Source organism: Novosphingobium sp. (assembly GCF_030696665.1).
In the GTDB taxonomy this organism is placed as follows: domain Bacteria; phylum Pseudomonadota; class Alphaproteobacteria; order Sphingomonadales; family Sphingomonadaceae; genus Novosphingobium.
Genome location: NZ_JAUYRV010000015.1, coordinates 1 through 50,416 on the forward strand (window position 1 = coordinate 1; position 50,416 = coordinate 50,416).

General features: G+C 61.7%; 49 protein-coding genes and 2 tRNA genes. 35 read left to right on the top strand and 16 right to left on the bottom strand.

All coding sequences use genetic code 11. The features are described from left to right. Nucleotides 1-459 precede the first annotated feature (459 nt). Together secA and Q8R81_RS03730 are read right to left on the bottom strand one after the other, a co-directional pair. Entirely contained in the window at nucleotides 460-3,207 is a 2,748-nt protein-coding gene (secA, locus tag Q8R81_RS03725) for a preprotein translocase subunit SecA (RefSeq protein ID WP_305616105.1), read from the bottom strand. Nucleotides 3,208-3,313: 106 nt separating this feature from the next. Further along, nucleotides 3,314-3,580, bottom strand: a complete 267-nt coding sequence (locus tag Q8R81_RS03730) for a hypothetical protein (protein WP_305616106.1) — start codon at nucleotides 3,578-3,580, stop codon at nucleotides 3,314-3,316. Nucleotides 3,581-3,689: 109 nt separating this feature from the next. Here Q8R81_RS03730 and argJ point away from each other — a divergent pair, with 109 nt between their 5' ends. The 5 genes from argJ to Q8R81_RS03755 all read left to right on the top strand — a co-directional run bounded on the left by argJ (nucleotide 3,690) and on the right by Q8R81_RS03755 (nucleotide 7,887). Next, complete coding sequence (gene argJ, locus Q8R81_RS03735; RefSeq protein ID WP_305616107.1) at nucleotides 3,690-4,916, top strand: bifunctional glutamate N-acetyltransferase/amino-acid acetyltransferase ArgJ; 1,227 nt, start codon at nucleotides 3,690-3,692, stop codon at nucleotides 4,914-4,916. Then, the gene (locus tag Q8R81_RS03740; RefSeq protein ID WP_305616108.1) at nucleotides 4,913-5,716 is read left to right on the top strand and encodes an inositol monophosphatase family protein; all 804 of its coding nucleotides are present in this window, start codon (nucleotides 4,913-4,915) and stop codon (nucleotides 5,714-5,716) included. Before argJ ends, Q8R81_RS03740 begins: the two co-directional genes overlap by 4 nt. A gap of 123 nt (nucleotides 5,717-5,839) precedes the next feature. Continuing rightward, nucleotides 5,840-6,445, top strand: a complete 606-nt coding sequence (locus Q8R81_RS03745) for a 50S ribosomal protein L25/general stress protein Ctc (RefSeq protein ID WP_305616109.1) — start codon at nucleotides 5,840-5,842, stop codon at nucleotides 6,443-6,445. Nucleotides 6,446-6,694: 249 nt separating this feature from the next. Next, complete coding sequence (gene pth, locus Q8R81_RS03750) at nucleotides 6,695-7,264, top strand: aminoacyl-tRNA hydrolase (protein WP_305616110.1); 570 nt, start codon at nucleotides 6,695-6,697, stop codon at nucleotides 7,262-7,264. A gap of 164 nt (nucleotides 7,265-7,428) precedes the next feature. Then, complete coding sequence (locus Q8R81_RS03755) at nucleotides 7,429-7,887, top strand: PEP-CTERM sorting domain-containing protein (protein ID WP_305616111.1); 459 nt, start codon at nucleotides 7,429-7,431, stop codon at nucleotides 7,885-7,887. A 191-nt stretch (nucleotides 7,888-8,078) separates the two neighbouring features. Here the strand turns inward: Q8R81_RS03755 and Q8R81_RS03760 are convergent, their stop codons facing one another. After that, complete coding sequence (locus Q8R81_RS03760; protein WP_305616112.1) at nucleotides 8,079-9,596, bottom strand: tetratricopeptide repeat protein; 1,518 nt, start codon at nucleotides 9,594-9,596, stop codon at nucleotides 8,079-8,081. A gap of 94 nt (nucleotides 9,597-9,690) precedes the next feature. Here Q8R81_RS03760 and ychF point away from each other — a divergent pair, with 94 nt between their 5' ends. Beyond that, nucleotides 9,691-10,791: a redox-regulated ATPase YchF gene (gene ychF, locus Q8R81_RS03765; protein WP_305616113.1), complete on the top strand. Its 1,101-nt coding sequence runs from the start codon at nucleotides 9,691-9,693 to the stop codon at nucleotides 10,789-10,791. 52 nt (nucleotides 10,792-10,843) lie between these two features. Then, complete coding sequence (locus tag Q8R81_RS03770; protein WP_305616114.1) at nucleotides 10,844-11,305, top strand: MaoC family dehydratase; 462 nt, start codon at nucleotides 10,844-10,846, stop codon at nucleotides 11,303-11,305. Between the two features lie 68 nt (nucleotides 11,306-11,373). Here the strand turns inward: Q8R81_RS03770 and Q8R81_RS03775 are convergent, their stop codons facing one another. After that, on the bottom strand, nucleotides 11,374-11,835 hold the full coding sequence (locus Q8R81_RS03775; RefSeq protein WP_305616115.1) for a hypothetical protein: 462 nt from the start codon (nucleotides 11,833-11,835) through the stop codon (nucleotides 11,374-11,376). A 31-nt stretch (nucleotides 11,836-11,866) separates the two neighbouring features. Next, the gene (gene mutL / locus Q8R81_RS03780) at nucleotides 11,867-13,669 is read right to left on the bottom strand and encodes a DNA mismatch repair endonuclease MutL (protein ID WP_305616116.1); all 1,803 of its coding nucleotides are present in this window, start codon (nucleotides 13,667-13,669) and stop codon (nucleotides 11,867-11,869) included. Nucleotides 13,670-13,857: 188 nt separating this feature from the next. Between mutL and Q8R81_RS03785 the strand changes: the two genes are divergently transcribed. From Q8R81_RS03785 to Q8R81_RS03820, 8 genes are all read left to right on the top strand, one after another. Then, complete coding sequence (locus tag Q8R81_RS03785; RefSeq protein ID WP_292621288.1) at nucleotides 13,858-14,904, top strand: rod shape-determining protein; 1,047 nt, start codon at nucleotides 13,858-13,860, stop codon at nucleotides 14,902-14,904. A 63-nt stretch (nucleotides 14,905-14,967) separates the two neighbouring features. Further along, entirely contained in the window at nucleotides 14,968-15,873 is a 906-nt protein-coding gene (gene mreC, locus Q8R81_RS03790) for a rod shape-determining protein MreC (protein ID WP_305616117.1), read from the top strand. Continuing rightward, nucleotides 15,870-16,424, top strand: coding sequence for a rod shape-determining protein MreD (locus Q8R81_RS03795; RefSeq protein WP_305616118.1), 555 nt, complete (start codon nucleotides 15,870-15,872; stop codon nucleotides 16,422-16,424). Before mreC ends, Q8R81_RS03795 begins: the two co-directional genes overlap by 4 nt. Before the next feature lie 5 nt (nucleotides 16,425-16,429). Continuing rightward, the gene (gene mrdA, locus Q8R81_RS03800; protein WP_305616119.1) at nucleotides 16,430-18,517 is read left to right on the top strand and encodes a penicillin-binding protein 2; all 2,088 of its coding nucleotides are present in this window, start codon (nucleotides 16,430-16,432) and stop codon (nucleotides 18,515-18,517) included. After that, nucleotides 18,517-19,632 (top strand): rod shape-determining protein RodA, encoded by a 1,116-nt coding sequence (gene rodA, locus Q8R81_RS03805; RefSeq protein ID WP_305616120.1) that lies wholly within the window; start codon nucleotides 18,517-18,519, stop codon nucleotides 19,630-19,632. Before mrdA ends, rodA begins: the two co-directional genes overlap by 1 nt. 76 nt (nucleotides 19,633-19,708) lie before the next feature. Beyond that, nucleotides 19,709-19,784: transfer RNA gene (locus Q8R81_RS03810), tRNA-Lys, on the top strand. Between the two features lie 61 nt (nucleotides 19,785-19,845). Continuing rightward, nucleotides 19,846-19,921 (top strand) — tRNA-Lys (locus tag Q8R81_RS03815). Between the two features lie 95 nt (nucleotides 19,922-20,016). Further along, a complete protein-coding gene (locus Q8R81_RS03820; RefSeq protein ID WP_305616121.1) occupies nucleotides 20,017-20,358 on the top strand; it encodes a putative quinol monooxygenase in 342 nt (113 codons plus the stop codon). A 64-nt stretch (nucleotides 20,359-20,422) separates the two neighbouring features. On the opposite strand, the gene Q8R81_RS03825 is transcribed toward Q8R81_RS03820, so the two are convergent. Beyond that, on the bottom strand, nucleotides 20,423-23,362 hold the full coding sequence (locus tag Q8R81_RS03825; RefSeq protein ID WP_305616122.1) for a TonB-dependent receptor: 2,940 nt from the start codon (nucleotides 23,360-23,362) through the stop codon (nucleotides 20,423-20,425). Nucleotides 23,363-23,733: 371 nt separating this feature from the next. On the opposite strand from Q8R81_RS03825, the gene ribH reads away from it, so the two are divergent. Continuing rightward, nucleotides 23,734-24,153 carry a 6,7-dimethyl-8-ribityllumazine synthase gene (ribH, locus tag Q8R81_RS03830; RefSeq protein WP_305616123.1) on the top strand — a complete coding sequence of 140 codons (420 nt, stop codon included), beginning with the start codon at nucleotides 23,734-23,736 and terminating at the stop codon, nucleotides 24,151-24,153. Nucleotides 24,154-24,157: 4 nt separating this feature from the next. On the opposite strand, the gene Q8R81_RS03835 is transcribed toward ribH, so the two are convergent. Then, on the bottom strand, nucleotides 24,158-25,249 hold the full coding sequence (locus Q8R81_RS03835; protein WP_305616124.1) for a hypothetical protein: 1,092 nt from the start codon (nucleotides 25,247-25,249) through the stop codon (nucleotides 24,158-24,160). Beyond that, nucleotides 25,249-26,337 carry a phosphotransferase family protein gene (locus tag Q8R81_RS03840; RefSeq protein ID WP_305616125.1) on the bottom strand — a complete coding sequence of 363 codons (1,089 nt, stop codon included), beginning with the start codon at nucleotides 26,335-26,337 and terminating at the stop codon, nucleotides 25,249-25,251. Before Q8R81_RS03840 ends, Q8R81_RS03835 begins: the two co-directional genes overlap by 1 nt. Before the next feature lie 159 nt (nucleotides 26,338-26,496). Between Q8R81_RS03840 and Q8R81_RS03845 the strand changes: the two genes are divergently transcribed. Together Q8R81_RS03845 and Q8R81_RS03850 are read left to right on the top strand one after the other, a co-directional pair. After that, nucleotides 26,497-26,760, top strand: a complete 264-nt coding sequence (locus Q8R81_RS03845; protein ID WP_305616126.1) for a hypothetical protein — start codon at nucleotides 26,497-26,499, stop codon at nucleotides 26,758-26,760. A 55-nt stretch (nucleotides 26,761-26,815) separates the two neighbouring features. Continuing rightward, nucleotides 26,816-27,502, top strand: a complete 687-nt coding sequence (locus tag Q8R81_RS03850) for a MarR family transcriptional regulator (RefSeq protein WP_371135304.1) — start codon at nucleotides 26,816-26,818, stop codon at nucleotides 27,500-27,502. A gap of 31 nt (nucleotides 27,503-27,533) precedes the next feature. On the opposite strand, the gene eno is transcribed toward Q8R81_RS03850, so the two are convergent. After that, nucleotides 27,534-28,820, bottom strand: coding sequence for a phosphopyruvate hydratase (eno, locus tag Q8R81_RS03855; RefSeq protein ID WP_305616127.1), 1,287 nt, complete (start codon nucleotides 28,818-28,820; stop codon nucleotides 27,534-27,536). Nucleotides 28,821-28,981: 161 nt separating this feature from the next. Here eno and Q8R81_RS03860 point away from each other — a divergent pair, with 161 nt between their 5' ends. The 5 genes from Q8R81_RS03860 to Q8R81_RS03880 all read left to right on the top strand — a co-directional run bounded on the left by Q8R81_RS03860 (nucleotide 28,982) and on the right by Q8R81_RS03880 (nucleotide 31,153). Beyond that, a complete protein-coding gene (locus tag Q8R81_RS03860; RefSeq protein ID WP_305616128.1) occupies nucleotides 28,982-29,626 on the top strand; it encodes a hypothetical protein in 645 nt (214 codons plus the stop codon). Nucleotides 29,627-29,655: 29 nt separating this feature from the next. Beyond that, nucleotides 29,656-30,045: a phage holin family protein gene (locus Q8R81_RS03865; protein ID WP_305616129.1), complete on the top strand. Its 390-nt coding sequence runs from the start codon at nucleotides 29,656-29,658 to the stop codon at nucleotides 30,043-30,045. Next, a complete protein-coding gene (locus Q8R81_RS03870) occupies nucleotides 30,042-30,326 on the top strand; it encodes a hypothetical protein (protein ID WP_305616130.1) in 285 nt (94 codons plus the stop codon). The genes Q8R81_RS03865 and Q8R81_RS03870 overlap by 4 nt, the downstream gene beginning before the upstream one ends. Nucleotide 30,327: 1 nt before the next feature. Next, nucleotides 30,328-30,828, top strand: a complete 501-nt coding sequence (locus Q8R81_RS03875) for a hypothetical protein (RefSeq protein WP_305616131.1) — start codon at nucleotides 30,328-30,330, stop codon at nucleotides 30,826-30,828. Between the two features lie 103 nt (nucleotides 30,829-30,931). Beyond that, nucleotides 30,932-31,153 (top strand): DUF4170 domain-containing protein, encoded by a 222-nt coding sequence (locus Q8R81_RS03880; protein ID WP_305616132.1) that lies wholly within the window; start codon nucleotides 30,932-30,934, stop codon nucleotides 31,151-31,153. Nucleotides 31,154-31,216: 63 nt separating this feature from the next. Here the strand turns inward: Q8R81_RS03880 and greA are convergent, their stop codons facing one another. The 4 genes from greA to carA form a co-directional block, all read right to left on the bottom strand. Further along, nucleotides 31,217-31,693 (bottom strand): transcription elongation factor GreA, encoded by a 477-nt coding sequence (greA, locus tag Q8R81_RS03885; protein WP_305616133.1) that lies wholly within the window; start codon nucleotides 31,691-31,693, stop codon nucleotides 31,217-31,219. A gap of 131 nt (nucleotides 31,694-31,824) precedes the next feature. Continuing rightward, entirely contained in the window at nucleotides 31,825-35,148 is a 3,324-nt protein-coding gene (gene carB, locus Q8R81_RS03890) for a carbamoyl-phosphate synthase large subunit (protein WP_305616134.1), read from the bottom strand. Then, nucleotides 35,148-35,645, bottom strand: coding sequence for a hypothetical protein (locus Q8R81_RS03895; RefSeq protein WP_305616135.1), 498 nt, complete (start codon nucleotides 35,643-35,645; stop codon nucleotides 35,148-35,150). Before Q8R81_RS03895 ends, carB begins: the two co-directional genes overlap by 1 nt. Further along, a complete protein-coding gene (gene carA / locus Q8R81_RS03900) occupies nucleotides 35,645-36,820 on the bottom strand; it encodes a glutamine-hydrolyzing carbamoyl-phosphate synthase small subunit (RefSeq protein WP_305616136.1) in 1,176 nt (391 codons plus the stop codon). Before carA ends, Q8R81_RS03895 begins: the two co-directional genes overlap by 1 nt. Before the next feature lie 160 nt (nucleotides 36,821-36,980). Between carA and Q8R81_RS03905 the strand changes: the two genes are divergently transcribed. The 4 genes from Q8R81_RS03905 to Q8R81_RS03920 all read left to right on the top strand — a co-directional run bounded on the left by Q8R81_RS03905 (nucleotide 36,981) and on the right by Q8R81_RS03920 (nucleotide 42,081). Then, a complete protein-coding gene (locus tag Q8R81_RS03905) occupies nucleotides 36,981-37,436 on the top strand; it encodes a GatB/YqeY domain-containing protein (protein ID WP_305616137.1) in 456 nt (151 codons plus the stop codon). A 7-nt stretch (nucleotides 37,437-37,443) separates the two neighbouring features. Further along, on the top strand, nucleotides 37,444-39,309 hold the full coding sequence (gene dnaG, locus Q8R81_RS03910; protein WP_305616138.1) for a DNA primase: 1,866 nt from the start codon (nucleotides 37,444-37,446) through the stop codon (nucleotides 39,307-39,309). Nucleotides 39,310-39,373: 64 nt separating this feature from the next. Further along, complete coding sequence (gene rpoD, locus Q8R81_RS03915) at nucleotides 39,374-41,380, top strand: RNA polymerase sigma factor RpoD (RefSeq protein WP_305616139.1); 2,007 nt, start codon at nucleotides 39,374-39,376, stop codon at nucleotides 41,378-41,380. Nucleotides 41,381-41,493: 113 nt separating this feature from the next. Further along, on the top strand, nucleotides 41,494-42,081 hold the full coding sequence (locus Q8R81_RS03920) for a DUF2059 domain-containing protein (RefSeq protein WP_305616140.1): 588 nt from the start codon (nucleotides 41,494-41,496) through the stop codon (nucleotides 42,079-42,081). A gap of 12 nt (nucleotides 42,082-42,093) precedes the next feature. Here the strand turns inward: Q8R81_RS03920 and Q8R81_RS03925 are convergent, their stop codons facing one another. Next, on the bottom strand, nucleotides 42,094-42,549 hold the full coding sequence (locus Q8R81_RS03925) for a DUF3237 domain-containing protein (RefSeq protein ID WP_305616141.1): 456 nt from the start codon (nucleotides 42,547-42,549) through the stop codon (nucleotides 42,094-42,096). Next, nucleotides 42,546-43,838, bottom strand: a complete 1,293-nt coding sequence (locus Q8R81_RS03930) for a flavin-dependent oxidoreductase (RefSeq protein ID WP_305616142.1) — start codon at nucleotides 43,836-43,838, stop codon at nucleotides 42,546-42,548. Before Q8R81_RS03930 ends, Q8R81_RS03925 begins: the two co-directional genes overlap by 4 nt. A gap of 220 nt (nucleotides 43,839-44,058) precedes the next feature. Here Q8R81_RS03930 and rpiB point away from each other — a divergent pair, with 220 nt between their 5' ends. The 7 genes from rpiB to Q8R81_RS03965 all read left to right on the top strand — a co-directional run bounded on the left by rpiB (nucleotide 44,059) and on the right by Q8R81_RS03965 (nucleotide 48,543). Continuing rightward, the gene (gene rpiB, locus Q8R81_RS03935) at nucleotides 44,059-44,496 is read left to right on the top strand and encodes a ribose 5-phosphate isomerase B (RefSeq protein WP_305616143.1); all 438 of its coding nucleotides are present in this window, start codon (nucleotides 44,059-44,061) and stop codon (nucleotides 44,494-44,496) included. A gap of 14 nt (nucleotides 44,497-44,510) precedes the next feature. Continuing rightward, nucleotides 44,511-45,821: a serine hydroxymethyltransferase gene (gene glyA, locus Q8R81_RS03940; RefSeq protein ID WP_305616144.1), complete on the top strand. Its 1,311-nt coding sequence runs from the start codon at nucleotides 44,511-44,513 to the stop codon at nucleotides 45,819-45,821. 3 nt (nucleotides 45,822-45,824) lie between these two features. Then, complete coding sequence (locus Q8R81_RS03945) at nucleotides 45,825-46,031, top strand: hypothetical protein (RefSeq protein WP_305616145.1); 207 nt, start codon at nucleotides 45,825-45,827, stop codon at nucleotides 46,029-46,031. A gap of 4 nt (nucleotides 46,032-46,035) precedes the next feature. Further along, a complete protein-coding gene (gene nrdR, locus Q8R81_RS03950; RefSeq protein ID WP_305616146.1) occupies nucleotides 46,036-46,512 on the top strand; it encodes a transcriptional regulator NrdR in 477 nt (158 codons plus the stop codon). Then, nucleotides 46,509-47,276: an RNA methyltransferase gene (locus Q8R81_RS03955; RefSeq protein WP_305616147.1), complete on the top strand. Its 768-nt coding sequence runs from the start codon at nucleotides 46,509-46,511 to the stop codon at nucleotides 47,274-47,276. Before nrdR ends, Q8R81_RS03955 begins: the two co-directional genes overlap by 4 nt. A 311-nt stretch (nucleotides 47,277-47,587) precedes the next feature. After that, a complete protein-coding gene (rpsD, locus tag Q8R81_RS03960; protein ID WP_305616148.1) occupies nucleotides 47,588-48,199 on the top strand; it encodes a 30S ribosomal protein S4 in 612 nt (203 codons plus the stop codon). Nucleotides 48,200-48,345: 146 nt separating this feature from the next. Further along, nucleotides 48,346-48,543, top strand: coding sequence for a hypothetical protein (locus tag Q8R81_RS03965; protein WP_305616149.1), 198 nt, complete (start codon nucleotides 48,346-48,348; stop codon nucleotides 48,541-48,543). Here Q8R81_RS03965 and tgt read toward each other — a convergent pair. After that, on the bottom strand, nucleotides 48,540-49,664 hold the full coding sequence (tgt, locus tag Q8R81_RS03970; protein ID WP_305616150.1) for a tRNA guanosine(34) transglycosylase Tgt: 1,125 nt from the start codon (nucleotides 49,662-49,664) through the stop codon (nucleotides 48,540-48,542). The genes Q8R81_RS03965 and tgt overlap by 4 nt on opposite strands. A 62-nt stretch (nucleotides 49,665-49,726) precedes the next feature. Between tgt and Q8R81_RS03975 the strand changes: the two genes are divergently transcribed. Next, nucleotides 49,727-50,383: a TSUP family transporter gene (locus Q8R81_RS03975; protein ID WP_305616151.1), complete on the top strand. Its 657-nt coding sequence runs from the start codon at nucleotides 49,727-49,729 to the stop codon at nucleotides 50,381-50,383. Nucleotides 50,384-50,416: the final 33 nt, after the last annotated feature.

Sequence of the window (50,416 nt, forward strand, 5' to 3'; positions counted from 1 at the left end):
GCCTTTGATCGAAAGGCGCGATGGCGCTTGCGGTGATTGCGTGGTGGTGCCGCGAAGGTCGTCACGCGTCGGCGGGCTGACCGCCTGACCAGAAGGCACACCTTGAGCGGAGACCGCCGCGGGAATGGCGGCAATCGCAAACGCTGCGAAACCGCGCGCGAACGCACTGTGGCAAGGCCGCAAGCCTGCCTGCACGTTTCTCCCCGAAAATCCAAACTTCATTGCGCGCGCGCCCCCTCAAGGCTTTGAACTGGCGCGACCCTTTGTCTTCTTGTTCTTATGCTGTCAGTCTAGCAACAAAACCCGGTCCTGCAATGAGCGGCAGACACATATTGGCAAACTAGCGGTGGAACGATTTACCACGCGCATCAACCGCTTGCGCCGGACTGCAAATGCCGCACCGCTCCCCCGGATCACGTCGACCGGGGGTTTGCGCCTTCCGCATCCAGACCGTGAGCCTCAGGCGGCAATGCCGTGGCAGTGCTTGTACTTCTTGCCCGATCCGCAGGGGCAGGCCGCATTGCGGCTGATACCCGAACCGGCATAAGGATCATCGCCAAGCCCCTGCGCCGCAGCACCTGCCAGCAGCGTCCCGCCCGCCTGCGGCGGCAGCGCGCCAAACATCGCCGGCGCTGGCGTCGGCGCAATGGCGTCGTTCTCGCCCGTAAACGGATCGATGTGGCTGGTCAGGAAATCGGGCAGTTCGGGCAGCTCGAAATCGTCCATCGGACGCAGACGGATCTCGCTGGTCATCAGGATGCGCGTCACGTCCTCGCGGATCGCTTCAAGCATCTTCTCGAACAGGCCGAACGCTTCCTGCTTGTATTCGTTGATCGGCGTCTTCTGGGCATAGGCACGCAGGAACACGACCTGCCGCAGCGCATCAAGCGTGGCGAGGTGCTCCTTCCAGTGATTATCGAGCCGCTCAAGCAGGATCGACTTTTCCAGCCCGCGCCAGGCTGAGGCATCGACCTCGTTGACCTTCTCGTCCATCTTTGCATCGGCCAGCGTCTGGATACGCTCCTCGATCATGTCCGGCTCGATCGCCTCTTCCTGCATCCACTCGTCGATGGGCACTTCCATGCCAAGCACTTCCTCGACGCGGGCCTTGAGCGCCACGACGTTCCACTGTTCTGGATAGGAACCGGGAGGGCAGGCATCGCCGACAATGCCGTTGACGGTGTCGTGGCGCATGTCAGCCACCACATCGTCCACCGCATCGGCATCCATGATGTCGGCGCGCTGTTCGTAGATGACCTTGCGCTGATCGTTCATCACGTCATCGTATTCGACGACCTGCTTGCGGATGTCGTAGTTGCGCGCTTCAACCTTCTTCTGCGCAGTCTCGATCGCTTTCGAAAGCCACTTCGAACCAATCGCCTCGCCATCGGCCAGATTGTTGTTCATCATGCGTGAGAACAGCGTGTCCGGCCCGAAAATGCGCAGCAGGTCGTCCTCAAGGCAGAGGTAGAACTTGCTCATGCCCGGATCGCCCTGACGGCCGGAACGCCCGCGCAGCTGGTTGTCGATACGGCGGCTTTCGTGGCGCTCGGTGCCGATCACGCAAAGCCCACCGGCGGCCAGAACCTTGGCCTTTTCCTCAGCCACTTCCGCCTTGATCCGCGCAATTCCGGCATCGCGTTCCGGCCCTGCGGGCACGTCGCGCAGCTCGTCCTCGGTCAGGAATTCCACATTGCCGCCCAGCTGAATGTCGGTGCCACGCCCCGCCATATTGGTGGCGATGGTCACCGCGCCCAAACGGCCGGCCTGCGCCACGATATGCGCTTCCATCTCGTGGAAGCGGGCGTTCAGCACGTTGTGCTTGACCCCTTCTTTCTGCAGGAAGTCCGAAAGCAGCTCTGACTTTTCGATGGAAACCGTTCCCACCAGCACGGGCTGCCCGTTCTCGTACTTCTCGCGGATCAGCTTGGCGATGGCGCCAAACTTGTCCATCGTGTTCTTGTAGAACTCGTCTTCCTCGTCCACGCGCAGCACCGGCACGTTGGTCGGGATCGAAACGACATTCATCTTGTAAATGTCAAAGAATTCGGGCGCTTCGGTCGCTGCTGTGCCGGTCATGCCCGAAATCTTGGGGTACATGCGGAAGAAGTTCTGGAACGTGATCGAAGCCATCGTCTGGTTTTCAGGTTCGATGCGCACGCCTTCCTTGGCTTCCACCGCCTGGTGCAAACCGTTTGACCAGCGTCGACCGTCCATCATGCGGCCGGTGAACTCATCGATGATGACGATTTTATCGTCCTTGACGATGTAATCGATGTCACGCTTGAACATGACGTTGGCCTTGAGCGCCTGATCGAGGTGATGGACGACCATCGTGTTCTCGACGTCGTAAAGGTTCGACCCTTCCAGCAGCCCCGCCGTTTCCAGCGCGCGCTCGACCCATTCCACCCCGTCTTCAGTCAGTGTGATGTTCTTGGTCTTCTCGTCGGCGTCATAGAGCGAAGGGTCGATCGTTTTCACGATCGCATCGACCGATACATAGAGATCGCTCTTGTCGTCGGTCGGCCCGGAAATGATCAGCGGCGTGCGCGCTTCGTCAATCAGGATCGAGTCAACTTCGTCGACAATCGCGAAGTTGAACGGGCGGTGCACCATGTGATCGCGCGTGTGCTTCATGTTGTCGCGGAGATAATCGAAGCCCAACTCGTTGTTGGTGGCATACGTGATGTCGGAATTATAAGCTTCGCGCCGCTGCTCCTCACCCAGATTGGGCACGATCACGCCCACAGTCAGGCCAAGAAACTTGTAAAGCACGCCCATCGTCTCGGCGTCGCGGCGGGCGAGGTAATCGTTGACCGTCACCACGTGAACGCCCTTGCGCTCCAGCGCGTTCAGATAGACCGCCAGTGTCGCGACCAGCGTCTTGCCTTCACCCGTGCGCATTTCGGCAATCTCGCCGCGATGCAGCACGATGCCGCCGATCATCTGCACATCGAAGTGCCGCAGCCCAAGCGTCCGCACCGACGCCTCGCGCACCGTGGCAAAGGCTTCGGGCAGGATGTCATCCAGCGCTGTCCCATCGTTCAGCATCTGCCGGAACTTCGGCGTCTGGGCGGTCAGTTCTTCGTCCGAAAGCCCCTGCAGGTGGGGTTCGAAAGCCGCGATCTGGCGGACGATCTTGTCGAGCGACTTGACGTAACGGTCGTTGGATGAGCCGAAAAGGGCCTTGGCGATGGAGCCGAGCATAGACGGGATTTTCCTGTAAATTCTGATGTATAGGGGGAGTGGCGCGCAAAACGCGCCTCGGCAGGCCAAGGCCCTTGCCGGAAAAGGGATATGCGGATTCGCAGCGCTATTGGCGCGCGCGGTCGCTCAGGTAGATGCTGTTGGACCGGACTAGCGCCGGAACGGGAAGCCACACCGTCTTGCGGCGGGCGTTGGTGCGCTTTTGCGGGACAGCGCCACCACGACAGATGCAGCGCTTTTGCAGCCGCTCTGCCATTTCCACACCACCCGCCGCAACCCCAGCCTCGGCCACTTCCGCGCGCGAGACGGCCATGGCCACCTCCGGCAACGAAAGGCCCGTAATCATGGCCAGCAAAGCAAGCAGAATGCGCATCGCCGGGGGAGATAGGCACTCAGGGCGCATTCGTCCATCACGAAAACGCACCTGCTCGTCGCGCGCAAGCAGTTGAACCCCGCCCCGGCGCACGCTAGGCGCTTCCACTATGTCCGATGCTGTCTCCCCACTCGCCACACCCTTCCCCGCCGTGCCTGCCATCGCAGGCGTCACCCCGCGCGTCGCCCGCGCCGGGTACAAGGACTGGGGCCGCTGTGACCTGACCTACGTCGAACTGGCCGAAGGCACCGCCGTCGCAGGCGTCTTCACGCGCAACGTGTGCTGCTCGTCCGAAGTCGAACTAGGCCGCCAGAACATCGCCCAAGGACAGGCCCGCGCGCTGGTGGTCAACGCCGGCAATTCCAACGCCTTCACCGGCTACCGCGGCCGTGAGGCGGTGGAGCAGATCATGGAGCAGGTCGCCACGCACCTCGGCTGCGCAAAGGAGGCCGTCTTCGTCTCCTCCACCGGCGTCATCGGCGTGCCCCTGCCCAAGGACAAGGCCCGCACCGGCATCGAAGCCGCTCTGCTCGCCGCACCATGCACATGGGAAGACGCCGCCCGCACCATCGGCACCACCGACACCTTCACCAAGGGCGCGACCGCCAGCGCAATGATCGGCGATACGCGCGTCACGCTCAGCGCCATCATCAAGGGCAGCGGCATGATCGCGCCAGACATGGCCACGATGCTCGGCTACATCTTCACCGACGCCGCCGTTTCCCCTGCCTTCCTGCAGGAATGCCTGTCCGCCGCCAACCGCCACACATTCTCGTGCATCACGGTCGATAGCGACACTTCCACCAGCGACACCGTCCTCGCCTTCGCCACCGGCAAGGCAGGCAACGCCCCGTTGACCGGCCCTGACAGCCCCGGCGCAGACGCCTTCGCCGCCGCGCTTGCAGACGTGTGCCGCCAACTCGCCCACCTCGTCGTGCGCGATGGCGAAGGCGCGCAGAAGTTCATCGCGGTCAGCGTCTCGGGCGCAGTGTCAGATGAAAGCGCCCGCAAAGTCGGCCTCGCCATCGCCAACTCCCCCCTGGTCAAGACCGCCATCGCGGGCGAGGACGTCAACTGGGGCCGCGTCGTCATGGCCGTGGGCAAGGCAGGCGAACCCGCCGACCGCGACCGCCTCTCCATTGGGTTCGGCGGCACATGGGCCGCCCGCGATGGCCAGCCTCTTTCAGACTACGACGAAACTCCCGTCGCCAAACACCTGAAAGGCCGCGATATTTCCATCGAAGTCGATCTCGGCCTAGGCCTCGGCCAAGCCACCGTCTGGACGTGCGACCTCACCCACGGCTACATCTCCATCAACGCCGACTACCGCTCATGACCCGCGCTCTCGACACCGCCGTCGCCGCCCTCATGCGCGACACGGCAGAGAAAACGCTGCTCAAGCACTACCAGCGCCTCGCCAGCGATGACGTGACCAACAAGGCCGCCGACGATGTGGTCACCATCGCCGACACCGAGAGCGAAATCATGCTCGCCGAGGGCCTGGCGAAAATCCTGCCCGAAGCCGCCATCGTCGGCGAGGAAGCCGCCCACGCCGATCCCGCCATCTTCGACCGCCTGTCCAACAAGCTGTGCTGGATCATCGATCCGCTCGACGGCACCAACAACTACGCCGCCGGAAAGCCACCCTTCGGCATCCTCTTGGCGCTTGCCGAGAAAGGCGAGACGGTGGCAGGCTGGATCTACGACCCGCTGACTGGCCGCCTCTGCACCGCCCATCGTGGCCACGGCGCGTGGCTCAATGGCGAGCGCCTGACTGCGCGCACCAGCGGCGCGGACAAGCCTATCGCCGCCATCTCCGTGGTTTTCGTCGACAAGTCCAAACGTGCAGCCCTGATGGAACACATCGCCCCGCACTATGCCTTGGTAGACATCCCCCGCTGCGCCGCCGAACAATACCCCCGCATCGCGCTGGGCCAGAACGACGTCTCGCTGTTCGAACGCACTTATGCGTGGGACCACGCCGCCGGAGTCCTGTTCCTCAACGAAGCGGGCGGAAAGGCCGCACGCCCCGATGGCGCGCCCTACCGCGTCGATACCCACCTCGACCCCGGCCTGATCGGTGCCGCCAGCCCCGCCCTGTTCGATGATCTGGCTGAACGCCTTGCACGGATGTAACTCCACTCCAACCTTGCATTTCCCGGCAAACCCGCTAAGGGCCGCCGCTTCCCTGTCATGGTCATCCCTGGAGGCGTGGCGGAGGAAGTTTTGAAACAAAGCATTCTTGGAAGGTACTGACACATGAGCGAGACGCTTACGCTGTCGGCCGAGACGCGCGATCGGGTTGGCAAGGGAGCCTCCCATGCACTGCGTCGCGAAGGCCGCATCCCCGCCGTGATCTATGGCGGCAATGAAGAACCGGTTGCGATCCATCTGGAAGAAAAGGCGCTCAACAAGGCGCTGAGCACCGGCCACTTCCTCAACTCGGTTGTCGAACTCGCTGTTGGTGGCAAGACCATCCGCACCCTGCCCAAGGACGTCGCCTTCCATCCGGTGACTGACCGTCCGCTGCACGCAGATTTCCTGCGCGTATCGAAGGACTCGGTCGTTCACGTCGATGTTCCGGTCGTCTTCATCAACGAAGAAAAGTCGCCCGGCCTCAAGAAGGGCGGCATCCTCAACGTGGTTCGCCACGAGCTGGAAATGATCTGCTCGCCTGACGCGATCCCCGATGACATCGTCGTTGACGTTGCCGGTTATGAAGTGGGCGATTCCATCCACATCAGCGCTGTCACGCTTCCTGCTGGCGTAAAGCCCGCGATCACCGACCGCGATTTCACCATCGCAACGATCGTGGCTCCTTCCTCGCTCAAGAGCGAAGAAGGCGAAGCTGCAGCCGAAGGCTGATAGCCAGTCTTTGCCTGCTCCGGCAGGCACCAAAAAGCAGCCCCTTCCGCTTCAATGCGGGAGGGGTTCTTTTTTGGATCGCGCGTTTGCGCTATTGCCCACCCCCAACCCCTCCCGCCTGCGGGAGGGGAGTGTACGCCCTCCCGCAGGCGGGAGGGCCGCGAGACTTGCTGAACGTAGTGAAGTTAGTCGCAGCGGGGTGGGTCTTTCACTACCTCGGTCACTTCAGCCAAAGGGAACCTACCGCACATGCAACTCTGGGTCGGCCTCGGAAACCCCGGACCGCAATATGCGCTGCACCGCCACAACGTCGGCTTTATGGCGCTGGACACCCTCGCCGAAGTTCACAGCTTCGGCCCGGTGCAAAAGAAGTTCCAGGGCTGGCTGCAGGAAGGCCGCATCGGCACGCAAAAAGTCCTCCTGCTCAAGCCCGCCACTTTCATGAACGAAAGCGGCCGCGCCGTGGGCGAAGCAATGCGCTTCTACAAGCTCGGCATCGAAGCGCTGACCGTGTTCCATGATGAACTCGATCTCGCCCCGTTCAAGGTGAAGGTGAAGCAGGGCGGCGGCACTGCCGGGCACAACGGGTTGCGCTCCATCGATCAGCACCTCGGCGCGGATTTCCGCCGCGTGCGCCTTGGCATCGGCCATCCCGGCCACAAGGACCGTGTCACCGGCTACGTCCTCGGCAATTACGCAAAGGCCGAACAGGATGACCTTGTCGGTATGCTCGGCGCAATCGCTTCCGAAGCAGAATGGCTCGCGAAAGGTGACGATGTGCGCTTCATGAACGACATCGCGCTGCGCCAGCAGGGCTGATCTCGCTCGATGCGGTAACACTTCAGCAATGCAAAACTGTCGAACTTCCTGACACTCTGTGCCGTTTGAAACCTTTGTTAACCATCGAAACCCCTGATTTTACGAACTTGGCACGGCCTTTGCTGTGTATCGTGTCAACCAAGTCTCAGGGTGTGGAGGTTGTAATGACGAAGAAGTTTCTCACAGCGGTCGCAACGGTTGCGCTCGGCACTGCAATGGCCACTCCGGCACACGCCACGTGGTGGACGACACTGACCCACAAGCACTATTGCAACTGCGGCCACAGCGGCCAGTGCGGTGGAACCAGCACCGGTGGCACGACCACAGGCGGCACCACCACTGGCGGCACGACGACCGGCGGAACCACCACCGGTGGCACGACCACGGGCGGCACCACCACCTCGGGCGGCACCACGACCGGCGGAACGACCACCGGCGGAACCACGACCACTGGCGGCACGACGACTGGCGGCACGACGACGACCGGCGGAACCACCACGGGCGGCACCACCACCAGCACCGGCGGTACGGCTGTTCCTGAACCCGGCATGCTTGGCATGATGGCTCTGGGCCTGCTCGGCATCGGCTTTGCCCGCTCGCGCAAGGTCAAGCCGCGCGCTTGAAGGCAATCTAAACGCTAGTCCCGTTCGCCTACCGTTTCTCTAGTCCGTCACCCTGAACTTGTTTCAGGGTCCATCTGGCCACTCGCACGGCTGTTCGTGTTGGAAGATGGATGCTGAACCAAGTTCAGCATGATGAAACTGAGAACCACGTTGCAAAGCGGGACGAGCGTAATCAGCGAAGGTGGCTGCGATCAGCCTCCCTGCACTACTGAAAATCTTGCGAGGCTGCGCCGGAACGTTACGTTCTGTGGTGCGGCCTCGCTTGCTTGTTTCAGCAGGGCAATCCCGGTGGCCACATCCTTGCCGCCTGCGGCACGCACATAGCCTGCCATATAAGTTGTGTCTGGATCTTCGGGCTTGATCGCCCGCGCCCGGTCAGCAGCCTTGATCGCCTCATCGGTGCGACCCAGATGGCTCAGCGCCATCGCCAGACGCTTCATCACTTCGGCATCGTCGCCCGTCGCGGCCAATTGGCCATAAGCCGCGGCGGCGCCGTTCCAGTCCTGCGTCGCCATTGCCTTCTCGCCCTGACGGATCAGGCCTTGCGATGTCCCGGCCTTGGCCGCCGCCAATCGCGCCGAAAGCTGGGGCGCATCGGGGCTTTCCAGCGCCTTGGCTGCCATCTCCGCCAGTTCCAGTTCCTGAGGCCCCGCCAGCAGGCTGTCCGACAGTGGCTTCACCGTCGCATAGGCCGCTGCAGCATCCCCCGTCGCCATCTGCGATTGCGCCAGCATCAGCCGCGCATAGGGATTGTTCGGAGACCGCGTCAGCGCCCGTTGGAACATCGCGCGCGCCTGTTCGGGATGGTTCAGTCGCAGCATCGCCTCGGCATAAGTCAGCCCGTTGGCAGACAGCGGATCAAGCGTCGCCTCCTGACTCGCCAAGGTTGAGCGGACCTTCTCCCAATCACCCTTCATCGAGGCAAACTGCACCTGCAATGCCACCACGCGCGGATCGGCAGGCGCAAGCTCCGCCGCCTTCTCCGTCATCTTGATCGCATCGTCCAGCTTGCCTTCCATGTCGTAGACATCGGCCCGCGCAATCCACGGCTCGGGCACCGCCGGGTAACGCTCGGCCAGTTTGGTCAGCACGCCATGCGCCTCAGCCATGCGCCCGCGCCGCGCGGCAATATCCGCTTTCAGCATCGGCCCATCAAAGCCATCGGGCGCAATCCGGTCGAGCACCGCCACCTGCTGCGCCGCGCCATCCAGATCATTCGCCTCGATCAGGAACTTGGCATAATCGCGCAGCAACAACGCATCATCGCCCGCTGCTGCCCCTTGGCGGAGCGCGGCCAGCGCCCCTTCCTGATCCTTCAACGCCAGCTTTGCCGCCGCCCGAACGCGCCACGCTGCGGGCGATTTGTCCTGTGCCACCAAGGCAAGCGCATCCTCTGGCCGCCCGCGCAACACGGCAGCCTCGCCGCGCACCAGCGCAAGCTCTGGCCCCTTCATCCCGGCCCGCTCCATGCGCGCTGCAGTGGCCTCGGCCCCGTCGCCATCGCCCATGCGCAGTTGCACCGCCGCCAGCATGCGCAGAAGCGCCGGATCATCGCCCTTCTCGGCCAGTGCGGCAGACAGATCGACCTTTGCCGCCCCAAGCCGCATCTCGGCAATTTCCTGCCGCGCACGGGCAATTTTCTGGTCGGCATCCTCGCCACAGGCGCTCAGCAAGGCCACGGCGGACAGAATCAGCAGATGTTTTCTCATGCGCGCGAAAATCGCACTTCATGCTGAAATTTCCGTGAAGGTTTCCAAATGCCTCCACGCCCGCTAAAGGCCCGGCCAACCAAGGAGTTTGAGAATGGGTTTTCGTTGCGGGATCGTCGGTCTTCCCAATGTCGGCAAGTCGACACTGTTCAACGCGCTGACTGAAACGCAGGCGGCGCAGGCGGCGAACTATCCGTTCTGCACGATCGAGCCGAACGTGGGCAATGTCGGCGTGCCCGATCCCCGGCTCGACAAGCTGGCCGCGATCGCCGGCAGCCAGAAGATCATCCCTACGCAGCTCGGATTCGTCGATATCGCTGGTCTGGTGCGCGGCGCGTCGAAGGGTGAAGGTCTGGGCAACCAGTTCCTTGGCAACATCCGCGAAGTGGACGCCATCGTCCACGTACTGCGCTGCTTCGAAAATGACGACATCCAGCACGTCGACAACAAGGTCGATCCGGTATCCGATGCAGATACGGTCGAAACCGAACTTATGCTTTCAGACCTCGAAAGCCTCGAAAAGCGCGTTCCGGCCGCGATCAAGAAATCCGCGCAGGGCGACAAGGAATCGAAGATCATCGCTTCGGTGCTGGGCCAGGCGCTCGAACTGTTGCGCGAAGGCAAGCCCGCGCGCCTGACCGTGCCCAAGGACGACGACGAAGCCCGCGTGTTTGCGCAGGCGCAATTGCTCACCGCCAAACCCGTCCTCTACGTCTGCAACGTCGAGGAAGAGAGCGCCGCCAACGGCAATGCCTTCTCCGCCCGCGTGTTCGAAAAGGCGAAGGCCGAAGGCGCGAATGCCGTGATCGTGTCCGCTGCCATCGAATCCGAACTGGTCGGCATGGACCCTGAAGAGCGCACCGTTTTCCTTGAGGAAATGGGCCTCCACGAAACCGGCCTCGCCCGCGTGATCCGCTCGGGCTACGATCTGCTGCACCTCATCACCTTCTTCACCGTCGGCCCCAAGGAAGCCCGCGCGTGGACCGTGCATCAGGGCGCCAAGGCCCCCGAAGCCGCCGGAGAAATCCACTCCGACATGCAACGCGGCTTCATCCGCGCCGAAACCATCGCCTATGATGATTTCGTTTCGCTGGGTGGAGAAACCGCTGCGCGCGATGCCGGAAAGCTGCGTCAGGAAGGTAAGGAATACGTGGTGAAGGATGGCGACGTTCTGCACTTCAAGTTCAACGTCTGACGCCATTTAACCGACCGGTTGACATCACCGCGTAGCGCGTCATGCTGCGCGGATGATGTATTTTGAAGATATTGAACCCGGCGCGGTGCAGCGCTTTGGCAGCTATGCGGTTAACCGCGACGAAGTGATTGATTTCGCTTCTAAATATGATCCACAAGCCTTCCATCTCAGCGACGAGGCGGCGGCGCAGACCCATTTCGGGCGGCTTTCGGCCAGCGGCTGGCACACTTGCGCGATGACGATGGCTATGCTGGTCGAGAATCTCAAGGAGCGGAAGCAGGCGGGGCTCGGTTCGCCGGGGCTGGACGAAATCCGCTGGCTCACGCCGGTCTATCCCGGCGATACGCTGTCAGTCGAAACCGAAATCGTCGACAAGAAGCGCAGTGGTTCTCGGCCCGAGATGGGCAGTTTCCGCTCAAACGTCAGGGTTTATAATCAGGATGGCGTGGTGGTGATGACCATGAAATCCATCGGCCTGATCCGCGTTCGCGAGGCGGAAAACGCGCAATCCTGAAGTGCACCTAGATGCACCTACGCGCACCTGGACGCACATAGACTGCCGCAACCTGTTCGAAACGCTGTCTAAATCGCCTTGCACTGCACGTCACCGATTGCACTATAAACGGGCCGTTCGAACTCGTCGGTGATCACCAGCTTGCCATCGAAATGCTCGCTGGTCCCAACCGCCTCCACCGGCCCGCTCGCGGTAAGCGTCAGCGCATATTCCTTGCCGGTATAGCGCGACCAGCTTCCCTTGGGCAGCTTCGCCGCTCCGGTATCGGGCGCAAGGATCTGGATTTCTCCGTTCACTTTCAACACGCCGCGCGTGTCCTGCGCCAGCAGCACCGCGCCGATCCCGCCACCGTCTGCAACGAAGGCGCAACCGGTGCCGTGCAGCTTGTGCTTTGAAATATCGGGATAAAGTATCGCCTGCGGGGCAATCGGCTCAACCGGATGCTTACCATCCTGCGCCGCCTCAACCGCCGCCACCGCCTCGGCATCGCTCGGCTCCTGCTCCGCCGAGCATGCAGAAAGTATCAGCAAAATCAGTGGTATAAACGCTAATCTTGCCATTTTACTTTCTCCCGAACAGCTTCTCGATGTCACCATGCGCCAGCTTCACCCAAGTCGGCCGCCCGTGATTGCACTGGCCCGACCGTGGAGTAACCTCCATCTCGCGCAAAAGCGCATTCATCTCCGCCACCGAAAGCACGCGCCCGGCACGAACCGATCCGTGGCAAGCCATCGTGGCGAGGACGAGGTCGAGTTTCTCACCGAGGAGCAGCGCGTCGCCGTTCTGGGCGAGATCGTCGGCGACGTCGGCGACCAACTTCGCCGGGTCTCCCTTGGCGAGCGCGGCGGGGATGGCGCGGACGAGCATGGCGCCCGGACCGAAGCGTTCCAGTGCGAGGCCAAATTCTGCCAGTTTCCCAGAGGCTTCCTCGAGCCGGTCGCAGGCCACCTCCTCAAGCTCGACCACTTCGGGGATCAGCAGGGCCTGTGACGGTGCTGTGCCCTGCCCCGCTCCGGCAGAGCGCAGGCGTTCAAGGACCAACCGTTCGTGCGCTGCGTGTTGGTCCACGATGACCAAGCCGTCCTCCGCCTCCGCGACGATGTAAGTGTTGGACACCTGCCCGCGCGCTACGCCAAGCGGATGTTGTGCCGCATCGACCACCAGTTCTGCGGCAACTTCGGCGCGCGCCTGCGGCGGGGCCATGACGCCTTGCTCGTACCCTCGCCACGCAAGGCCCGCTTCGGAGACGCGCGGTTCGGGGCGCCATGTCTGGCCAAAAATGCTTCCCTGTGAGGGACTTGCTGCTCCTGCCGGAGAAATAGGTTCAGCCTGCCACGCCGCCATAGCACTCGCCGATGGGGCTTGCGCACTGCGCTGGTCTCCGGTGGAAAGCGCATGGCGCAGGCCGGAGACGACCATGCCGCGCACGAAGGCCGGATCGCGGAAACGGACTTCGGATTTGGCGGGATGGACGTTCACATCCACCTCGCCCGCTGGGACTTGCAGGAATAACGCGAGCACGGCGTGGCGATCGCGTGCCAGCATATCGGCATAGGCTCCGCGCACCGCGCCGATCAGCAAGCGGTCCTTCACCGGGCGGCCGTTGACGAACAGGTACTGGTGATCGGCCACACCGCGATTGTAGGTGGGCAGACCTGCAATGCCGGTCAGGTGGTAATCGCCGCGCAGCAGATCGACTTCGACCGAATTGCCCGCCAGTTCGCGTGCGACCAACTGGGCGACGCGGGCTTCGAGCGATTCCCCGCCCTGCACCTGGATCGAGCGACGACCATCGTGTTCGAGCGTGAAGCCCAAGTCCGGGCGCGCCATTGCGAGGCGGCGCACCACGTCCGAAGCAGCGGCCCATTCCGAACGCGGGCTGCGCAGGAATTTGCGGCGGGCGGGGATTTTCTCGAACAGCTGCTCGACCCGCACCCGCGTGCCGGGCGGCAGGGCGGCAGGGCCTTCTTCGACCAGAGCGCCGTTATCAACCACCCGCTTCCAGCCATCGGCAGAGCCTTGGGGGCGGCTTTCGATGGTGACGCGCGCGACCGAGGCGATGGAGGGCAGCGCCTCACCCCGGAAGCCGAGAGTTTCCACCATTTCGATGGCTTCATCGGGAAGCTTGGATGTGGCGTGACGTTCGAGCGCCAGCGCGATCTCGCCTGCGCCCATCCCGCAGCCGTCATCGGACACTTCGATCATCGCCAGACCACCTTCGGACAGGCGCACGAAAATGTGGTTTGCGCCCGCATCTATGGCGTTTTCAACCAGTTCCTTGAGCGCGCTGGCTGGGCGTTCAACCACCTCTCCGGCAGCGATGCGGTTGATCAAAGTTTCGGGAAGGCGGCGGATGACTCGCATGGTCTTTCGAGGACTAGCGCCGAACCCGATTTATTTCGAGACAAGCTGCGAAGTTATCCAACCAAACCGGCACAAACCCATGTTCTTTGCACGAATCGCCTGCTAATGAGCCGCCTTCCCGGGCGCTCACATTCGCGGGGTTTGGCACGTGCCCGCGCGCCAAACCGCAGATTTTCACGGATTTCCTGATGGCATCGATCTTTTCCCGATTCTTCAAATTTGGTTCGCAGAATATTGCGATCGACCTCGGCACAGCGAACACGCTGGTCTATGTGCAGGATCGCGGCATTGTGCTGAACGAACCTTCGGTCGTCGCCATCGAGACGATCAACGGCATCAAGCGCGTGAAGGCCGTGGGCGACGATGCCAAGATGATGATGGGCAAGACCCCGGACAACATCGAAGCCATTCGTCCACTGCGTGACGGCGTGATCGCCGACATCGAAGTGGCCGAGGAAATGATCAAGCACTTCATCCGTAAGGTGAACGGATCGAAGAGCCTGCTGCGCTACCCTGAAATCGTGATCTGCGTGCCTTCAGGTTCAACCAGCGTGGAACGCCGCGCCATTCGCGACGCGGCCAGCAACGCCGGGGCCAGCCAAGTTTACCTGATCCTTGAGCCGATGGCAGCGGCAATCGGGGCAGACATGCCCGTGACCGAGCCGGTTGGTTCGATGGTGGTGGATATTGGCGGCGGCACGACCGAAGTTGCCGTGCTTTCGCTGCGCGGTCTGGCTTATACCACCAGCGTCCGCGTGGGCGGGGACAAGATGGACGAAGCCATCGTTTCCTATGTCCGCCGCCATCACAACCTGCTGATCGGTGAAGCCACGGCAGAGCGGATCAAGAAGGATTATGGCATCGCCACTGCCCCTGCTGACGGGATTGGTGAGACCATCCACATCAAGGGCCGCGATCTGGTGAACGGCGTTCCCAAGGAAATCACGATCACGCAGGCGAACATCGCCGAAGCGCTGTCCGAGCCCATCGGCGCGATTGTCGAAGGCGTGCGCATCGCGCTGGAAAACACCGCGCCCGAACTGGCGGCCGACATCGTCGATCAGGGCATCGTGCTGACCGGTGGTGGCGCGCTGATCCGCGGGCTGGACGAGCATCTGCGCGAGGAAACCGGCCTGCCTGTGAGCGTGGCCGAAGACCCGCTTTCCTGCGTGGCGCTGGGCACTGGCCGCGCGATGGAAGATCCGATCTATCGCGGCGTGTTGATGACCGCATAAGGTCTGGTTTTTACGGGTTGCTTGACGGCGCGGCACATCGTGCCGGATTGAAAGGGTGAACGGATGGCGCGGCCGACGGACCGCCGCCCGGGCTATTCGCGCAGGGCGCAGTACGGGATATTCACCGGCTACGTTATCGCCATCCTCGGCGTCGTGGCGGGCATTGTCGTGCTTACGGTATCGCTGATCAATCCGGACGCTTTTTCCTTTGCGCGCAGTGCTGCTGCCGAAGTTGCACGGCCTATGGGCAAGGCAAGCGCAGAGAGCCGCGCCACTGGACAAGGCGTGTTTGCAGCCATCGGGGCCTATTTCAAAGCCGGACAGCAGAACGCCGAACTGCGCCGCGAAGTGGATGCCGCGCGTGCCAATGCGGTTTCCATGCAGGCGCTGGAAGACGAAAACCGGCGGTTGAAGGCTTTGCTTGGCATTGTTGACCCGGTGCGCCGTCCGGTGGCGTCAGCACATCTGATCGGATCAAGTGGGGCCAGCACACGGCGCTATGCGGTGCTGGATGTTGGCGCAAACGACGGCGTGCGCCCCGGCCAGCCTGTGCGCGCTGCCTCGGGCCTGATCGGCCGGGTGATCGAGGCCGGGCCGAGAACCGCGCGTGTGCTGCTGGTGACGGACCCAGACAACGTGGTGCCGGTGCGGCGGGCAAGCGACGGACTTTCAGCCTTTGTGCAGGGTGCATCCGATGGGCGGATCGACATTCGCCTGATCAACATGGGCACCAATCCGGTGAAAAAAGGCGACGTTTTCGTCACCTCCGGTTCGGGCGGTCTTTACCCACCCGGCATTCCTGTTGCCGTGGCGACTGCGCCGAACCGTGATGGCGCGACCGGCCATCTGGCTGCCGATCCCGCCGACCATGTTTACGTGGTGGTGGAACAGGCGTTCAGCGCACAAGCCCGTGACGATCTTCAGCGCATGATCGAGGACGGTGCAAAGACCGCTGTTGAAGAGCCGTGATCTTTGAGAAGCTGACCGCATCGCCCGAAGACCTTGTACGCAAGCGGATCAATCGTGCGCCCCTGCCCGCGCTCGCCACCGGCCTGCCGTGGGCGACGATCATGCTGGCATCAATGGCAAGCTTTTCGCCGGTGATCGCCTCGGCCCCTGTCGTGCCGCCGCTGGCCTATTTGATGCTTCTTGCGTGGCGGATGATGCGTCCGGGCATGTTGCCGGTGTGGGCAGGCCTGCCGCTGGGTTTGTTCGACGACCTTTATTCAGGGCAACCCTTCGGATCGGGTATCGTGCTGTGGTCAGTAACGATGCTGGTGCTTGAAGTGGTTGACGAGCGGTTTTTGTGGCGTGGGTTTTCGCAAGACTGGCTGGCGGCCAGCGGCTTGATCGCTGCCTATCTGGGAATATGCGCGCTGGTGGCCGGGCTGGCGACGGGGTATCCCTTGCCGCTGGTGATCGGTCCGCAAATCCTGCTGTCGCTGGTGATCTATCCCGTGGTCACACGTGTGGTGGCCCTGCTTGACCGTATCCGCCTGCTGCCGTTGAAAAGGCTCTGACACGCATGGGAAAACTGCCGGTCACGTCGGCTGTCCTGACCAACCGGTTCGAGCGGCGCACATTTGTGCTGGGCGCGTTGCAGGGCGGCGTGGGGCTGATGCTGGCGACGCGGCTGGGCTATCTGGCAGTGGCGCAGAATGAGAAGTATCAGGCGGCTTCGGAAAGCAACCGCGTCAACCTGACGCTGATCCCACCCCGGCGTGGCTGGGTGCTGGACCGGTTTGGCAAGGCGCTGGCCTCAAACCGTGCGGATTTTCGCGTGGACATCATTCCTGACCGCGTGGTTGACCGTGATCGCACGATGGAGACGCTGGCCGGCCTGCTTTCGTTGCCGCCCGACAAAGTGCGCGATATTCGTGACAAGCTGGACAAGGCACGCGGGTTTCAGCCGGTTGAAGTGGCGGCGAGCCTTGATTGGGAGCGTTATGCCTCGGTCACGGTGCGCCTGCCCGAACTGCCGGGCGTGATCCCGCAGCAGGGGTTTTCCCGGTTCTATCCAACCGGAGCGGCAGTGGGACACCTTGTCGGTTATGTCGGTGCGGCATCGGCTGAGGATTACGAAAAGGAGCGCAATCCGCTGCTCGTCACGCCGGGGTTCAAGATCGGCAAGGACGGGCTGGAGAAGCACTTCGAAACGCGGCTGCGCGGGGTGCCGGGCGCGCGGCGCGTGGAGGCGACGGCTTCGGGGCGGATCGTGCGCGATCTGGGGACGCGTGAGGATGTGCCGGGCAAGCCGATCCAGCTGACGATCAATGCCGGGCTGCAGGATTATGCCGCGCGGCGCGTCGGCCTGGAATCCGGCTCTGTAGTGGTAATGGACTGCGAGACGGGCGACATTCTGGCGATGGCATCGATGCCAAGCTTCGATCCCAACAGCTTTTCCGACGGGATTGGCCGCATCGAATGGAAGATGCTGTCCGAGGATGACCACGTGCCTTTGCGCAACAAGGTGCTGCGCGGACTGTACCCGCCGGGGTCGACGGTGAAGCCGATGATCGCCATGTCTTTCCTTGAGGCGGGGCTTGATCCTTCGGCCAGCGTCGGCTGCGGTGGCGGCTTGCGTGTGGGCAACCGGGTGTTCCATTGCTGGAACCGGCGGGGACACGGCACGGTGGACATGGCCAAGGCCATCTACCAGTCCTGCGACGTCTACTTCTATCACTTCGCACAGAAGATCGGGATGGACACCATCGCCAAGATGGCGCGGCGGCTGGGGATGGGGCAGGAGTTTCCGATGCCCTATCCGGGGCAGTCCTATGGCACGGTGCCCGATCCTGCGTGGAAGAAGAAAAAGTACGACAAAGAATGGGCGGTTTATGACACCGTCAACGCCACCATCGGCCAAGGCTACATGCTGTCAAATCCGCTGCAGCAGGCCGTGATGGCATCGCGTATCGCTTCGGGACGTGAAGTGATGCCACGCCTGTTGCTCGACCGGAATGCCCCGCAGCCGAAGTCTATGGGGTTCCGGCAGGATCATCTCGATTATATCCACGCGGCGATGAGCGAGGTGGTCAACGGGCGAGGCACGGCGGGGCGCGCCAAGTTGCCGGTGGACGTGCTGATGGCCGGCAAAACCGGGACGGCGCAAGTCGTTGGCCTGAACGTGGCCAACGGCAAGAGCGGGCAGTGGAAGTACCGCGACCACGGACATTTCATCGCATTCGCACCGTTCGACAAACCGAAGTATGCCTGCGCGGTGGTGATCGAGCATGGTGGCGGGTCGGGCGCGGCCTACCCCATTGCGCGCGATGTGATGACGTACATCTTTGATCAGGCCAAGGCGATGGAAGTGCTGGAAGGCTTTGAAGCCCAGTGGGGTGGCAACGTGCAGCAGCGCATGGCGTCGCGCTATAACGTGTTCGCCGCCAAGTACGGGGCTTCTGCGCCCAAGCCGGTGCCCGATGACGCGGAACTGGCAGAGCAGGCAGAGGAAGGGCGCAAGCCCGCTGAAGCACCAGCAACAGTGCAGACCGACGCCGCAGCACCAAGGCCTGAGCCGGAACAGGTGCCTTCGCGGGAGACAGCGCCCGGCCCTTCGCCCACGGCTTCATCGGGCGCGGCCGCACCTGCCGCAACGGGAGGGCAATGATGCCACGCGCCTATGTGCCAGCCACGATCGCGCGTCAGCCGTGGGGAGTGCTGCTGCCGCTGATGGCGCTGGTGGGGTTTGGCGCAGCGGTGCTGGATTCGGCAGCAGGCGGCAGGTTCGATGTCTGGGCCTTTTCACACGTGATGCGGTTTTGCGTGTTTCTGGTGATGGCGATGGTGATTGCGCGTTTGCCGCAGGATCTGTTCCGCAAGATGGCGCTGCCCGCCTATGGCGTGCTGTGCGCGCTGCTGGTGCTGGTGGAACTGATTGGCGGCATGGGCGGAGGGAGCCAGCGCTGGCTGAATCTGGGATTCATGACGCTGCAGCCTTCGGAGCTGATGAAGCCGGGCATCGTGCTGGTGCTGGCGTGGTTCTATTCGGTGCTGCCGGTGGGCGAGACGCAGAGCTGGCGAGCGCTGGGACCGGCGGCGGTGCTGCTGGGCATTCCGGCGGGGCTGGTGATGCTGCAGCCGGACCTTGGCACCGGGCTTGCCATCACGTTCGGCGCGGTGGTGGTGATGTTCATGGCGGGGCTGCCACTGCGCTGGTTCCTTGGCGCAGGTGCGGCGGCACTGGTGATCGCGCCTCTCGCGTTTTTCACATTGTTGCACGAATATCAGCGCAACCGCGTGCTGGTGTTCCTTGATCCTGAAAGCGATCCACTCGGCACCGGCTATCATATTACCCAATCGAAGATCGCGATTGGCTCAGGTGGGTTTATCGGCAAGGGCTTCGGCAACGGGTCGCAGAGCCACCTCAATTACCTGCCCGAATCACACACCGACTTCGTATTTTCGACGATGGCCGAGGAGTGGGGCATGGTCGGCGGGCTTTTCGTGCTGGTGGTATTCGGGCTGATCTTCCGCTGGGGCCTGAAAGTTGCCCTGGCCGCGCCAGACCGCTTTTCGCGGCTGCTGGCGATCGGCATGACGATGACGATTTTCTTCTACATGTGCATCAATCTGATGATGGTCATGGGCCTTGCGCCAGTGGTCGGCATCCCGCTGCCGTGGATGAGCCACGGCGGCTCATCGATGATGACCAACATGATCTGCGTGGGCACGATCATGGCGGTGGAGCGCTGGAGCCGGAGCGCGCCGAAGGGCCTTTCGTAAAACTGCAATTTGGGGCTTGGCAGCCGTCAGAAAATCGTTATTGGGGCGGCTCCCGAACGGGAATGCTGCATGGCATGGACGCATAGCTCAGTTGGTAGAGCAGCTGACTCTTAATCAGCGGGTCCTTGGTTCGAGCCCAAGTGCGTCCACCACCATCGCCTTCCCCGCCGCACACCATGCGGCCTATTTCCGGGCACGCCCTTTGCCGGGTATGGACGCATAGCTCAGTTGGTAGAGCAGCTGACTCTTAATCAGCGGGTCCTTGGTTCGAGCCCAAGTGCGTCCACCATTCCATTCATCGCCACCAACCTGATGGAATGACCAATTCCGTCGTCACACCGCTTTGGCTATCCCTTTGCCCTCAAGCAGAACGGGAGAGCGTGGATGGAGCGGGTGACCTTGTGGGGTTGGATCGATTTCGACGGACAGGACGCAGCAGAGGTGGTGCGCGGTGGGGCGCAGTTCATCCTGCCGACGTATGAGGAGCGCGGCTGCATCCATTATGTGTGGAATGCCGACCCGCTAAAGCCCGCGCGCGTGTGGGTCTACGAGGAGTGGGAAGACGTAGCCGCGCTTGCCGAGCATCTCGACGGGCCGCTTTATCGCGCGATGGCTGGCTATCTGGCCGAGGCCGGCATGACCGGGGCGCAGGTCGACAAATACAAGGTTGTGGCCAAGCAGCCTGTCTACGATGGCGATGGATTGCCACAGGCGGCGTTCAGCTAAAAAGAAACGCCGGAACCCGAAGGCTCCGGCGCAGAGTGTTTCGCGTCTGGTTGACGTCGAAAGCTTAGAACTTGAAGCCTGCAGCCACACCATAACGGCGCGGTTCCAGCGTGAAGATGTTGGTGAAATTGCCCGAGGACTGGTCGGTGATGTACAGGCCGGTGATCGGGTTTGAATTGCCAACGTTCTGAATGAAACCGCGCAGGAACCACTTGTTTTCCGGCCCATCGAGCTGCAGCTGGGCATTGACCTGCGTGTAGCTGGGGATGCGGTTGATGTTGCCGTTGAAGATGCTGCCCGTGGACGTGCCGGTCAGGATGAAGTCGGCACGCGGCGTAAGGGTCAGGTCACCGAACGGAATGGCGTATTCCGCGCCGCCCGCCACCTTGTAGTTTGGTGCACCCGGCAACTGGTTGCCATTGATGTTAACCGGAATGCCCGAATTGAACACCTGTACCCCGCCGAACGGAACGCCACCCCCAGTTGCAGCGGCAACGCCTTCAAGCGCGGCGCAGATGCTGTAGGCGCCGGTTGAAGCAATGCCGCTGTTTGCGCCAAACGAGGTGGTTGGCCGTAGCCCGGCACCTGCCAAGACACCCGGGATCGCGCCCGCATTGATCTGCGCGTTGACCGTGTTCACGAAGGCATTGACCCCCGCCACGCTTCCGGAGGTGGAGGCAACGGCGCAGTTTGCAGCGTTCGTGATATCCTTGATGATCACGGCATCGGCACGACCGGCGCCAAAATCACGCGGATTGGCAAGGAACTTGTCCTGCGAAACCTTGCTGTTGAGATAGCTGGCCGAGACATTGACCGTCATCCCGCGCACGGGCCGCATAACCGCTTCGGCTTCAAGACCCCAGATATTGGCATTCACGTTGTCGTTGACCGAGGTACGAGCGACGATGCGCGAAAGCTGGAGGCCTTTGTACTTGTAATAGAAGCCCGTGAGATTGAGCGTCAGCGCGCCGAACTGGTTCTTCGAGCCGATTTCGAATGCGTCGACGAATTCGGGGTTGAAAGTTTCCGGCACCGTGAAGATTGCCGAAAGTGGCGGGTTGATGCCGCCCGACTTGTAGCCGCGCGAATAGGACAGGTAGACCAGATTGTCCGAAGTCACCTGGAAATCGAGAACGGCGCGACCGGTGATTTCCTTGAACTTGGCATTGCGGTTCTGGAACGGCTGATTGCCGGCAAGGCTCGCGTCGGCATCGTAAGCGCCGAAGAATGGCGAACTGTAGGCGTCAGTCGAACCGTGCGGGACGAGGAAGTTTGCAAATGTCGTACGTGCGCGAATCTTCTTGTCGTCATCGTTGTAGCGCAGGCCGAGGGTTAGCTTCACCCGGTCATCGAACTTGTAGTAGGCTTCACCGAAGATGCCGAAGCTCTTGATGTTGAGCTGGTCCGAATTGTTGCGGAAGAACGGTGTTGCCAGATACGAGGGCGGAGCCCCTGCCCCAAGCGCCGTGAACGCACCAACGATGCCGGTGAAGTAATCGAGGCCGAACGAGTTCACGTAGTAGCTGTTTTCGCTGAGCGCATAGTCGCTGTAGATGCCGCCCAGCAGGAAGTTGAACTTGCCGTCCCAGTCCGAGCTGAAGATGGCTTCTGCCGACCAGCTGCGGTTTTTCTGAACCGAACGGTCGAAATCGAGCGGGGTCATGCCGCAAATGGCATTGCCGCCATAAACCCCGGTGCCAGATTCCTCGGGTGCCGACGAGCACAGCACGCCAGCAGGGCCATTGGGCATGAGCGCAGCCGCAACGGGGCTGAGATACCTTTGGAGCCCAGCCCCGAGCAGACCTGCCTGAGCCGCTGCCAAAGTGTTCAACGATGGCTGGATCAGCGCGCGGTTCTGAACGGAGTTGTTGTAGTCCTGGCTCGAATCAACGGTAACGTCCTGATAGTTGCCGGTCAGCTTCAGATTGAGGCCACCGCCCAGCTCCTGGTCCCACGAACCGACGACGATCAGTTCCTCGGTAAAGTAGCTTGGAGTGGTATCGGTGTTGACCACACGTGGATCGGCCGGATTCACAACGCCTGAATAAGTATCAGTGCCGTACAGGCTGCCCGCCGCAAATGCTGTGGGCAGGCCGCGGATCGCGAAGAATTCACGCGAGCCCAGCACGGAAGCAAGCGTCGAGTTGCCGTTGGTGGTGCCGTAAGGCAGATTGGCATTCAGACAGCCGAGAACGCCCGTGGGATCATTCTGGCAGACCTGCTTCTGGATGCGCATGCGGTTGTCGCGCTCATGGAAATACTGGCCCATGATGTCGATCGTGGTGCCCGTGCCCGGTTCGAAACGCAACGAACCACGAACGCTGTACATGTCGCGGTCGTCGATCCGCGAATTGTCGAACAGGTTCTTGGTGTAACCATCGCGGTTCAGATAGAAACCGGCAAGGCGCACGCCAAGGCTGTCGCCCAGCGGAACGTTGACCATGCCGCGCAGCCGCACTGAATTGTAGTTGCCATACTCTGCATCGCCCGAAGCGCCGAACGCGCTGAGATCGGGCTTGGCGGTGATCAGGTCGACCACGCCCGATGTGGCGTTGCGGCCAAACAGCGTGCCTTGCGGGCCGCGCAGAACCTGCACTTGGGCCAGATCGTAGAACTCGCCTTCGAACAGGCGCGTGGCGAATAGCGGGGAATCGTTCAGGTGGATGGCAGTGGCCTGATCGCAGGTCACGCCGGTGCACAGATCGCCGATACCGCGGATGGTAAAGCTCGACGAGGTGAAGTTCGTCTTGGAAAATGTGATGTTGGGCAGCGACAGTTGCAGGTCGAGTGTGTTGCGGATCTGCTGCTTGTCGAGCGCTTCCGGTGAGAAAGCGCTTACAGCGATTGGCACGTCCTGCAGGCGCTGGGCCTGACGCTGTGCGGTGACGATAATTTCCTCAAGACCGAAATTGTCATCGGCTGACTGCGGTGCTTCCTGTGCGAACACAGGCACGGATACGGCGGCGAAACATACGCCAGCCAGCAGGGAAAGCTTGCCCCTCATAGCTCAGACCTCTCTCTCCAGCGGCACCCGTCATTAACCGCGGGTTGCCTGAACTGCAGGACATATCCAGACGAAATCTTTGTCAACCGGATAATTAAAAATAGGGGTTTCCGTAGGGGAAGGACGTTGCAGATGTGACCATTTTGGTGAGGTGTGCATGGAAATGCATGACATTTTGCTGTGTCATAACGCCTCACGCGCAATGTTTTGCTGTGCAAATGACGAATCGCGTCGTTGCATGCCCCCGTCCATTCGCACAAATCCGCGACTCATAAGCGTGGCAATGTGCGCGCCGTAGCAGTAGGGCTGCATGCCAGAACTTCCCCGGCGTGCCTGCACGTCCCACCCTGATGTCCCGAGGACTGATACTTATGGCCAAATTCCTGATCGTCGAAGCGCGCTTCTATGACCACCTGAACGATATGCTGATCGCCGGAGCCAAGGCGGCGCTGGAAGCTGCTGGGCACAAAGCCGAGGTTATCACGGTGCCGGGTGCGCTCGAAATCCCTGGCGCCATCGCCTTGGCCGATGAATCCGGCGATTTTGACGGCTTCGTCGCCATCGGCGTGGTAATCCGGGGCGAGACCTATCATTTTGAGATCGTGGCGGGCGAAAGCGCGCGCGGAATCATGGCGTTGACAATGGACGGCGTGGCCATCGGAAACGGCATCCTTACGGTCGAAGACGAGGCGCAGGCCATCGTGCGCGCCGACCCTGCCCAGAAGGACAAGGGCGGCGAAGCAGCGAAGGCTGCTATGGCACTGCTGGCGCTGCGCGAACGCTGGGCGTGAGCGCTTAGCCCGCGTCGAAATATTCTTTGAGGCCCCACGGTTCGTAAGGGCCGATGACAAGCTGTTCAAAGCCGCCGATGCCGGTCTCGCCATCGCTGGTGGTAACGCGTGAGATGATCTGGACATGCAGATTCTCAAGCGTGGGTGCCATCGCGTCGAGATCGGCAAGGACCAGATCCTCCCGTTCAACCGCAAGTGGGCCGTGGTAAAGGCCGTGACCCCACTTCGGACTGGTATAACCGAGGCCGCGCATCTGAAAGCGTTGCAGCGGCTCGAAAGTAAGCGTCAACGGACGTTCCGCGCATTGAATGGTCAGCGTTCCGCCTGACGGCCAGCGTGTGCCAGGCTGCATCGGCGATTGCATTGTGGCAGAGGGCGTTTCGTGGAAACCATCATGCCCTGCCCCGTCCGGTGCGATCACCGCGCGGGTGTTCCAGGGTGTGCCGTGTCGGTCTGCGTTGACGTGGAAAAACAGGCTACGGGTGGGCAGGTTGACCGGAGTCCACTGCCAGAAAAAGCTGCTGACGACGCCGTGACCGTGCGGCTGTGTGTCTGACGCCCCAACCGGACGCACCCCCCAACTGCGGTCACGGGTGCCGACCGTACCTGACACAAGGTCAGCACGCTCACCATCCACCTCGATCCAGCCTGTGTAGTGCCCGTTCTGGGTCAGGCGCGTGTAGTCCATGAACGTGCGCGGGCCGATGCGGTAGGTGAAGCGTGGCTCTTCGATAGGAAAGGCGCGGCCGGTGAATGTCAGTTCGGCGGCCAGACCCTCACCGTTAACGCGCACCCGCAGCGACTTTAGCGGCTCGACGATTTCTATGGTGATCGGACCGACGGACAGATCCATGCGCTCCATATTGAGTTCGCGCGACGCATGAAGATTGTACTGTATACCATTGCGGATACACGAAAAATGAGCGTCCGCGACATTCAGATGAGGATAGATCCCCAGCGCAACCGCAAAGAAGCCTGAACCATCAGGAGCATAGCCGTTGAAGAAGTAGCGGTCATAGAAGTTGCGGTCCGTTCCGGCATAGGCAACCGGTTCGGGCGTCTGGTGCAGCGGAAAATCGTCACCTTTGGTCAGCATCAGGCGTGCTCCATCCGGCGCTTGAGCGCGCCAAGACTGTCGTGTTCGAGCGCGAGTTCACAAGCCCCGCGTGCCATAGACAGGAAGTTCGCGTCCCCGCGTTCCGTCCGAACGACGAAGGCGGCGCTGAATACTGCAGTGGACACGCCGTGAAGCGCGCCGATGCAGTAATCGTCCCAGACCTGATCGCGTGTCAGTGGCACGCCGAGGCGAGTCATCTCGGCGCAGTAAAGATCGAGCAGCGCAGCCTCGTGCGGGCGGCGGAGGGCCGAACCGATGCCGCAACCGAGGAAATAGCCGATGTCGGTAAGGCCGCATCCCACGGCACAGGTCTGCCAATCGACCAGTGCGATCGGTTCTGTTCCGTCGAGAATACCGAACAGCATGTTATCGAGCCGGAAATCTCCGTGAACAAGGCTGCGGCGACTGTGCTTCCGATCAAACCAAAGGTCGAGATTATCGTTCAGTGCCTCGCAAACGGCCATCAGTTCGGGTTCAAGCACATCGCCATACCGCTCCTGAAAAGTGGCTTGCGCCTGCGGATAGAGCGCGCGTAGCGAGGCGCTGGCCTGCGGATCAGGTTGCAGCCATTCCGCATCGAGCAGCGGGTGATCCAAGGTGGGGGCGTGGAGTTCAGCGGCCTGGCGGATGGCATGCTCCGCTTGGTCCAGCGTGCAGCCAGAAAGCTGGTTGCCGGGAGCGCAGGGGCCAAGATCTTCGAACAGCAGCACGAAATCGCAGCCGTTGTCGTCAATCATTGCAGCAAACGCACGCGGGACGCGCATCCCGATTAGCCTAGGAACGTGCTGATAAAACAGAACTTCTTTGCGATATAGCGAAAAGGCGGCGGCGGTGTGGCGGCTGGTGGCATCGCCCGACGGGAACTTGGCAGCAACTGTGGGCGGTGCCTGGGCCGCATCGCCCACGTATTGCAGGCTGAAGCGAGCCGTATCGCCGACCTGACCCGTGCCGATAGCCTCCCATTCCAGTGACGCAATGCGAACATCGCCGGGTATGCCTGCCTGCACAAACTGAGCCTCGATCCACGACGCATCGACTTCATCAGGACGTGTCGGAAAATTTGCCATGCTGTGCTCTCCCGAAAACAGGCTGACACACGCCGCCATGCTTGGGAAGAGCAGTTCAATTGACCGTTTAAATCACCCGGCAAAGGAACTGGTTGGTGCAACACGGGTTCAATTTTCTGCGACCGGCGCATTTTGATCCGGAACGGAAGGCTGCGATGCATGGACGGGATTCTCGAATGGTTCGCAGCTGGGGGCACAATCATCGCCGCTACGCTGGTCGCCCTTGACCTGGGGCGCCGCATTGCCGGTTGGGGATTTGTGTTGTTCGTGCTCGTATCGATCTCATGGATCGTTTCAGGAATAGCTAACGATGCATTTTCTCTGGTCATCCAGAACGGAGCGCTGCTCGTGGTCAACCTATGGGGCGTGTGGCGCTATCTGTTGAATCCGCAACGGAGGCAACTCGACAAAAATGCTCCGTAACTTACTCCGATACGGTGTGACAACGCCCGCGAATTCGTGGTGAACGCGGCGCGATATGATTGATATATATGCCCTAATTCCCTCTTCAGGAAGGCAAGATACGAATATCTACTTAGGGGTTCCACGAATGGTTACATCAACGCTGTTGATTGATTCCTGCTGCAAGGCCGAAACTTCACCGGTCCAGGACATCGCAACAGGGGGTTGCCAACGGATGGGCAAGGATCAACTTCGCACAAAAGCACGTCGTCTGATTGCCGCTGCCAACGAACTGCTGGCCATCGCGCACGAGCTTGAAACCACTGATGGCGACGGGAGGACGGAAGATTTCGCCGTTAGCCATAGCGTCAAGGACAGCCCTGTCTGGGCAGAAATCGCGCGCGCAACATACCGTGATCGCCGCCGGCGGTCCGACATCTTTGCCGACCCTGCCCTGTTCGGTGAGCCCGCGTGGGATATTCTACTCGATCTGTTCATCGCCGCAAAGGAACGCAAGCGCCTGCCCGTGACGAGCGCTTGCATCGGCGCGGCGGTCCCCGCGACCACGGCTCTGCGTTGGTTGACGGTGCTGGAAGAAAAAGGCCTGATCCTGCGCGAGAATGACGCGAACGATGCCCGCCGCGTATTCGTACGGCTATCGGCAGAGGGCTATGAGAAAATGGTCGGCTACTTCTCGGACGTTGCGGGCGACATGCGCAGCGAAGAGGATATCCATTCCCCCGCGCTGCGCATGGCACAGTAGTCCGCTCTATTCGGTCCAGATACGGGCCGTATCAGGCGCTAAGCCGACCAAACGCTGCAGCACCGGCATAGCGCGCCGACATGCCCAGTTCTTCCTCGATACGGATGAGCTGGTTGTACTTGGCAAGCCGGTCTGACCGCGCGAGCGAACCGGTCTTGATCTGGCCGCAGTTGGTGGCCACGGCGAGATCGGCGATGGTCGCGTCTTCGGTCTCACCCGAACGGTGCGACATGACGGCGGTGTAGCCGTTGCGCTGCGCGATGCTGACCGCTTCAAGCGTTTCAGTAAGTGTGCCGATCTGGTTGACTTTGACCAGCAGCGAGTTGGCCAAGCCCTTGCCGATGCCCATTTCAAGGCGTCGCGGGTTGGTTACGAACAGATCGTCACCGACCAGTTGTACGCGCTTGCCAACCTTGGAAGTAAGTGCAGCCCAACCTTCAAAATCGTCCTCGCTCATGCCGTCTTCGATCGAGATGATCGGGTAGGCATCGCACAGCGCAGCGAGATAATCGGCCATCGCTTCGGGCGAGAGCGAGAGGCCCTCACCGCTGATTTCATACTTGCCGCCCTTGAAGAATTCGGTGGCGGCGCAATCGAGCGCGAGCATGATGTCGGTGCCGGGCTTGAACCCGGCCTTTTCAACCGAGGCCATGATGAAATCGAGCGCATCGCGCGTGCTGGCAAGGTTAGGCGCAAAGCCGCCTTCATCGCCCACAGCGGTGGCTAGGCCCTTTTCGTGGAGGCCCTTCTTCAGGGTGTGGAAGATTTCCGCACCCCAGCGCACAGCTTCGGCCAGCGACGGCGCGCCGACCGGCATGACCATGAATTCCTGAAAATCGATGGGATTGTCAGCATGTTCGCCGCCGTTGATAATGTTCATCATCGGCACCGGCAGGACGTGAGCGGAAACGCCACCAACGTAGCTGTACAATGGCATGCCGCGCGCATCGGCGGCGGCCTTGGCTACGGCGAGGCTGACGCCGAGGATGGCGTTGGCACCAAGGCGGCTCTTGTTTTCGGTGCCGTCAAGTTCGATCATCGCGTAATCGATGTCGCGCTGGTCTTCAGCGTCCAGCCCGAGGATCGCTTCGGCAATGTCCGAATTCACGGCGGTAATAGCCTTGGTCACGCCCTTGCCCAGGTAGCGCGCTTTGTCACCATCACGCAGTTCAACCGCTTCGTGCGCCCCCGTCGAAGCGCCTGAAGGCACGGCGGCGCGGCCGAAGCTGCCGTCTTCGAGCAGGATGTCGACCTCAACGGTGGGGTTGCCACGGCTGTCGAGGATTTCACGCGCATGGATGTCGATGATCGCAGTCATGGTCTGCTCCCTGCAATGCGGCGGCACAATCGGCGCCAAGGTTTGGCGCGGCTCCTATCGGCTGGAACCGTGGCAGGCAAGCCGCGTTTGCAGTGCAACAAACCTATCCGGGCCAACTTGTGCCCCAAGGCTCTTGCAATCAGGGTCGTGGGTCTAGCAAGATGGCAAAGACAGCCCATATCGAGGGCGAAGATTACGCGCGAACTGCCGAAGGGAAACGAGACATGGCCGACCCCACGATGCCCCCCGCCGACGCACCCAAGAAGCGCGCGGCCAAGAAGAAGATCGACGAAGCCGTTGCTGCTGTCGGTCCCGCCGTTGCCGAAACAGTCGAGACCACCAAGGGCCGATTCAGCAAGGCGATTGAAGAAGCAAAAGCCGGTGCCGAGGCATTGAAGGGTGAGGCGCTCGAAAAGGGCGCAGCCTACAAGGCCAAGGTAAGCGGTGCCACGTCAGACTGGGTGGACGAAGCAAAGGTCTATGCCGATCAGGCCAAGGAAAAGGGCGCTTTTCTTGCGGTTGAAGGCAAGGCTCGCGCGAGCGATGCGCTGACCACACTGGGCAAGACCATTTCCGAAACCGCGCCGACCATCGATGACAAGCTGGGCGTGCAATACGGCGACTATGCCCGCAGCGCCGCCCGATCAATTCAGGAAGCCGCTGCAAAGCTTGAAGCCAAAGATCTTGGCGAGTTGGGCGACGACGTGAAGGACTTCGTGAAGAAAAGCCCGGGCGTTGCGATTGGCGTTGCCGCAGTTGCCGGGTTTGCGATTGCCAAGCTGCTTTCGGGCCGTTCGGAAGACTGACGCCCCGAGAAGGAGGGCGCTGCAGCCTGATGACCGATACCGAAACACAGGATGCCGCCCCACCGCACGAGGGCATCGCTGACGAAGGCGTGAGCGGCACAATCAAGGCGCTGATCGAAGACGGGCAGACTCTGATCGAAGCGGAGATCGCCTATCGCAAGGCGCAGGTCACTTATGGTCTGGGCCAAGCGAAGGCGATTGCCGTGCTTATCGTGCTTGGCATCGCGTTTGGCTTCTTCACTCTGCTCGCGCTTGTCGTTGGGTTGCTGCTGGCACTGGCGGCAGTGGCCGGCGTTTGGGGGGCACTGGCGATTGTCGGTGGCGGCTTGGCTGTTCTGGCAGGCATGTGCCTGCTCCTTGCCATCAGGCGAATCAGCAGGGCCAAAGCCGCGTTGAGCCTTGGGGGACAAAACGCATGAGCGATCCGGAGAGCCTTGCCGCTGCCCGCGCGCTACGGGATGAGGCGCTGGTGGTGTTCAAGGGTAGCCTTGAAATCGTCAGACTGGAAACTTCTCCGGGCAGAATGAAGGAACGTGCGGTCGGTGAAGCCGTTGAGATGATCGACACCGCCCGCGAAATCGCAGGCGAGAACAAGGCCGTGATCGGCGCAACCCTTGCCGCACTGGTGGCGTGGTTCCTGCGGGAGCCGCTTCAGCATTTTGCAGGGTGGCTGTCGGCCAAGGTCCGAACCGGAGATTGAAATGGAACACGACATCACCGCAACCGACACCTCCACCCTGCGCGACAAGGTGGATGCAGCCAAGACGCGCCTTGCCGAGCGCGCCGCGAACGCAAAACCGGTGCATACGGTGAAAACCCTGATCGAAGAGCACCCCGTGGCATCAGTGGCAGCGGGCATCCTGCTCGGCGCGCTCGTCGCCAAGGCCCTGCCGTCGTTTCGCGGCCGTAGCACCAAGGTGGACGACGCTGCAGGCAGCCTGCGCAAGAGCGCGGCGGGCCTTGCCACCGTCGCGGGCAAGCTGGCGCTTGATTACGCCACGCGCGCGCGTGAAGTCGGACGCGAAGGACTGCACAAGGTCGAGGAAGTGGGCGGCAGTGTCGGCGGAAAGATTGCCGAAGGCGGCAAAGACGCCGGGCACAAGGTGATCGACATTGCAGAGATCGCCCGTTCCGCTGCTCTTGAAGCAAGCGAAGCTGCCCTGCGGAAGCTGAACGAGCTGACTTCGCGCATCAAGCACTGACCCGGAACCTCCATAAACCGCCGAATACGACATAGCGCGACTTGCGCGACGTGAAGCTTTTTGTCAGTGGCACATATGAATCCTCCCCAAAGGAAAGTTGCCAATGCAAAAGCTGCATCTCGTTATGGGCGGGCGGGTCAAAGATCCGCAGGGCCTCGAATTCGTCGACCTCAAAGCCGTTGATGTCGTGGGTGTGTTCCCCGACTATGCCAGCGCCGAAGAAGCTTGGCGCAGCGCCGCTCAACGGACGGTAGACGATGCCGAGATGCGGTATGTGATTGTGCATATGCATAAATTGCTTGAGCCAGACCTGCCGACAGGCTGACGCTCAATACGAAAAAGGCCCCGGAGTGATCCGGGGCCTTTTCAATGTGTTGTGACGGTAAGTTCAGATGAATTCGATCTTTTTCACCTGATAGAACTTGTCGCCCGAAGGGACCGTCACTTCGATCTCTTCGTCCACCTTGCGGCCAATCAGCGCCTTGCCCAGCGGCGAGTTGTAGCTGATCATGCCCTGCTTGGCGTCTGCTTCGTAGGGACCGACGATCTGGTATTTCACCGGCTTGTCGTCATCATCCAGCAGGGTGACTGTCGCGCCGAAGATTATCTTGTCGCCCGAAAGCGTGGTCGGATCGATGATCTGCGCACGGCTGACACGATCTTCAAGATCGGCAATCGTTGCCTCGACCTGGCCCTGACGTTCCTTCGCCGCGTGATATTCGGCGTTTTCAGACAGATCGCCGTGGGCGCGGGCTTCCTCGATCGCATCAACGATCAGGGGGCGCTCTACGCGCAGTGCTTTCAACTCGGTTGTCAGGCGTTCGTAGCCTGCTGCAAGCATTGGCAGCTTTTCCACACTCGCCATCCGTCAGTCTCTTTCCTGTCCTGCCCCCGTGGCTGCCGCTAGGGCTTCCAAGGGAAAACCTGCCCCCACCGACCGACGCCGAATGCGCCGAGCCGGACCACCATTTTGACGATACCGGGGGATTAAAAGGTTCAGCTATAATAGTCCTGCAACGAACGCACTTCAAGTTCAGTGGTCCGAAGTGCCTCAATTGCTTCCACAGCGGCGACCGATGCGGCCGCCGTCGTGAAGTACGGCACGCGCGCAGCCAGAGCCGAGGCGCGGATCGATGCGGAATCCTTGTGGCTCTGCCAGCCTTCGGTGGTGTTGAAGATGAAGCCGATTTCCCCATCGATGATGCGGTCCACGATATGCGGACGGCCCTCGGCCACCTTGTTCACGCGCTCCACGATCACACCCGCATCAGCAAGGTAACGCGCGGTGCCGCCGGTGGCGACGATCTTGAAGCCCAACTCGCTCAGCTTGCGCACGGCCGGCAGGACCATCGTCTTGTCGCTGTCCTTGACCGACACGAACAGCGTGCCACCCTGCGGCAGCTTGGTGCCTGCGCCCAGCTGCGATTTGGCGAACGCCACCGCAAAGGTGCTGTCGATGCCCATGACTTCGCCGGTGGACTTCATTTCGGGCGAAAGCACCGGATCGACGCCGGGGAAGCGCGCGAACGGGAACACGGCTTCCTTGACCGCCATGTAATCGATCTCACGCTTGATCGCCGGAAGATCGGCCAGCTTTTCGCCCGCCATGATCCGTGCCGCAAACTTTGCAATGGGCGTGCCCACGGCCTTGGCCACGAAGGGCACGGTACGGCTGGCGCGAGGGTTCACCTCGATCAGGTAAACGTCGCCGTCCTTGATCGCGAACTGGATGTTCATGAGGCCGCGAACGTTGAGGCCGCGTGCCAGCAGAATCGCCTGCCGCTCCATCTCGGCGATGATTTCGGGCGAGAGGCTGTAAGGCGGGATCGTGCAGGCGCTGTCGCCTGAATGGATGCCCGCTTCCTCGATGTGCTGCATCACGCCAGCAACGGTCACATCGGTGCCATCGGCCAGCGCATCGACGTCGCATTCGATGGCGTCGCGCAGATACTGGTCGATCAGCACCGGACTGTCGCCCGAAACCTGCACAGCCGTGGCTATGTAGTCATCGAGTTGCGCAAGGCTGTCGACGATTTCCATAGCGCGGCCACCCAGCACATAGCTTGGGCGTATCAGCACCGGATAGCCGATGCGGTTGGCCACGGCGACCGCTTCATCACGGCTGCGCGCGATGCCGTTCATCGGCTGCTTGAGGCCCAGCTTGGCCACCAGCGCGGCAAAGCGCTCACGGTCTTCGGCAAGATCGATGGAGTCAGGGCTGGTGCCGAGGATCGGAATACCCGCATCCTGCAGCGCCTGTGCCAGCTTCAGCGGGGTTTGCCCGCCGAACTGCACGATCACGCCGACCAGTTCACCGTTCGACTGTTCCAGCTCGAGAATTTCGAGAACGTCTTCGGCGGTCAGCGGCTCGAAATAGAGGCGGTCGGATGTGTCGTAGTCGGTCGAAACCGTCTCCGGGTTGCAGTTGACCATGATGGTTTCAAACCCGGCGTCACCCAGCGCATAGCACGCGTGGCAGCAGCAGTAATCGAACTCGATGCCCTGCCCGATGCGGTTCGGCCCGCCGCCGAGAATGACGATCTTCTTCCGGTCGGTCGGCGCGGATTCGTTCTCCGGTTCGCCGAACAGCCCGCTTTCATAGGTCGAGTACATGTAAGGCGTGATCGCCTCGAACTCGGCGGCGCAACTGTCGATGCGCTTGAACACCGGACGCACGCCCAGCTTGTGGCGCAGCGCGCGCACTTCGGCCTCGCTGGTGGCCCCGGCCATCGCTGAAAGCACATCGTGCAGCAGGCCGGAGCGCTTTGCCTGAGTCTCGCCCATGCCGCCTGCAACGCCGATGCCGCGCACGGCCAGCGTGGCGAGACGCTTGTCGGAAAAGCCCATGCTTTTCAGGCGGCGCAGGCCCGCAGCGTCGTTGGGCAGGCCCACTTCCTGGACCTTCTTCTCCTCGTCGATGATCTCGCAGATCTGCCGCAGGAACCACGGTTCGTACTTGGTGATCGCGTTGACCTCATCCACCGTGAAGCCTTCGCGGAAGGCCTGTGCGATGGCGAGGATGCGGTCCGGCGTCGCCTTGCTCAGCGCAGCGGTGATCTGGTCGCGGCTCGCGCCTTCCAGTTCGACCACGCGATTGAAGCCGTCGAGGCCCGTTTCCAGCCCGCGCAGCGCCTTCTGCATCGATTCCTTGAAGTTGCGGCCAATCGCCATCACTTCGCCGACAGACTTCATCGCCGTGCCGAGGTTATTGTCCGCGCCCTTGAACTTTTCAAAGGCAAAGCGCGGGATCTTGGTGACGACGTAGTCGAGCGTCGGTTCAAACGCAGCAGGCGTCGCTCCGGTGATGTCGTTCATGATCTCGTCGAGTGTGTAGCCCACCGCCAACTTCGCCGCGACCTTGGCAATCGGGAAGCCGGTGGCCTTCGATGCCAGCGCGGACGAGCGCGACACGCGCGGGTTCATTTCGATCACGATCATGCGGCCATCGGCAGGGTTCACCGCGAACTGCACGTTGGAACCGCCAGTTTCCACGCCAATCTCGCGCAGCACCGCGGTGCTGGCGTTGCGCATGATCTGGTATTCCTTGTCGGTCAGCGTCAGCGCTGGCGCGACGGTGATGGAATCTCCGGTGTGGACGCCCATCGGATCGACGTTTTCGATGGAGCAGATGATGATGCAGTTGTCGTTCTTATCGCGGACAACCTCCATCTCGTACTCTTTCCACCCCAGCAGCGATTCATCGATCAGCACTTCGGTGGTGGGGCTAGCCTCAAGGCCGCCCTTCACGATCTTGACGAATTCGTCCTTGTTATAGGCAATGCCGCCGCCGGTGCCGCCCATCGTGAAGCTGGGGCGGATGATCGATGGCAACCCGGTACGCTCCAGAATGACCAGCGCTTCTTCCACCGTGTGCGCCACGCCCGAACGTGCCGATTCCAGCCCGATCTTGTCCATCGCATCGCGGAAGCGCTGGCGGTCCTCGGCCTTGTCGATCGCATCGGCATCGGCACCGATCATCTGCACGCCGTACTTTTCCAGCGTGCCATCGTTGAACAGCGCCAGCGCGGTGTTCAGCGCGGTCTGCCCGCCCATCGTCGGCAGCAGCGCATCGGGCCGCTCCTTCTCGATGATCTTGGCGACGATTTCCGGCGTGATCGGTTCGACATACGTCGCGTGCGCCATGTCCGGATCGGTCATGATCGTCGCGGGGTTCGAATTGACCAGGATGATGCGATAGCCCTCTTCCTTGAGCGCTTTCACCGCCTGCGTGCCCGAATAATCGAACTCGCAAGCCTGGCCAATGATGATCGGCCCGGCGCCGATGATCAGGATCGAGGAGATGTCAGTGCGTTTGGGCATTAGTTTAACTCACCTAAATCGTTCGGTCCGATAAGGACGCCGCGTCCCCAATTTATCCGGCCTCGCTTGTTTACCGGACTTTGCGACCAAGAATCGTAGCAATCGTACTGACCGCTCTCGTCAACACGCAGAGCGGCAATCCAATGGCAATCACCATCTTGCTGAATGATTGCACCGCATCCACTCCCGATGACTTGCCGTCCAGTTCGACCTGCTTTCCATTCCTTGAACGCAGATGAACTGAAAGGCGTCGCTCTTAGGTTTCGGCGTCGGGTTGGCGACAGCCCATTAAAAATGCGCGCAATTTGTCGGTCGCTGAACCCTAAATCGGTAATTCTTTTTGCAGACAAAAGTTTAAGCGCCTCGGCAGATGCTATTAAATCACGAAATACGGAGGCCTGATCCCGAACACGCCCAGAGCCTAATTCCATGACCAAATGACTTGCAGCGTAAATGCCGCAAAACATGTCGAATTTGCCCTGCCAAGGGACGTCCATCACCCCAACATCCCCACAAACTTCTCGAACAGATAGAAGCTATCCTGCGGTCCCGGCGAAGCCTCAGGATGATACTGCACCCCGAATGCTCGCTTGCCCTTCACCGCGATCCCGCAGTTCGAACCGTCGAACAGCGAAACATGCGTTTCGATCACATTCTCACCCAGCGCGCCCGGAGCATTGTCCACCGCGAAGCCGTGGTTCATCGAGGTGATCTCGACCACGCCGTCTTCCATGCGCTTGACCGGATGGTTCGCCCCGCGATGGCCCTGATGCATCTTGGTGGTGCGCGCGCCTGCGGCAAGGCCCAGCATCTGGTGGCCGAGGCAGATGCCGAACACCGGCAGGTCCATCTCCAGCAGCTTCTGGATCACCGGCACGGCATAGGCCCCCGTCGCCGCCGGATCCCCCGGACCGTTCGACAGGAACACGCCGTCGGGCTTCAGCTCAAGGATCGTCTCCAGCGGCGTCTGCGCCGGAACCACCGTAACGCTCGCGCCCGCTTTCACCAGATTGCGGAAGATATTGTCCTTCGCGCCATAATCTATGGCGACGACATGCTTGCGCGTGTCATGCGGCGAACGGCCAAAGCCCTTGCCCAGATGCCAGACCGAGCCTTCCCACGCCTCCTGTGCATCGCGCGTGACCACGCGGGCAAGGTCCATGCCTTCCAGCCCCGGCCACTCGCGCGCCCGCGCCACCAGCGCCGGAATATCGAATTCACCCTTGTGATCGTGTGCGATCACCGCGTTGGGCGCGCCGCTGATGCGGATGCGGCGGGTCAGCGCGCGGGTATCGAAGCCAGCAATGCCGATCTTGCCCTGCTTTTCCATCCACTTCTGGAATGTCCCGGCAGAGCGGAAGTTGGCAGGCGCAGTCACATCCTCACGCACCACGCAGCCCACGGCGCCAGGCACATTGTGGCTTTCCATGTCTTCATCGTTCGTGCCGACATTGCCGATATGCGGGAACGTGAACGTCACCACCTGCCCCGCATAGGACGGGTCGGTCATCACTTCCTGATAGCCGGTCATCGCGGTGTTGAAGCACACTTCACCCACCGCAGCGCCACTGGCACCGAAACCACGTCCCCAGGCAACAGACCCATCGGCAAGAACGAGGACTCCCGTAGCGCCGTCTGGCTTGGGCGCGTGCGAAAGTGCGGGGTCGGCCATGATTGGGGGCGCTCCGTAGGCAGTGGTTCTGGCGATGTTGCTAAGGGGCGGCGGTTAGACCTGAGTCCCCATCGCGTCAACCTAGCGATTCCCGAAAGTTTGTCTTACATGAGGCGTTTCCCGCATTTGCGGGCACCATGTTCACAGGAAATACGAAACCATGATCCGCGACACCATCAAGGCCGCGCAGATTTCTGCCATGAAATCGGGCGACAAACCCCGCCTCGCCGCTGTCCGCCTGATCCTTGCCAAGCTGAAGGACAAGGACATCGAACTGCGCACAGCCTCGACCGTGCCAGACGATGATGTGCTGGTCACCGACGTGCTGCAGAAAATGGCCAAGCAGCGCCGCGAATCGATCACGATGTTCGAACAAGGCGGACGGCAGGAACTGGCTGAGCTGGAAAAGGCCGAATTGGCGGTGATCGAGGAATTCCTGCCCCAGCAGATGGGCGAAGACGATGTGAAAGCTGCTATCGTGGCGCTGATCGCTGAAACCGGCGCTGCGGGCATGAAGGACATGGGCAAGGTTGTGGCAGCCCTGAAGGCCAAGCACGGCACCCAGCTCGATATGGGCAAGGCCAGCGGGCTGGTGAAGGCGGCGCTGGCGGGTTGATCCAGCAATGAGCCTGACCCCCCAATGGCTTGACGAACTGCGCACCCGCGTCTCCCTTTCGGGGTTGATCGGACGCAGCGTTCGCGTGACCAAGGCGGGGCGGGAGTTCAAGGCGTGTTGCCCGTTCCATAACGAAAAGACGCCCAGCTTCACGATCAACGACGAAAAGGGCTTCTACCACTGCTTCGGCTGTGGCGCGCACGGCGATGCTATCCGCTGGATGACCGACCATCAGGGTCTGCCCTTCATGGACGCGGTGAAGGAGCTGGCGGTCGAAGCCGGGATGGAAGTCCCTGCCCCCGATCCACGCGCCGCGGCCAAAGCCGAGCAGCAGAAGTCCTTGCATGACGTCATGGCGGCAGCGCAGGACTTCTTCGTGCGCTCGCTGGCCGAGGAGCGCGGCGAGCAGGCGCGCCGCTATCTCGCCTCGCGCGGGTTTCCGGCAGGCGTGGTGCGCGATTTCGGCTTCGGCTTTGCGCCAGACAGCCGCACCGCGCTGAAAGAGGCGCTGTCCGCCTTCCCTGACGACATGCTGATCGAAGCGGGCCTGCGCATCGTCGTCGAAGGCAAGGAGCCTTACGACCGCTTCCGCGGCCGTCTGATGCTCCCCATCCTCGACCCACGCGGGCGGGTGATCGCGTTCGGTGGCCGCATCCTCAGCGCAGAGAAAACAGATGCGCCAAAGTACCTGAACTCGCCCGACACGCCGCTCTTCGACAAGGGCCGCACCGTCTACAACCTCCACCGCGCCGGCCCCGCCTCGCGCCAGAACGGGCGCGTGGTGGTGGTCGAAGGCTATATGGACGTTGTCGCGCTGGCCGCAGCGGGCATTGGCGAAGCCGTCGCCCCGCTCGGCACCGCCCTCACCGAACACCAGATCGAGCGGCTGTGGCGCCTCGTAGAAACGCCCACACTCTGTTTCGATGGCGATGCCGCAGGCCAGCGCGCCGCCATGCGTGCCATCACCCGCGCCCTCCCCCTGCTCCGCCCCGGCCATTCGCTGCGGATCGCCACCTTGCCTGCGGGCATGGACCCCGATGATGTGGTAAAGGCCCAAGGCCCCGCCGCGATGGAAACCTTGCTGGACGATGCGCGCAGCCTCGTCGATGTGCTGTGGCAGGTGGAGCGCGATTCGCTTCCGCTTGCCACGCCCGAGGACAAGGCTGGCCTGAAGGCACGATTGCTGCAGCATTGCGAGACAATCGCACACCCCGACATCAAGTCGCTCTACCGCCGCGAACTGACCGAGCGCTTCGGCGAGCTCGCCTTCGCCCGCAAGGAACGCCCGCCGTTTCAGCCACGCCAGGGCGGCAGCGGCCCGCGCGGCAAAGGCCAACCGTGGAAGCCAGCCCCTCTCCCACTCGGCGCGCAGGACAAGGCCAAGATGCTGCGAATCGGCACCGGGCCAAGCACCAACCTGCTCGCCGCCGTGTTATCGGGCCTGATCCTCCACCCGCAGCATATCGTCCGCCATGCTGATTCACTGGCACGTCTTCACCCCGAAGACGCAGGCATGTGCGCCCTGATCGATGCGCTGCTCGTTCAGTCCGACAGCATGCAAGCGCTTGAAAGCGAGGCCTTGCGCACCATATTGCTGGAACGAGAGCTTCGGCTCCCGTCGGCGCAGGACTACGCCGGGATGCGATTCGGCTTTCTGGCCGGAAGCGGTGATTCGGCGGGCGACGAACTCGCCGAAGCGGTCGCCCTTCTGGTCGAGTTGCCGGCCGTGGAAGAGGCGCTAGCAGCAGCCTCAAAGCGAGCAGAAATCGATCTTTCCGACGAAAACTTCGCCGAACAACAAAGATTAGTGGCACGAAGGCTGGCATTGCTTGCCCGTTTAGGGCAGATGGGCCGTGCTCGTGCTGCGTTATAATTATAAAACAAGCGCAACCCGGGCCTGCCAAGGCCCGGCTCTCATATGGTGGTACCGGGGTTAAATGGCTTCGAACGACAAGACCGACAGCGGCGACGCTCCTCTGATCGACCTCAACGATGCATCGGTGAAGAAACTGATCGCCCGCGCCAAGCGACGCGGCATCATCACTTATGACGAACTGAACGAGGCCCTGCCGCAGGACCAGATGTCTTCCGAGCAGATCGAGGACATCATGGCCGCGATCTCGGAGATGGGCGTCAACATCGTCGAAAGCGATGAAGATGCGGTCGATCCTGAGGAAAAGGCGCAGGACGACGAGCTGGACGAAGCGGAGACGGTTGAAGACCGTCCCGATGTCATCAAGCGCAAGGAAACCATCGAGCGTACCGACGATCCGGTGCGCATGTACCTGCGTGAAATGGGCGCGGTCGAACTGCTCAGCCGCGAGGGCGAAATCGCCATCGCCAAGCGCATCGAAGCCGGTCGCGACACCATGATCATGGGCCTTTGCGAAAGCCCGATCACGTTCCACGCCATCATCCAGTGGTCCGACGCGCTGAATGCCGGTGAAATGCAGCTGCGCGAGATTCTCGATCTCGACGCGATGCTTTCCAAGGAACCGCAGCCGGAAAACCTGTCCGAGGACGGTGAAGAGACCGGCGAGCCGGAAATCAGCGAAGCCACTGCTGGGCCGACCTTCAAGGAAGAAGAAGACGTCGAGGAGGAAGCTCCGGCTGACGACGAGGACGATGAACTGCGCGAACGCCGCGCCCGTCCTGCCGAGGAAGAGGAAGAGGACAACACCCTCAGCCTCGCGCAGATGGAAGCACAGCTGAAGCCTGCCGCGCTGGAACGCTTCGCCGAAATCACTTCGCTGTTCCGCGCTTTCGAGAAGATTCAGGCCGAACGGCTCGATGCACTCGGCATAGGCAACGATTTTTCGGCGTCGAAGGAAACGCAGTACCAGAAGCTGCGCGAAGACCTGACGGCGCAAGTCGAATCCGTGCAGTTCCACGCTTCGAAAATCGAATACCTTGTCGACAATCTCTACGCCTTCAACCGCCGCCTGACCACGCTCGGCGGGCAGATGCTGCGTCTGGCAGAGCGTCACAAGGTGCCGCGCAAGGACTTCCTCGACATGTATGTCGGGCGCGAGCTGGACGACGGCTGGCTGCAGGGTCTTGCCACGCGTGACAAGAAGTGGGCTGCCTTTGCCGCCAACGAACTGGTGCCGGTTGAACGCATCCGCGCCGAAATTTCGGACATTGCATCGGCCACGGGCATGTCGCTGGGCGAGTTCCGCCGCATTGTGAACATGGTCCAGAAGGGTGAACGCGAAGCGCGTATCGCCAAGAAGGAAATGGTCGAGGCCAACCTGCGCCTCGTGATCTCGATTGCCAAGAAGTACACGAACCGTGGGCTGCAGTTCCTGGATCTCATTCAGGAAGGCAACATCGGGCTGATGAAGGCGGTCGACAAGTTCGAATACCGCCGTGGCTACAAGTTCAGCACGTACGCCACGTGGTGGATCAGGCAGGCGATCACGCGCTCCATCGCGGATCAGGCGCGGACCATCCGTATCCCGGTTCACATGATCGAAACGATCAACAAGCTGGTCCGCACAAGCCGCCAGTTCCTGCACGAGCAGGGCCGCGAACCGACGCCGGAAGAAATGGCAGAACGGCTCTCGATGCCGCTCGAAAAGGTTCGCAAGGTGATGAAGATCGCCAAGGAGCCGATCAGCCTCGAAACGCCGATCGGCGACGAGGAAGATTCGCACCTCGGCGATTTCATCGAGGACAAGAACGCGATCATCCCGGTTGACGCGGCCATTCAGGCCAACCTCAAGGAAACGGTCACCCGCGTCCTTGCCAGCCTCACCCCGCGCGAAGAACGCGTGCTGCGCATGCGCTTCGGTATCGGCATGAACACCGATCATACGCTCGAAGAAGTTGGCCAGCAGTTCTCGGTCACCCGCGAACGCATCCGTCAGATCGAAGCCAAGGCCCTGCGCAAGCTCAAGCACCCGTCGCGGTCGCGGAAGATGCGGTCGTTCCTGGATCAGTGAGATAAAACAATGTGCTCCGGATTTGAATCCGGAGCACATTAACTATTTTAAGCAACCAATATTTATTTGAACGCCAGCACTTTAAGCAACTCACTACACCGGAGTTGTTTGATATGAAAAAGGCGTATTCTGCAATTGCTCTGGCAATTTCAGTACTTTCAACTCCTGCCTTGGCTGAAGTTCGGCAATCCGTGGACACTCCGACAGCTGCTCCCAATGGAGCAAGGGCATTCGACCCGGCCAACCTTGCATTGGCTGGCAAACTGGTCGAGCTGATGTATCCCGTTTCGGATACGATCGACGATACACGCAAATCCGTGCAGATGGCGCTCGAACTTGTCGAAAATCCGACCGCTCGGACGAAGCTGAATGTCAGTTACGACACCGTACTTACGCAGATCGAACCGATCATCGTTCGAAATTTCCCAAAGATCCAGCAGGCCTACACGATGGCATATGCAGAGGAGTTCACATCCGAAGAACTCCGCGATATCATCAGTTTTGCCTCTACGCCGACAGGTCGACACTTTCTTAGGGACACGACCTTCGCTGACGGCAATACATTGGTCACCGCTGCGTCTGACGAAATGTTGTCCGAGTTGGAGCCAACCCTGTTTGAGTTTCAAAAGACCATTTGCAAACAGGCAGCAGAGCAGCGTCTTGCTGCAGGTGATAAAAAAGCCAAATGTAGCATGGCATGATGCTTGAGCCGTTCAGTCCACCCGCCAGACCGACAGATGCACCGTATTGCCCACCTTGCCACCGCGCGCGAGGAACAGCGCGCGGTTGACCCAATCGTAGGCTGGATGGCCGCTCTCAAACCGGATAGCGGTGCGCATGTAATACTCCGCTGGATCGACCTGCTCCCCACCGGCAATCCGCGCGTGGACCTCGGCTGAGGCATGGCGGATGCCCAGGCTCACCACTTCGATCACCGCGCCATCCTCAGTCTCGATGGCATAACGTGCGTCGAGATCGGCAATGCCGCCTGCCAGCACAGTCTGCCAATCCGCGCCGATGGGCAGGATGCGGCCCGAAAGCAACGGCCCCTGCGCTGTGCCGCCGACAATCGGTATGATCCGCCGCGTGCCCGCCGGGCTTTCACCCATCTCATGCGGCCGCGATAGCTCGACAACAAGGTCGGTTGCGTGAGTCAGCGCGATGGTCATGCCGGTACTTTCACCACCTTGGACCCTGCCGGAATGGTTCGCGGCGCGCCGTTCAACCGCTCCTTCGCAAAGCCTGCTGCCTGCTGATAGGCCAGCATGAACGCCCGGCGCTCGTCCGCCGGGATCACATCGTCAATGTCCTCGAACTGGCCGCCGCAGCGTTCATCGACCATGTTGAGCAGTCCGAAAGGCCCCGCCCCGCGATTGCGCATCGCCACTTGCCCGATGGAATCGCAGAACGCAGCGTCGAAATCCGCAAGCGCCGCGGCGTTCACGCCCTTGTCCAGCATGATCCGTCCGATCTGCCGCGCGTCCATGATCGCCTGCGAAGCCCCGTTGGAACCCGTCGGATACATCGGATGCGCCGCATCGCCGATCAGCGCGACAGGCCCGTCCACCCACGTGGGCAGCGGATCGCGGTCGATCATCGGGTTTTCATAGGCCACATCGGACTTCGCCAGCAGCGCAGGCAGATCGAGCCAGTCATAGACGAACCCGTCAAACTCGCGCGCAAACTCTGCCAGCTCCACCGGACGGAACCAGCCCGACTTGGTCCAGTCGTGGTCGGTGTCATAGGTCTGCTCAGCAATCCAGTTGATGTCGGCCAGACCATCGGCATCGGGGTGCGATATCGGATAGATCACCACGCGGTGGCGGCTTGTGCCCAGCCCCACGAACGAAGACCCGCTGCGGATCGGCACGCCCTTGGCCGTCCCGCGCCACATGATCGTCCCGCCCCAGTGGATCGGCGGCTGCGCTGGATGCATCTGCGCCCGCACGTTCGAATGGATGCCGTCCGCGCCAAACAGCAGCGCGCCGGACTCTTCGATCTGCTCACCCGCCGCCGTTTCGATCAGCGCGGTCACGCCGCCTTCAGCATCGTGCCTGTAGCCAGTCACCTTGTGGCCAAGCCGCACCGCATCCGGCCCAAGACGCTCCAACACCGTGTGGTAGAGCTTCATGTGGAACTCACCGCGATGCACCGCATACTGGTGCCAGTTGTATCCCGCCAGCTTGCCGCGCGGCTCGGAGTAAATTTCCCGCCCATTCAGCCCTACCAGCGCCCATTCGCGCGCAGGGATGCCCACTGCGTCCATCTCGGCCTCGCCGATTCCGAGGTCTTCCAGTTCGCGCACGGCGTTGGGTTGCAGGTTGATCCCTACGCCCAGCGGTTTCAGTTCGCGCACGCCTTCGAACACGGTGCAGGGCACGCCGATTTCGTGCAGCGTCAGCGCCAGGACAAGCCCACCGATGCCGCCACCGGCAATAAGCACATGATCACGGCGCATCTTCGCGGTCTTCCTTCAAATGCGCCCAACGCGCCAAGGCGCGCGCCTAGCGAGCCGGATGCCGCCATGCAAGCCGCGCCGCAACCGCAGGACGCTCACAACTGGTAGAATCGGCCCGAACGGGCAGTTCCTGACCGGCGATTTGCGGTGGCTTGTTGCGGTGCAAAAGACTATTGGCCCAACGAATCCTGCCAGCCAGCAACCGGACAGAACGGATCTCATGCGTATCGCCATCGCTTCCGACCACGCCGCTGTCGACCTCAAGGCCGTCTTGCGCGAATACCTGATCGAGATTGGCCACGAAGTCGCCGATCTGGGGCCGGAAACCGCTGACCGGGTCGATTACCCCGATTATGGTTACAAGCTCGCGTCCGTCGTCGCCGAAGGCATCGTCGATCGCGGCGTAGTTCTCTGCGGTTCCGGCATCGGCATTTCCATCGCCGTCAACCGCAACCCAGCCTGCCGCTGTGCGCTCGTATCAGAGCCGCTCTCTGCCGTCCTCGCCCGCGAACATAATGACGCAAACGTGATCGCGATGGGCGCGCGCCTGACCGGCGAGGATATGGCCAAGGCCTGCCTCGACGCTTTCCTTTCCACCGATTTTGCCGAAGGCCGCCACACCGGCCGCGTCGAAAAACTCTCAAATCCTGTCTGCTGAAGGAGCCAAGACCGATGACCACCGCCACCGCAGCGCCGGAAATCCGTAAAGCCGGCTTCTTTACCGAACACCTCGCCCATGCCGATGCCGAAGTCTTCGCCGCGATCCGTGGCGAACTCGGCCGCCAGCAGACCAAGATCGAACTGATCGCCAGCGAGAACATCACCAGCCTCGCCGTGCTCGAAGCCACCGGCTCGGTCTTCACCAACAAGTATGCCGAAGGCTATCCGGGCAAGCGCTACTACGGCGGCTGCGAATATGCCGACGTCGTCGAAACGCTCGCCATCGAACGCGCCAAGCAGCTGTTCGGCTGCAATTTCGCCAACGTGCAGCCCAATTCGGGCAGTCAGATGAACCAGGCTGTGTTCCTCGCGCTGCTGCAGCCGGGCGACAGCTTCATGGGACTCGATCTCAATTCGGGCGGCCACCTCACCCACGGTTCGCCTGTGAACATGAGCGGCAAGTGGTTCAAGCCGATCCCTTATGGCGTGCGCCCCGACGATCACCAGATCGACATGGACGAAGTCGCCCGCCTCGCGCGCGAGCACAAGCCCAAGCTGATCATCGCAGGCGGCACCGCCTATTCGCGAATCTGGGATTGGGAAGCGTTCCGCGCCATCGCCGATGAAGTAGGTGCATGGTTGCTGGTCGATATGTCGCACATCTCCGGCCTTGTTGCTGGTGGCGCGCACCCCTCGCCCTTCCCCCATGCTCACGTCGTCACCACCACCACGCACAAGTCGCTGCGTGGCCCGCGTTCGGGCGTGATCCTGACCAATGACGAAGATCTGGCCAAGAAGTTCAACATGGCGGTGTTCCCCGGCATGCAGGGTGGCCCGCTGGTCCACGTCATCGCGGCAAAGGCCGTCGCCTTCGGTGAAGCGCTGCGCCCCGAATTCAAGGCCTATGCCCACCAGATCGTCGCCAATGCCAAGGCGCTGGCCGAAAGCCTCAAGGACGCAGGCCTCGGCATCGTCTCGGGCGGCACCGACAACCACCTGATGCTGGTCGATCTCTCGGCCAAGGACGTGACCGGCAAGGCCGCTGAAAAGGGCCTCGATCGCGCATGGCTCACCTGCAACAAGAACGGCGTTCCTTTTGACAAGCGCTCGCCTTTCGTCACCTCGGGCATTCGCCTCGGCACGCCCGCAGGCACCACGCGCGGTTTCCGCGAGGATGAGTTCCGCACGATCGGCAAGCTGATTGCCGAAGTGGTCGACGGCCTTGCGCGCAACGGCGAAGAAGGCGATGGTCAGGTCGAACAGCGCGTTCGCGACCGTGTCGCGGAGCTTTGCGCCAAGTTCCCGATCTACCCGGAGCTATAAGCCATGAACGACCAGAACGATCTCGCCACCCGCGCCAAAGAGGAAGTCTCGGGCATGGCCAAGCAGGGCCTTGCCCATCCCTCGACCAAGCCGGTGCTTACCGGCGCGGCCATCGGAGCTGTGGCAGGCGCGCTCCTCCCGGTCGTTTCGCTTCCGCTCGGCCTCGCGGTCGGCGCAGGTTTCGCGTTCTGGCAGCGGATCAAGCGCTGACCTGATGCGGTGTCCGTTCTGTGCCCATGATAACAGTCAGGTAAAAGACAGCCGGCCGAGCGAGGACAACACCTCGATCCGCCGGCGCCGCCAGTGCGAAGGCTGCGGCGCGCGCTTCACCACGTTCGAACGCGTGCAACTGCGCGACGTTGTGGTGGCGAAAAGTGGAGATCGGCGAGAGCCGTTCGACCGGTCGAAGATTGAACAGTCAGTGTCGCTCGCCTGCCGCAAACGCCCGGTGGCGCAGGAACGGCTGGACCAGCTTGTCTCGGGCATTCAACGCCAGATCGAAACGATGGGCGATGCCGAAGTGCCGTCAAAGGCCATCGGCGAAATGGTCATGGAAGGCCTGCGCCAGCTCGATAGCGTCGCCTATATCCGCTTCGCCAGCGTCTACCGCGATTTCACCGAGGCGCGTGATTTCGAGGAATTCGCCAGCAGCGTTCAGGAAGTCGGCGTGCGCGAGGCTGGCCAGCAGTGACCGTTCCCGCATTTGCCGCACACCATCCCGTGATCGTACTGGTGCGCCCGCAACTGGGCGAAAACATCGGCAAGGCCGCCCGCGCCATGCTGAACTTCGGCCTTGCTGAACTGCGCCTCGTCTCCCCGCGCGATGGCTGGCCCAATCCTTCCGCAGGCCCTGCCGCTGCAGGGGCCGACGTTGTGCTGGAACACGCACAAGTGTTTGAAACGCTGGCCGATGCCGTCAGCGATTGCTCACACGTCTACGCCACTACCGTGCGCAAACGCGGCGTGACAAAACCAGTCCTGACGCCCGAACAGGCCGCGCAGGATATCGTCCGGGCACAGGGGCGCTGCGCCATCATCTTCGGCCCGGAACGCTCCGGGCTTGAGACAGACGATGTGGCGCTCGCCCGCGCGATCATCACCGTGCCGATCAACCCGGAATTCGGCTCGCTCAATCTGGCACAGGCGGTGATCCTGTGCGCCTACGAATGGTCAAAGCAGACCGATGGGCAAGCCGATCTGGTGCAGCCCACCGTCGAAGAGGTGCTGCCCCCTGCCCCGCAGGAGGAATTCGAGGGCATGTTCGAACAGTTCTGCGCCCTGCTGGAGCCACGCGGCTATTTCAACCCACCCGGTCGGGCCGTGTCCACCCGCCGCACCTTGCGCAGCATGATGACCAAGCCGGGCTGGAACCACCTCGAACTGCGCACTTTTCGCGGCGTCCTCAGCGTGCTGCGCCGCAAGCCAGGATCAAAGCCGGGCGATCCGCTGGAATAGGGTAGCGAATCTCACATATCGTTATCGTCACCCTGAACCGTTTCAGGGTCCATCTCTGACCATGAGCCGCCGTTTAATCGGCAAAATGGATCCTGAAACGAGTTCAGGATGACGATACCTTACCGTTGCAGGCCTCCCCACCTCACCAACCCTTGACATCGGCCTGCAACTCTGTTCTTGGCCGCGCTTCGCAATTGGCCTCGCACTCCCGGTGAAGCGGTGGCCGCATCCGAACTTTGATTTGGATGGTGCGGTTCCGGGACTAGAAGCATCGGCACGTGGCCGGTGCATTGCAAATTGAAAGGCAGCGCATGTCCAAGCGCCACGCATCCAAGTACAAAATTGACCGTCGTCTCGGTGAAAACATCTGGGGCCGTCCCAAGTCGTCGGTGAACCGCCGCTCGTATGGCCCCGGCCAGCACGGCCAGCGCCGCAAGAGCAAGGTCTCGGACTTCGGCATCCAGCTCCGCGCCAAGCAGAAGCTCAAGGGCTACTACGGCGACGTGACCGAAAAGCAGTTCAAGCGCACCTATCAGGAAGCGTCGAAGATGAAGGGCGATACCGGTCAGAACCTGATCGGCCTGCTCGAACAGCGCCTCGACATGGTCGTGTACCGCGCCAAGTTCGCGCCGACCGTGTTCTCGGCCCGCCAGATCGTTTCGCACGGCCACATCTATGTGAACGGCGTGAAGTGCAACATCGCCTCGCGTCGCGTGCGCCCCGGTGACGTGATCAGCCTGGGCAAGAAGGCCAAGGAAATGGCCCTGATCGCTGAAGCGCAGACCCTGCCTGAGCGTGAAGTTCCCGATTACGTTGCCACCGATGGCGACAAGGTCACCTTCACCCGCGTTCCGACGCTGGACGAAGTGCCTTATCCGGTAAAGATGGAACCGAATCTGGTCGTCGAATTCTATTCGCGCTGATCGGTTTCCGACCATCGAAACAAGCAAAGAGGCGGGGCGCAAGCTCCGCCTTTTTCGCGTTTGGAAACAACGTGTTATTTTGCATTTCGCTTGCCGGATTTGCGTTGTGTCGTGGAACTGAAACGCGGCTTGGCCATTGGCAGGGCATGACGCAATATCGCTTCGTTACCCCGCACCGCACTGGCAAGTGGTACCCCGATCTCCTCACCGCCCAGCAACAGGCTTTCGCCATCGGCGCGGGCTTTTATGACCAGCGGAGCGGGCTATTCTATCCCTACAAGGATACGCGGCTGGAAATCGACGGGGCGCTGGTGAACGGACCGCCTGAAGGCATCGCCGCCTAGCGCGCGAAGTAATCCCGCCGGAAATCCGCAGCAAATGCCGCAAAACGTCCTTCGCTGATCGCAGCGCGCATCCCGGCCATCAGTTGCTGGTAAAACCACAGGTTATGCTCGGTCAGCAGCATCGCCCCCAGCATCTCGCCCGACTTGTGCAAGTGATGCAGATAGGCCCTGCTATACTTGGTGCAGACCGGGCAGGGACAGCGGTCGCTCAGCGGCCCGGTACCCTCGGCATGGCGGGCATTGCGCATGTTAAGCGGCCCGTTCCACGTAAACGCCTGACCATTGCGGCCAGACCGCGTGGGCAAAACGCAGTCGAACATATCGACGCCGCGCTCCACCGCGCCCACCAGATCATCGGGCTTGCCCACGCCCATCAGATAGCGCGGGCGGTCTGCGGGCAATTGCTGCGGCGCAAAGTCCAGCGTGGCAAACATCGCCTCCTGCCCCTCGCCCACTGCCAGCCCGCCGATGGCATAGCCATCAAAGCCAACGTCGATCAGCGCATCCGCACTCGTCTTGCGCAGGCCTTCGTCCAGCGCGCCCTGCTGGATGCCGAACAGCGCAGAACTCTCGGCATGTTCGCCACCCGCGTCAAACGCATCACGGCTGCGCCGCGCCCAGCGCATCGACATTTCCATCGACTTTGCGATCACATCGCGTGGCTGATCTGCGCGCGGACATTCGTCAAAGCACATGACGATATCTGACCCCAGCAACCGCTGAATTTCCATCGAACGCTCCGGGCTGAGCAGATGCCGCGACCCGTCGAGGTGGCTGGCAAAGGTCACGCCCTCCTCGGTAATCTTGCGCAGATCGGACAGGCTCATCACCTGATAGCCACCACTGTCCGTCAGGATTGGCCGGTCCCAGCCACCGAACTTGTGCAAGCCGCCCAACCGCGCCACCCGCTCGGCACCCGGGCGCAGCATCAAATGGTAGGTGTTGCCCAGAATGATGTCCGCGCCACTTGCGCGCACGTCTTCCATCTTCATCGCCTTGACCGTCGCCGCGGTGCCCACCGGCATGAAGGCAGGTGTGCGAATGTCCCCGCGCTTCATGCGGATCGTGCCGGTGCGGGCCTTGCCGTCGGTGGCGTGGATGTCGAAGGCAAAGCGGGTCATCGTGCGGTTTCTCGGCCAAAAAGAGTGTTGCGGGCCTTAGGCGCAATCGCCATGACGCGCAAATGCCCCATTTTTTGCTGATCGACCCGGTAACGCTCGACCTTTGGTTTTATCCGGCGCTGACGCTGGTGGCGGTGCTTTCGGGCTTTATCGACGCGGTAGCTGGCGGCGGCGGGCTGGTGATGATGCCGGTGCTGCTCTCCACCCCGCTGCCCCCGCACGTTGTGTTGGGCACCAACAAGATCCAGTCGATGTGCGGCACCGGCATGGCGACGTGGCGCTATCACAAGGCCGGCTTGTTCAGCTTCCGCAAAAGCGCGCCGACGGCGGCGGTGGTCTTCGTTGGTGCGATGGCAGGATCGGTGGCAATTCAGCGACTTAGCGCCGATATTCTTAAACTGGTCGTCCCCGTGTTGCTGATCGCCGTCGCACTCTACACCGTGCTGTCACGCGGCATGACCGACGAGGATCGCCACGCCCACCTCTCCGAAAGCGGCTACATGCCGGTCGGCGCGGGCGTTGCGTTCTATGACGGGTTCTTTGGTCCCGGCGCGGGGCAGTTCTTTGCCACCACGCTTGTCGGCCTGCGCGGACTGGGACTGACCCGGGCGACGGGGCTGACGAAGTACCTCAATGTCACCAGCAACGTGGCCAGCGTGATCGTGTTCTCCATCGGCGGTCAGGCGATGTGGGTGTTGGGTTTGTGCATGGCGTGTTGAGTTGCACTGAGAAGTGACCCGGGATTTTCATTG

What these genes read in the sequence shown, in the direction of transcription:
- Q8R81_RS03745 (WP_305616109.1), top strand. Translation starts at nt 5,840, where the DNA reads ATGAGCGAGACGCTTACGCTGTCGGCCGAGACGCGCGATCGGGTTGGC.
- ribH (WP_305616123.1), top strand. Translation starts at nt 23,734, where the DNA reads ATGGCCAAATTCCTGATCGTCGAAGCGCGCTTCTATGACCACCTGAAC.
- Q8R81_RS03965 (WP_305616149.1), top strand. Translation starts at nt 48,346, where the DNA reads ATGACGCAATATCGCTTCGTTACCCCGCACCGCACTGGCAAGTGGTAC.
- mrdA (WP_305616119.1), top strand. Translation starts at nt 16,430, where the DNA reads ATGGGAAAACTGCCGGTCACGTCGGCTGTCCTGACCAACCGGTTCGAG.
- Q8R81_RS03865 (WP_305616129.1), top strand. Translation starts at nt 29,656, where the DNA reads ATGACCGATACCGAAACACAGGATGCCGCCCCACCGCACGAGGGCATC.
- nrdR (WP_305616146.1), top strand. Translation starts at nt 46,036, where the DNA reads ATGCGGTGTCCGTTCTGTGCCCATGATAACAGTCAGGTAAAAGACAGC.
- Q8R81_RS03770 (WP_305616114.1), top strand. Translation starts at nt 10,844, where the DNA reads ATGATGTATTTTGAAGATATTGAACCCGGCGCGGTGCAGCGCTTTGGC.
- rpiB (WP_305616143.1), top strand. Translation starts at nt 44,059, where the DNA reads ATGCGTATCGCCATCGCTTCCGACCACGCCGCTGTCGACCTCAAGGCC.
- greA (WP_305616133.1), bottom strand. Translation starts at nt 31,693, where the DNA reads ATGGCGAGTGTGGAAAAGCTGCCAATGCTTGCAGCAGGCTACGAACGC.
- Q8R81_RS03730 (WP_305616106.1), bottom strand. Translation starts at nt 3,580, where the DNA reads ATGCGCATTCTGCTTGCTTTGCTGGCCATGATTACGGGCCTTTCGTTG.
- Q8R81_RS03905 (WP_305616137.1), top strand. Translation starts at nt 36,981, where the DNA reads ATGATCCGCGACACCATCAAGGCCGCGCAGATTTCTGCCATGAAATCG.
- mutL (WP_305616116.1), bottom strand. Translation starts at nt 13,669, where the DNA reads ATGCGAGTCATCCGCCGCCTTCCCGAAACTTTGATCAACCGCATCGCT.
- Q8R81_RS03850 (WP_371135304.1), top strand. Translation starts at nt 26,816, where the DNA reads ATGATTGATATATATGCCCTAATTCCCTCTTCAGGAAGGCAAGATACG.
- Q8R81_RS03845 (WP_305616126.1), top strand. Translation starts at nt 26,497, where the DNA reads ATGGACGGGATTCTCGAATGGTTCGCAGCTGGGGGCACAATCATCGCC.
- secA (WP_305616105.1), bottom strand. Translation starts at nt 3,207, where the DNA reads ATGCTCGGCTCCATCGCCAAGGCCCTTTTCGGCTCATCCAACGACCGT.
- mreC (WP_305616117.1), top strand. Translation starts at nt 14,968, where the DNA reads ATGGCGCGGCCGACGGACCGCCGCCCGGGCTATTCGCGCAGGGCGCAG.
- dnaG (WP_305616138.1), top strand. Translation starts at nt 37,444, where the DNA reads ATGAGCCTGACCCCCCAATGGCTTGACGAACTGCGCACCCGCGTCTCC.
- Q8R81_RS03785 (WP_292621288.1), top strand. Translation starts at nt 13,858, where the DNA reads ATGGCATCGATCTTTTCCCGATTCTTCAAATTTGGTTCGCAGAATATT.
- Q8R81_RS03975 (WP_305616151.1), top strand. Translation starts at nt 49,727, where the DNA reads ATGCCCCATTTTTTGCTGATCGACCCGGTAACGCTCGACCTTTGGTTT.
- Q8R81_RS03835 (WP_305616124.1), bottom strand. Translation starts at nt 25,249, where the DNA reads ATGCTGACCAAAGGTGACGATTTTCCGCTGCACCAGACGCCCGAACCG.
- Q8R81_RS03840 (WP_305616125.1), bottom strand. Translation starts at nt 26,337, where the DNA reads ATGGCAAATTTTCCGACACGTCCTGATGAAGTCGATGCGTCGTGGATC.
- rpsD (WP_305616148.1), top strand. Translation starts at nt 47,588, where the DNA reads ATGTCCAAGCGCCACGCATCCAAGTACAAAATTGACCGTCGTCTCGGT.
- Q8R81_RS03825 (WP_305616122.1), bottom strand. Translation starts at nt 23,362, where the DNA reads ATGAGGGGCAAGCTTTCCCTGCTGGCTGGCGTATGTTTCGCCGCCGTA.
- Q8R81_RS03920 (WP_305616140.1), top strand. Translation starts at nt 41,494, where the DNA reads ATGAAAAAGGCGTATTCTGCAATTGCTCTGGCAATTTCAGTACTTTCA.
- rodA (WP_305616120.1), top strand. Translation starts at nt 18,517, where the DNA reads ATGCCACGCGCCTATGTGCCAGCCACGATCGCGCGTCAGCCGTGGGGA.
- Q8R81_RS03925 (WP_305616141.1), bottom strand. Translation starts at nt 42,549, where the DNA reads ATGACCATCGCGCTGACTCACGCAACCGACCTTGTTGTCGAGCTATCG.
- Q8R81_RS03860 (WP_305616128.1), top strand. Translation starts at nt 28,982, where the DNA reads ATGGCAAAGACAGCCCATATCGAGGGCGAAGATTACGCGCGAACTGCC.
- ychF (WP_305616113.1), top strand. Translation starts at nt 9,691, where the DNA reads ATGGGTTTTCGTTGCGGGATCGTCGGTCTTCCCAATGTCGGCAAGTCG.
- pth (WP_305616110.1), top strand. Translation starts at nt 6,695, where the DNA reads ATGCAACTCTGGGTCGGCCTCGGAAACCCCGGACCGCAATATGCGCTG.
- eno (WP_305616127.1), bottom strand. Translation starts at nt 28,820, where the DNA reads ATGACTGCGATCATCGACATCCATGCGCGTGAAATCCTCGACAGCCGT.
- argJ (WP_305616107.1), top strand. Translation starts at nt 3,690, where the DNA reads ATGTCCGATGCTGTCTCCCCACTCGCCACACCCTTCCCCGCCGTGCCT.
- Q8R81_RS03880 (WP_305616132.1), top strand. Translation starts at nt 30,932, where the DNA reads ATGCAAAAGCTGCATCTCGTTATGGGCGGGCGGGTCAAAGATCCGCAG.
- Q8R81_RS03870 (WP_305616130.1), top strand. Translation starts at nt 30,042, where the DNA reads ATGAGCGATCCGGAGAGCCTTGCCGCTGCCCGCGCGCTACGGGATGAG.
- Q8R81_RS03895 (WP_305616135.1), bottom strand. Translation starts at nt 35,645, where the DNA reads ATGGACGTCCCTTGGCAGGGCAAATTCGACATGTTTTGCGGCATTTAC.
- tgt (WP_305616150.1), bottom strand. Translation starts at nt 49,664, where the DNA reads ATGACCCGCTTTGCCTTCGACATCCACGCCACCGACGGCAAGGCCCGC.
- carA (WP_305616136.1), bottom strand. Translation starts at nt 36,820, where the DNA reads ATGGCCGACCCCGCACTTTCGCACGCGCCCAAGCCAGACGGCGCTACG.
- rpoD (WP_305616139.1), top strand. Translation starts at nt 39,374, where the DNA reads ATGGCTTCGAACGACAAGACCGACAGCGGCGACGCTCCTCTGATCGAC.
- Q8R81_RS03760 (WP_305616112.1), bottom strand. Translation starts at nt 9,596, where the DNA reads ATGAGAAAACATCTGCTGATTCTGTCCGCCGTGGCCTTGCTGAGCGCC.
- Q8R81_RS03875 (WP_305616131.1), top strand. Translation starts at nt 30,328, where the DNA reads ATGGAACACGACATCACCGCAACCGACACCTCCACCCTGCGCGACAAG.
- Q8R81_RS03740 (WP_305616108.1), top strand. Translation starts at nt 4,913, where the DNA reads ATGACCCGCGCTCTCGACACCGCCGTCGCCGCCCTCATGCGCGACACG.
- Q8R81_RS03820 (WP_305616121.1), top strand. Translation starts at nt 20,017, where the DNA reads ATGGAGCGGGTGACCTTGTGGGGTTGGATCGATTTCGACGGACAGGAC.
- carB (WP_305616134.1), bottom strand. Translation starts at nt 35,148, where the DNA reads ATGCCCAAACGCACTGACATCTCCTCGATCCTGATCATCGGCGCCGGG.
- Q8R81_RS03930 (WP_305616142.1), bottom strand. Translation starts at nt 43,838, where the DNA reads ATGCGCCGTGATCATGTGCTTATTGCCGGTGGCGGCATCGGTGGGCTT.
- Q8R81_RS03945 (WP_305616145.1), top strand. Translation starts at nt 45,825, where the DNA reads ATGAACGACCAGAACGATCTCGCCACCCGCGCCAAAGAGGAAGTCTCG.
- glyA (WP_305616144.1), top strand. Translation starts at nt 44,511, where the DNA reads ATGACCACCGCCACCGCAGCGCCGGAAATCCGTAAAGCCGGCTTCTTT.
- Q8R81_RS03755 (WP_305616111.1), top strand. Translation starts at nt 7,429, where the DNA reads ATGACGAAGAAGTTTCTCACAGCGGTCGCAACGGTTGCGCTCGGCACT.